This is a genomic window from Xenorhabdus sp. SGI240, from assembly GCF_040081915.1.
Lineage (GTDB): Bacteria > Pseudomonadota > Gammaproteobacteria > Enterobacterales > Enterobacteriaceae > Xenorhabdus > Xenorhabdus bakwenae.
This window is the reverse complement of sequence record NZ_JBEBMB010000069.1, coordinates 1-49,450: the sequence shown is the minus strand read 5'-3', so window position 1 is coordinate 49,450 and position 49,450 is coordinate 1. Positions and strand designations below refer to the sequence as shown.

Here is a 49,450-nt window from a genome sequence, read left to right as displayed (position 1 = left end):
GCTGACCAGATTGTCGAGAACCAGGCCGATTAGGTGCTGGCGTTAAAAGGCAACCAGGGCGAATTTCACGACGATATCAAACTCTTTTTTGGCGTGAAGAGCAGGGAAAACCCGCGAGTTATGAAAGACGTGACTATATCACCAGTCACCGTGATAAGTCGGCCGACTTTATCGCGTGTGCAATACGCAGTCATTGGCACATTGAAACGAAGCTGCACTGGCAGTTGGACGTCAGTTTTGGTGAAGACAGCCAACGCCTGAGAAGTGGTCATGCCGCTGAAAACATAGCATTAATGAATAAAACAGCCCTTAACCTACTGAAAAATGAGAAAACAGTTAAGGTGGGTGTGAAAACCAAGCGTCAGAAAGCAGGCTGGGATAATAGCTATATGCTGAAAGTCCTCACGGTGGGTTTTACGTCAGTATAATTTAGACCCGTTTGCACTGGTCATATATCCCTATATGACCGGTTTAACTGATATCCATAAAAAAGCGTGGCATCATTTTGTTCAAGAAATTTTTTAACATTTATTCTCCTTTCATAGTGGCTTTAAATATCAGAACAAAATCCTTCGTTATATTTAACAATATATAACTATAAAATGATTACTATTGTTTCATAAACACAGAGTTAAAGAACAAATTTCACACACAACAATGGATTATCCTTAAAACGCTTATTAAGGCATAATCAATACTAAACACATTTTCATTCAAAAATGGACACCATATGCAATGATGGTAATTTTTTGTTATTTATCATATTATTACAATAAATAAAATTACAAATGAAGATATATCAAGATAAGAACATTGGTATTTTTAATTCAATTTCAGGTTATTCAAGCACCAGGCAAGAAAATATCATTAACATATTAATATAATTGATTAATAAACTGGATAGATATTAGAATTTAAAATAAAAATAATGATATATTCTTTAACAAAATTTGCACTTTATTTTTCTTAATATTTAATCAACATTTATGTGAATATTTTTAACAATTTTCCTTTTCTATATAAATCTTGCAATTGCGAGAGTGATCACGGTACATTTCACTGAAAATAACTATATTTCCCCTACCAAAGGTCTGGGGTTAAGTTTTTTGGATGTAGTAATAAAAACGTTTAGATAAACACCAACGCAATATCTGACAACTTATTATTCATATAAAAATCCAACTCGCACATTTAATTAATGTGCGGGTTTAGTAGTTTTTAAATTTTACTTTACCGCGTTATTTCGGAGATACTTATGGACTCATCTCAAGCAGGTTCGATAGCATCCTCTGCGTCCAGCAAAAGCAATCACACTACCTGGCGTAAATCAGATACAGTATGGATGCTGGGATTATATGGCACAGCGATTGGTGCCGGCGTTTTGTTTCTTCCCATCAATGCAGGTATTGGTGGTTTAATTCCACTCATTATCATGGCAATTCTTGCTCTTCCCATGACATTTTTTGCACACCGTGGAATGTGCCGTTTTGTTTTATCTGGTAAAAGCAGTGGTGATGATATCACCGGCGTGGTAGAAGAACATTTTGGTAAAGTTGCAGGCTTTCTGATCACCGTCCTCTATTTTTTTGCTATTTATCCTATTCTGCTCGTGTACAGTGTTGCATTGACCAATACGGTAGAAAGCTTTCTTGTGCATCAACTACAGATAGATGCTCCACCACGTGCATTGCTGGCATTAGTATTGCTTCTGGGTGTGATGAGCATCATCCGTTTCGGTGAGAAAGCCATTGTTAAGGCCATGAGTATATTAGTATTCCCATTCGTCACCGTTTTGATGCTGTTGGCCTTGTACTTAGTCCCTCACTGGAACACTACCATTTTTGATAGCCTGTCGCAGAATAGTATCATGTCTGCGACAAGCAGTAATGGTCTGCTGCTTACCCTGTGGCTGGCAATCCCTGTTATGGTTTTCTCTTTTAACCATTCCCCAATTATCTCAGCATTCGCAGTTGCAAAACGTGAAGAATATGGTGAGCACGCAGAGAAAAAATGCTCACGCATTCTGGCCTATGCTCATATCATGATGGTGCTGACAGTCATGTTCTTTGTTTTCAGTTGCGTACTGAGTTTGTCACCAGAAAATTTGGCAGAAGCAAAAGCACAGAACATCACTATTCTGTCCTACCTGGCTAACCACTTCCGTGTACCAACTATTGAGTATATAGCGCCATTTATCGCATTTATTGCTATAACCAAATCTTTCCTCGGTCACTATCTGGGTGCCCGCGAAGGCTTTAACGGTATTGTGAACAAAGCAATGATTAACACACGTGGCAAGACTATTCAGCATAAAACGCTGAATCGTATCACTAGCCTCTTTATGCTGCTCAGTGCCTGGCTCGTCGCTACACTTAACCCAAGCATCCTGAATATCATTGAGTCACTGGGTGGACCCGTTATTGCGATGATCCTGTTTATCATGCCAATGTATGCAATCAAAAAAGTTCCAGCTATGCGCAAATATGCAGGTAAACCAAGCAATATTTTTGTTATTGTGACCGGTTCAATTGCTATTTCAGCGGCAATTTACTCAGTCATGTAATCAGTTTTCTTCGTTGCTAGCATCTAAAAAATGCCAAATGCCAGTCGATCTTTTGATGACTGGCATTTTTTCATCCAGATGTTACCCGAAGATCGAATGAAACCAGCCGCTGACCGTTTTTACAACGAAATCCCACATACGTCCAAAGAAACCACTTTCTTCCACCGCTTCTTTAACGACCAGTGGGCGCTGATCAATCATCTTATCATTCAGTAAAAAGTTCACCGTACCCACCACTTGATTCTGAGCTAATGGTGCCTCAAGCGAGGTATTATCCAGAGTAAAGCTCGCTTTCAAATTCCCTACTTGTCCACGGGGAACTATCACGGAAGCCTCTTTTTCTACTCCCAATGCGACTTCTGGACGAGTCCCGTACCATACTTTCTCCGTTACCAAAGTATCACTGGCCTTCAACGGTGTCGCTGATTCATAAAAACGAAATCCCCATGACAAAAGTTTTTCACTATCAGAAAAACGTACGCGATCACTAGGCGCACCCAATACCACTGAAATCAAACGCATTGGCCCTTCAGTTGCCGATGCAACAAGATTATAGCCCGCGCCACTGGTGTGTCCGGTTTTGATACCATCCACATTTATTTTTTCATTCCACAACAGACGATTACGATTAGGCTGACGGATGCTGTTAAAAGTGAACACTTTTTCTTTATTCAGGGCGTATTCTTCCGGCACATCACGGATCATGGCCTGACTTAAAAGCGCCATATCATGGGCAGTACTATACTGCCCTGCTGCATCCAGACCATGCACTGTCTTGAAATGAGTGTTCGTCAATTTTAGTGTTTCTGAGTATTTATTCATCAAATCAACGAAAGCATCCTGACTGCCTGCAACATAATCTGCAAGTGCAATACTGGCGTCATTACCGGATTGGATAACAACACCGCGGTTCAGATCAATCACCTTCACCCTGTCACCCGGTTTCAAAAACATTAGCGATGAACCCTTAAGTATTGGATTCCCTGTAGCCCAGGCATCTTTACCAACCGTTACCCTATCTTCGGTGGAAATTTTCCCTGACTTGATCGCCTGTCCTACAACATAGCTGGTCATTATCTTCGTCAAGCTGGCAGGATCTAACCGCTCATCCGCGTTATTTGAGGCCAGGATTTTTCCACTGGAATAATCTATCAACACATAGGCTTTTGCATCAATTTCAGGTGTAGCGGGCTGTTCCATTGCATATACACTGATATTCGCCAACCAAAAAATACCCAAGCCAAAAGTAAAAGATTTAATTATCGGTATCTGCTGTCTTTTTTTCATCATCGCTCGCCCTTTTTCTCTGCTAAAACTCTATTAATATAGGATGTTATGAAAGAAGACTCCAACCCAATAACGTAAAGATTTTTCTGTTATTCAACAGGTTTTATTGTCATATTATCAATCATCGAAAAATGTACTGATCTTAAGGAGAAAATGATGTTGACAATTTGGGGCCGTAAAAATTCATCAAATGTGAAAAAAGTGCTTTGGTGTCTGGAAGAGCTAAATGTGCCGTATCAGCAAATTGATGTTGGTGGCAAATTTGGCAAACTCAACGATCCTGAATACCTGCGTATGAACCCCAATGCAGTTATTCCTTGTTTACAAGAAGACGATTTTATCTTATGGGAATCCAATGCAATTGTTCGTTACATTGCTGCAAAATTTGGTAAAGATAGCCTTTATCCCGCCGATCTCCAAGAAAGGGCCAGCGTTGAAAAATGGATGGATTGGGTAGGCTGCAACCTCTTCGCGCCTATAAAACAATTTGTTATCAGCCTCATTAGAACACCGGCAGATCAACGTGACCCTAAAATTATCGCCCAATCTGTAGCTGAAATTGAAAAATGGCTAAAAATTGTCGATGACACCCTCAGCAATCAACAATACCTTTCCGGCGACAAATTTGGTATGGCTGATATCTCTCTGGCTCCGCTGGCTTACTTATGGTTAAACGTAGAAATAGAGCGCCCATCCCTGCCAAACTTAGAACGCTGGTATCAATTACTGACCGAAAGACCCGCTTTCAGAAAGATTGTTATGATAGAAATAAATTGAGATTTTACTTGTTAGTTCATTAACTCATTGGCATCCTGCCGGGATCTGGAAACTGATATTCAAACCCTAGTTCCCGACAGATGCGGCTACCATCAACGATTTTCTCTATCTTACTTTCGATTTCTGCACTTTCTGACTGTAAAAACTCTGGCGGTATCAGATCGAGCTGGCGACTGGCTGATTGATAAAATTCAGCTCTTTTCGGGTGTATTGGTGCACACAAATTAAGAAGATGCCCACCTTCCGATCGTTGAATAAGCAGCTTAATGGCAGAAATAGCATCATCTTGATGTACCAAATTGACCGCACTTTCTCCTCCGCTGAGTGCCTTCTTTCCCGCGAGAAAACGCCCAGCATGGCGCCCATTCCCGACCAATCCGGCCAAACGTAAGATATCGACCGATGTATTGGGCAGTTGATGCAGCCAGTTTTCCAGCTCAACCAGTGCCTTGGCTGATTCAGTTTCGGGGGACACGGACTCATCCTCATTGAGATAACCAACCGATGAACCATAAACTGAAGTAGAACTGGTGAAAATAATTCGTGGAACCGAATACGAAAGCGCAGTATCAACAACCAGTTGTACTGCTTTTACATACCCCTTCCCCCCACCAGCAACACCACTAACAGGCAATGTCAAAACCAGTACATCAACAGACATCAGTTGATCAAGATCATCCGCATCGCAAACAATCTGAGGCTCTAAATTGAGCTGGTAACAATCTACGCCACACATACAAGCCGCTTCAACACCATCTGGTGTTGTTTTACTACCAACTACCTGTATTCCTCCGCTTTGGAGTGCTTGTGCCAATGGCATTCCTAACCACCCTAATCCAATAATGGAAACTTTTCTCACCCCATCCTCCCAAAAGCAATGCCATTTTGATTCTTAGGCCATTATATAACCACGGCTAACATTACTCATATATTTGTTTAATAGCAACCAAACATATTTTACTTTAAAAACAATACGTTATTAATAAATGGATATCCTCTTTAAAATAAAGTTTGCTTTTTATACACAAAATCGTATAGGTTAAACAACAAGCAACCAATCCCTAGTCACAAACATAACGTTACGTACAGCCATTATTCAGTACAGCATATTTTTGTATAAAACTTTTTATAAAAAACAACTTTGTAGAAAAAATAGAGAACGCGTATATATGAACCGTATTCAATTTAACCATCACCACCATCATCATCCTGACTAGTCTTTCAGGCTGCTGTGTGCTGGAAGACATTTAACCCGTCTTCCGGTGGTACGAATACGATAAAAACCCTCGGAAGATTTTCCGGGGGTTTTTTGTTTCTGATTGTTAGGAATTAATTACTGACTGAATCTTGAGATAGGACAAAACATGCTAGATAAAACACGTTTACGTATAGCCATTCAAAAATCAGGCCGCCTGAGTGATGACTCCAGAACATTACTGGCAAGTTGCGGTATCAAAATTAACTTACAGCAACAACGCCTCATCGCGTTCGCTGAAAATATGCCTATCGACATTCTGCGTGTCCGTGATGATGATATTCCGGGCCTTGTGATGGATGGGGTTGTCGATCTGGGCATTATTGGGGAAAACGTGCTTGAAGAAGAGCTACTGACCCGCCAGGCACAAGGAGAAGATCCTCGCTATCTCATATTGCGCCGACTCGATTTTGGCGATTGTCGGCTTTCCCTGGCAATGCCTTTTGATTGCGATTATACCAATGTGGAATGCCTGCAAAATGCCCGTATCGCCACCTCTTACCCGCACTTATTGAAACGTTATTTAGACCAAAAAGGCATTCTCTTCAAATCTTGTCTTCTCAATGGTTCAGTCGAAGTTGCCCCCCGTGCCGGGCTTGCAGACGCTATCTGTGATTTAGTCTCCACAGGTGCCACGTTGGAAGCCAATGGTTTGCGGGAAGTTGAGGTTATTTATCGGTCAAAAGCCTGTTTGATTCAACGTGATGGCGAGATAGCAGAAACCAAACAACAGCTTATTGACAAATTGATGCTCCGCATCCAAGGCGTCATTCAGGCACGAGAATCCAAATACATCATGCTGCATGCTCCCAACGACAAATTGGAAGAGATTATATCCCTGCTACCAGGCGCAGAACGTCCCACTATCTTGCCGCTGGCAGGGGCACAAAATCGCGTAGCCATGCATATGGTCAGTAGTGAAACTCTGTTCTGGGAAACGATGGAAAAACTCAAGGCATTAGGTGCCAGCTCTATTCTGGTTTTGCCCATTGAAAAAATGATGGAGTAACCTTGATGAACGCTAATTTTAACACCATCATTCGCTGGCAATCATGTACGCCAGAACAACAAAAAATATTGCTGACCCGTCCAGCTATTGCTGCGTCCGACGATATTGCCAGTACAGTAAAACAGATTCTGGCAACCGTAAAAACTCGCGGCGATCAAGCATTAAAAGAGTTCTGCCAACGTTTCGACAAAACCACTGTTGAAACCATCCAGATTTCTGCCAATGAAGTGAATGCAGCGGTCACTCGCCTGACGCCTGAAATCAAGCAGGCTATGCAACAGGCTATGAATAATATCCGTCAATTCCACGAAGCACAAAAACCGGCAGAAGTTGATGTCGAAACACTGCCAGGGGTTCGCTGCCAACAAGTGACGCGCCCAATAGATTCAGTTGGACTCTATATTCCCGGCGGCTCTGCTCCCCTGCCCTCAACGGTATTGATGTTAGGTACACCCGCCAACATTGCCGGTTGCCGTAACGTTATCTTGTGTTCTCCCCCCCCTATTGCCGATGAAATACTCTATGCTGCACAACTATGTGGGATCAGCGAAATATTTCAAATCGGTGGTGCCCAGGCGATTGCCGCAATGGCATTCGGCACAGAATCCGTTGCCAAAGTTGACAAAATTTTTGGTCCCGGAAATGCATGGGTAACAGAGGCCAAACGTCAGGTCAGCCAACAGATTGACGGCGCGGCAATCGATATGCCCGCAGGCCCGTCCGAAGTATTGGTTATTGCTGACAGCGGAGCCAATCCCGTATTTACGGCAGCAGACCTGCTTTCACAAGCAGAACACGGTCCCGACTCTCAAGTGATACTGCTAACTCCCGATGAAAATTTAGCTAAAAAAGTTATCCATGAAATTGAAACCCAACTCATCGCTTTGCCACGTCAGCAGATCGCAATCCAGGCCTTGCAAGCCAGCCGGATAATTATTACGCAAGATCTCGACCAGTGCGTCGCAATCAGCAACCAATATGGTCCAGAACACTTGATCCTCCAAACTCGTCAGCCTGAACAACTACTTGAGCAGATTACCAACGCCGGTTCTATTTTTCTTGGTGACTGGTCGCCTGAATCCGCCGGAGATTACGCTTCCGGCACCAATCACGTTCTGCCTACCTATGGCTATACTTCAACCTATTCCAGTCTCGGCCTGGCTGATTTCCTGAAAAGAATGACCGTCCAGCGGATCACACCGCAAGGATTAAAAAAACTCGCCCCCACTATCGAAACACTGGCACAAGCAGAACAGCTTATCGGGCACAAAAATGCTATTACGTTACGTATGGCTGCTTTGAACGGAACAATCATGAGTACAGTTTTTGATATCAATTCATTGGCAAGAGAAAACGTTCGCAAATTAGTCCCTTATATGTCTGCCCGCCGTCTGGGTGGTCGTGGTGATATTTGGTTAAATGCGAATGAATACCCCATCGCACCCGATTTCCAGTTCACTGAAAATACGCTCAACCGCTATCCTGAATGCCAACCCGCCACAGTTATTCAACGCTATGCCGATTACGTTGGCCTGCAACCAGAGCAAGTTCTTGCCAGCCGGGGAGCCGATGAATCTATCGAACTGCTGATCCGCGTTTTCTGCGAGCCAGGACGAGATGCGGTTCTGTTTTGCCCACCAACCTATGGTATGTACAGCGTTAGCGCCGAAACTTTCGGTGTAGAACAGAAAAAAATTCCTGCCAGCGCCGACTGGCAACCTGATATTGCCGCTATCAAAAATAATCTGGATCGCGTCAAGCTTATCTATATCTGTAGCCCCAACAATCCGACAGGCAACCTGATTGATCCTGCGGCATTACGCCAGATCCTTGAATTAGCCCGTAACCGTGCCATTGTTGCTATTGATGAGGCCTACATCGAATTTTGTCCACAACACACAACGACCCATGCTACCACCCGTTGGCTACAAGACTATCCTCACTTAGTTATTTTGCGAACCCTCTCGAAAGCTTTTGCTTTGGCTGGATTACGTTGTGGATTTACGCTGGCCTCTGCCGATATCATCGCACTGATGCTAAAAGTGATTGCCCCTTACCCACTGGCGACGCCTGTTGCTGATATCGCGGCACAAGCACTCACTAAAGCAGGCATTGCAACAATGAGAAATCGGGTGACAGAGATCCGCAACAATCGGGCTTATCTCCAGCAAGCTCTCAGTAAACTGGCGTTGGTTGAAAACGTATTTCCAAGCGAAACCAACTATATTTTGGTGAAATTTACCGATGCAGAGCTTGTATTTAAAACGCTATGGGAACAAGGGATCATCCTGCGTGACCAGCGTAAACAACCAGGATTAACGAATTGCCTGCGCATTACCGTCGGCAACCGGAATGAATGTGAACAGTTGGTTCGTGCCATTAGTGCGCTTTCCGAACAACCTCAACAAATCAAGGAAACAGAAAACCCATGAGTCAGAAAATGCTTTTTATTGACCGCGATGGAACATTAATCACCGAACCACTCAGTGATTATCAAGTTGATCGCCTTGATAAATTGGCTTTTGAAGCTGGAGTGATCCCGGCCTTACTCGCCCTGCAAAAGGCCGATTATAAATTAGTGATGATCACTAATCAGGACGGGTTAGGTACGGCTAGTTTTCCACAAGCGGATTTTGAGCCACCTCATGCCTTGATGATGCAGGTTTTCACTTCACAAGGTCTCCATTTTGAAGAGGTCCTGATTTGCCCACATAAACCAGAAGATAACTGTCATTGCCGTAAACCCAAACTTGGGTTGGTACAAAAATATCTGGCAGACGATGTCATTGATACTGACAACAGTTATGTCATCGGTGATCGGGAAACCGATCTGCAATTAGCCCAGAATATGGGGATCAAGGGCATTCGCTACCAGCCCGAATCATTAGGATGGCCGCTCATTTGTGAACAACTGACCCGTAAAGATCGCCATGCCCATGTCGAACGAAAAACCAAAGAGACCGCTATCGATATTGAAATTTGGTTGGATCGTGAAGGAGAAAGCCGTATCAATACGGGCGTCGGTTTTTTCGATCATATGTTAGATCAAATCGCAACTCACGGCGGCTTCCGCATGAATATCCAGGTCAAGGGTGATCTCTATATTGACGATCATCATACTGTTGAAGATACCGGTCTCGCACTAGGAGAAGCTTTAAAGCAGGCATTGGGGGATAAACGCGGCATTGCCAGATTTGGCTTTATGTTGCCAATGGATGAATGCCTTGCTCGCTGCTCTCTGGATATTTCCGGGCGCCCACATCTTGAATATAAAGCTGAATTTAAACACCCGCGGGTTGGCGATTTGAGTACAGAAATGATCGAACATTTTTTCCGCTCCCTTTCTTACACAATGGGATGCACCTTACACTTGAAAACCAAAGGCAAGAACGATCACCATCGGGCAGAAAGCCTGTTTAAAGTCTTTGGCCGAACTTTACGCCAAGCTATTCGCGTAGAGGGCAAAATCTTACCAAGTTCCAAAGGTGTTTTATAGGAAAGGCGATAAAGGAAGCCATGATGAACGTTGTTATTCTAGATACAGGCTGCGCTAACCTCGCTTCTGTTACCTATGCCATCCGTCGGTTAGGTTATGAACCCACGGTGAGTTTAGACGCGGATATTGTTCAAACAGCCGATAAACTATTTCTGCCGGGGGTAGGTACGGCGACTGCCGCGATGAAACAACTTGAACAACGACAATTAATTCCCTTGATTAATGCTCTTACCCAGCCCGTATTAGGTATTTGTCTCGGTATGCAATTGCTGGCGCGTGTCAGTGAGGAAGGAGATAATATCCCTCTATTGCAGCTCATTGACGCGCCTGTCAAAAAAATGATGACCGCAGATCTGCCATTACCACATATAGGCTGGAATCAGGTGAAAGCGCAGACAGGCAATCCGCTGTTTCACTCTATTGCAAATAATTCCCGTTTCTATTTTGTTCACAGTTATGCCCTGCCTGTCGGTGAATATACGACTGCCCAAACTGAATATGGCAATACATTTAGCAGCGCTATTGCAAAAAACAATTTCTTTGGTGTGCAATTCCATCCTGAACGTTCAGGGGCAGCAGGCGCACAATTATTAAAAAACTTTTTGGAGATGTAACCGCATGATTATACCCGCATTAGATTTAATTGATGGCAATGTGGTGCGTTTGCATCAGGGAAATTATAGCCAACGCCGGGATTATGGCAGCTCTCCGCTCTCTCGCTTACAACAATATGCACAGGAAGGCGCTCAGTTACTGCATTTAGTGGACTTGACGGGTGCCAAAGATCCTGCCAAACGCCAAATTGCACTCTTAAAAGAGCTACTGACAGGTGTTACTGTTCCCGTTCAAGTTGGTGGGGGCATCCGCTCCGAAGCAGATATAAAAGTATTGCTTGAAGCAGGTGCAAGCCGAGTTGTCATTGGTTCCACGGCAATTACACAGCCTGAATTAATCAAACAATGGTTGCAAAACTACGGGGCAGAAGCCATTGTGCTGGCATTGGATGTTCGTATCAATGCAGATGGGATAAAACAAGTCGCCATTAGCGGTTGGCAAGAAAACAGCAACGCTACCCTTGAGTACGTCATTGAGCAGTATCTCCCTGTCGGACTCAAACATGTTCTATGCACCGATATTTCCCGAGACGGCACATTAAGCGGCTCCAATATTGCGCTCTATCAGGAAATCAGCCAGCAATATCCGCAAATCCAATTTCAGGCTTCCGGCGGCATTGGCAGTCTCACCGATATCTCTCCCCTGCCTGCATCAGGTGTGACAGGAGTCATTGTCGGACGCGCACTACTGGAAGGAAAATTTACCCTAACGGAGGCTATCCAATGTTGGCAAAACGCATAATTCCATGTCTGGATGTCCGTGATGGACAAGTCGTTAAAGGCGTACAATTCCGCAACCATAAGATTATTGGCGATATTGTTCCCCTCGCCCAGCGCTATGCTCAGGAAGGGGCGGATGAGTTGGTATTTTACGATATTACCGCCTCTTCCGATGGCCGGGTGGTAGATAAAAGCTGGGTGGCGAAAGTCGCTGAAGTTATCGATATCCCTTTCTGCGTAGCGGGTGGTATTAAAACCGTGGAAGAAGCAGGGCAAATTTTAGCATTCGGTGCAGATAAAATTTCCATCAACTCCCCAGCCTTAGCTGATCCAGACCTGATTAACCGTCTGGCTGATCGCTACGGTGTCCAATGTGTCGTCGTGGGCATTGATACGTGGTTTGATGAGGATACTCATAACTATCAGGTTTACCAATTTACCGGAGATGAAAGACGTACAGCTGCAACCCGTTGGCAGACATTGGATTGGATCAAAGAAGTGCAACAACGCGGCGCGGGTGAAATCGTCCTGAATATGATGAATCAGGATGGGGTTCGTAATGGCTATGATCTCACGCAATTGAAATTAGTGCGTGGTGTCTGTTCTGTACCATTAATTGCTTCTGGAGGGGCCGGAGCACCAGAACATTTCCTTGATGCTTTCCGGCTTGCAAATGTTGATGGAGCTTTGGCTGCCTCTGTTTTTCACAAACAGATCATTAACATCAGTGAACTCAAACAATATCTTGCCATACAGGGCATCGAGGTTAGGACATGTTGACAACACAGCAATTAACAACTCAAGAAATTGAGAACCTAGATTGGGAAAAAGTGGATAATCTGATGCCCGTCATCGTCCAACATGCCATCTCTGGAACCGTGTTAATGCTAGGCTATATGGATCAGGATGCACTGAATGTCACGCTCAATTCTGGCAAAGTGACCTTTTTTTCCCGCACTAAACAACGATTGTGGACAAAAGGCGAAAGCTCCGGCCACTTCCTGAATCTGATCGGTATCTATCCCGACTGTGATAATGATACTCTGCTAGCCCTGGTCGATCCTACTGGTCCTACCTGCCATAAAGGTAATGAGAGTTGTTTTGCTCCCGCACAAACCGAATGGGGCTTTCTCTATGAATTGGAACAATTACTGGCAAGCCGAAAAAATGCCTCAGCGGACAGTTCCTATACCGCTCGCTTATATGCCAGTGGCACAAAACGCATCGCCCAAAAAGTTGGCGAAGAAGGCGTCGAAACCGCATTAGCCGCTACAGTTAATGATCGGGAAGAATTAACCAACGAAGCCGCAGATTTGCTCTATCATCTGCTGGTTCTACTCCAGGATCAAAAACTCGATCTCAGTAGTATCATCCGTCAATTGCGGAAACGACATTCAGCCAAAAAGTAATTTCCGATGCAAGAATTGAGATTAACCGCGCCACTTCGTCAACAAACACATAAACGAAGTGGCTTACTCACTGGAGCTACATTGCTGCCTTAAAGATAGTAATGATTTCTTCATGTGACGCTTGAATTGGGTTAGTAAATCCGCAGGCATCTTTCAATGCATTGGTTGCCAGTATTGGTAAATCTTCCTCTTTTACGTTCAACGCTGACAAACCTGACGGAATATTCACATCTTTTGCCAATTCACTGATTGCCTGAATACAAGCCTTAGCCCCTTGTGCATCATTTAAAGCACCAACTTCAACGCCCATAGCCGCCGCAATCTCTTTCAGGCGTGTGGCAGAAACTTTTGCATTGAAGCGCTGCACATGTGGCAATAAGACCGCATTGCAAACACCATGGGGCAAATCATAAAATCCCCCTAGCTGGTGTGCCATAGCATGGACATAGCCCAAGGATGCATTATTGAATGCCATACCTGCCAAAAACTGAGCATAAGCCATATTCTCACGCGCTTCCATGTCATTGCCATCTTCAACAGCACGACGCAGATAATGGCTGATCATGGTCACCGCTTTCAACGCGCAGGCATCAGTAATCGGGTTTGCCGCCGTAGAGACATAAGCCTCAATAGCATGAGTCAATGCATCCATCCCCGTAGCGGCAGTCAATCCTTTTGGCATCCCCGCCATCAATGTAGAATCATTAACTGACAAAATAGGCGTTACATTTTTATCCACAATTGCCATTTTGATATGACGCTCAACATCCGTAATAATACAAAAGCGTGTCATTTCAGAAGCCGTGCCCGCAGTCGTATTGATGGCAATCAAAGGTAACTGTGGTTTAGCTGAACGATCGACGCCTTCATAATCACGAATGTCTCCGCCATTAGCTGCCACCAACGCAATACCTTTTGCACAGTCATGCGGCGAACCACCACCTAAAGAGATCACACAATCACAGTTATGCTGGCGCAGAACCTGCAAACCTTCTCCAACATTAATCGTAGTCGGGTTTGGATTTGTGCCATCATAAATTGCACTTTTTATTCCAACATCCGCCAGTAACGCCTGCACTTTTCCAACAACACCAATCTCGTTTAGCACGCGGTCAGTGACAATTAGAGCTTGTCCGTAGCCATAATTTTTTATTAATTCAACGGCTTCAGCCATACATCCCATACCGATTTTATTCACAGGCGGGATAAAGAAAGTTGATGCTGCCATTTGAAACTCCTTAGATTTTTCGGAAGTATTCCAAATATCAAGATGAGAGAATTGATTTACAATGTGACACTGATCTCTCTCAGTAATTTTGATCAAAATCAATATTTGCCTATGCAGGAAGGAAAAAACAGGTATCAGTTTACCTTAAGTTTATACAGGAGAATATTTTGCTATAATTCAACCAGACGAAAATAGGTGACTATTATATGAATAATATTTTTGTTCTGGTAATAATCAGCCTTGCTATCCTCGTTACCGCGACATTTCTTTATCTTCATGATGCAGAGATAGCACATTGGTTGGAGAGATTTGCCCAACGATTGCTTAAGTGGCAACCTCCAGATTGATACTTTACTTTTACTTCACGTTATTTCACCAAAAAGGTGCTGAAAACTCAGCACCTTAACTTTGGCAATAGTTATATCTTATAAAGATATCTAATGATTAGTCCAACCACTCAGTATGGAAAACACCTTCTTTATCAGTACGCTTGTAAGTGTGCGCACCAAAGTAATCACGCTGTGCCTGAATCAGGTTAGCCGGCAAGACAGCGGAACGATAGCTGTCATAATAAGAGATGGCAGCGGAGAATGTTGGCGTTGGGATACCATTCTGCACACCGTAAGAAACAACATCACGCAGCGCTTGCTGATATTCATCTGCGATTTGTTTGAAGTAAGGGGCTAAAAGCAGGTTAGCAATCGCTGGGTTTTCATTGTATGCATCAGTGATTTTTTGCAGGAATTGCGCACGAATAATACAGCCCGCCCGGAAGATCTTGGCAATCTCGCCGTAGTTCAGATCCCAGTTGTGCTCATCTGAGGCGGCCTTCAACTGCTGAAACCCTTGCGCGTAAGAAACAATCTTACCCAGGTACAGGGCGCGACGGACTTTCTCAATAAACTCCGCCTTATCTCCGTTAAATGGCTGAACTTCCGGGCCTGACAATACCTTAGATGCGGCTACGCGCTGATCTTTCAGGGAAGAAATGTAGCGTGCAAAGACAGATTCGGTAATAAGTGTTACCGGAATACCCAGATCCAGCGAGCTTTGGCTGGTCCATTTACCCGTGCCTTTGTTGGCCGCTTCATCCAGAATCACATCAACCAAATATTTTCCGTCTTCATCTTGCTTACGGAAAATATCAGCAGTAATTTCGATCAAGTAGCTGCTTAGCTCCCCCTGGTTCCAATCACTGAACACTTCAGCCAGCGCCTGATTGCTCAGGTCCAATGAATTTTTCAACAGAGAATAGGCTTCTGCAATCAATTGCATATCACCATATTCAATGCCATTGTGAACCATCTTCACATAATGGCCTGCACCATCTGCACCGATATAAGTCACACAAGGCTCACCATCAACTTGAGCAGCGATCTCTTTTAGAATGGGGGCCACCAACTCATAAGCTTCTTTCTGACCGCCCGGCATAATTGAAGGGCCTTTCAATGCACCTTCTTCACCACCAGAAACACCCGTGCCGATAAAATTAATGCCCTGAGCAGACAACTCACGGTTACGGCGAATAGTATCCTGAAAATAGGTGTTACCACCATCGATCAGAATGTCACCCTTATCCAAATGTGGCATCAGTGATGCTATGGTTTTATCCGTAGCTTCACCCGCCTTAACCATCAACAGAATACGACGTGGCTTTTCCAGCGAATCGACAAACTCTTCAATGGAATAACTTGGAACTAATTTTTTCCCTGGATTTTCAGCAATAACTTCATCTGTTTTATCGCTGGAGCGGTTAAAAATAGAAACAGAGTAACCACGGCTTTCAATATTCAACGCCAGGTTGCGCCCCATTACCGCCATACCGACAACACCGATCTGCTGTTTGGACATGAATAACTCCCGTCTAATAATGACTGCCGCCCACCCAAGATGTCATACGTAATACCCTGTGTAATACATACCGTATGCAACAAAACAGAGTGGGCAATTTGTTAATGAGGTCACATGTTAACTCAGGAATGGACATCGGCGGTAGTTATTGATGCAATCGATATCGTCATGACGTTTTTTTGCCGAAAAAATTTCCAACTGAGATAAATCAGCTATTGATATTTCGCATTTCAGTACGCATTATTTAATAGTCGGCAAGTGCCGTCCCACTAAAAGGCAAAACGAATTATATGGAATGGATCGCTGATCCGACGATATGGGCAGGTCTGGCCACACTTATCGTTTTAGAAATTGTTCTCGGAATAGACAACTTAATATTCATTGCCATTCTGGCAGATAAACTACCTGAAAAAGAGAGAGACAAAGCTCGCCTGACAGGGCTTTCCTGCGCCCTTCTTATGAGGATATTGCTGCTATTTAGCTTATCCTGGCTCATTTCCCTAACAAATCCCCTGGTGATTTTATGGGAACATCCTTTCAGTGCCCGTGATTTAATTATGCTGACAGGAGGGATCTTCTTGCTGTTCAAAGCGACAATGGAATTAAATGAACGGTTAGAAGGAGAAATGCTGCATACCAGTCAACAACGCAAAGGGGCTAGCTTCTGGGCGGTTGTTGTGCAAATTATCGTCTTAGATGCCGTATTCTCTCTGGATTCTGTTATCACTGCCGTAGGAATGGTCAATCATATTGGTATCATGATGGCTGCGGTAACCATTGCCATGATCCTGATGATATGGGCCAGCAAGCCACTGACAAAATTTGTCAATGCGCACCCCACCATCGTGATCCTGTGTCTTAGTTTCTTGCTAATGATCGGTTTTAGCCTGGTTGCAGAAGGCTTTGGCTACCCGATTCCGAAAGGCTATCTCTATGCTGCCATCGGCTTCTCCATCATGATTGAAGCACTGAACCTGTTCGCTCAGTTCAATCGCCGTAAGTTCCTGAGCGCTTCCCGTTCCCTGCGCGAAAGAACCGCAGAAGCTGTTCTTCACATTTTAAATGGCAAACGTGAAAACGCTGCGTTGGATAACCATACTTCTGACCTGATTGCAGATCATGCAGATAACAAAGAACTCTTTGAGCCTCAGGAACGCCAGATGATCGCCCGCGTTCTCAGCATGGCACAACGTACCGTCAGTAGCATCATGACTTCACGCCATGATGTGATTTATCTTGATGTCCATTCCCCTGCTGAAAAGTTAACCGCGCTACTGGAGCAAAAACCACACACGCGAATTGTGGTCACCGATGAACAGAGTGGTGACGAGCCGCTTGGCGTTGTACATGTGATTGATATCCTTAATCAACAACTGATGCAAAATACTTTCGATTTAAGGAAGTTAGTTCAGCAACCGTTAATTTTCCCGGAATCGCTTTCTTTACTACAGGCGTTGGAACAATTCCGTAAGGCACAAACCCATTTTGCCTTTGTCGTCGATGAATTCGGTTCTGTCGAAGGGGTGGTTACCGTCACCGATGTGATGGAAACGATTACAGGTAATCTCCCTGTAGGTAGCGGAGAGATCGACGCTCGCCATGATATTCAGGTTATGGAAGAGGGATATTGGATTGCCAATGGATTTATGCCCCTGGAAGATTTGGTGCTTTATGTGCCTCTGCCATTGGATGAAAAACGGGAATACCAAACACTAGCTGGCTTGTTGATGGAGCATTTGCAACGCATCCCACAACAAGGTGAGCAATTGAAGATTAGTGACTATCTGTTTGAAGCGCTGGAAATCACCAGTCATCGCATCAATAAAGTGAAAATTACTCCACTGACCGTTGAAGAAACGGCAGAAATATAACCCACGATATTAAAACGATATCACCTACTGAGAAAAAACCGGCATAAACCCGGTTTTTTTATTCCTATAAGTTTTATCAGTTTGATTTAATTTTTAAAGTATTTGTTTATGCCCTCCCCTAAGTACAATAAGCCCGTTCAATGGTAATTAGCGGAGATGTCATACCGCCTTCATAGGGTCCAAGAGTCCTACAAAATATCTCTTGTGGCTGAGTTAGCAATACATCTATTGATTGTTGATAAAGTGAGGGTTTATATGAGTACAAAATATTTTGCATTATTGACACAAGCTGGCACAGAAAAACTGGAAAGAGCCGCCTCATCAGGTATCAAACTTGAAATTACCCATATGGCTGTAGGTGATGGTGGTGGTAATTCCCCCACTCCCAATCCCAACCAATTCAGATTGATTAATGAAAAGCATCGCGCTGAACTTGATGCCTTAATCATCAACCCCCAAACACCCGATCAAATTATCGCCGAACAGATACTTCCTGAAGGTGAAGGTAATTGGTGGGTTCGTGAAATGGGTCTATTCGATAAAGACGGCACATTGATTGCGGTAGGAAATTGTGCCGAACTCTACAAACCAGAATCTCAGGAACAAGCTATCCGTATGGCTCTGACGGTTAGCAACAATGGCCTGACAGGGTGGATAAAAGAACTGCTTTCCGGCTTCGCCTCTCGCAATTATGTGAGAGGAAAAATTAAAGAACACGCCGAAAGCCGTAACCATCCAAATGCAACTTTAGAGAAAAAAGGCCTTGTAGCGTTAAGTAATGAAATCAACAGTAACAGCGAAGTTCATGCTGCAACGCCTAAAGCGGTTAAAACGACATACGAATTAGCTAATCAAGCCAATGAATCAGTTAATTCGATACTTTCAACCAACAAATATGTGCCATCAACACGTCAAGTTAATAGTAAGGAACTGTCCAAAGATATTGAATTGACAGCAACGGATGTCGGTGCCTATGACAAAATTCAAACAGACTCTCTTATTGATGACGTTAATCTATCAGCCAAAAAAGCTTTTGATCTGGCATGCACTAAAGTTCCATTATCTCGTAAGATCAACGGCAAAGAGCTGTTAACCGATATCGAACTTACCGCACTGGATGTCAATGCTTACAGTCGGCAGGACGTCGATGGGCTTATCGGAAATGTTGAAAAGTCGGCTAACATTGCCAATGAAAATGCCAACAAAGCCCTTAAACAGTTGGATCAGAAAGTCCCGACAAATCGCAAGATCAATGGCAAGGCATTGATCGCAGACATACAATTAACCGTAAGTGATGTTGGCACCTACGATAAGAAAGAAATTGATGATCGAATCAACACAGTTCAGCAAGCGGCTGACACTGCCAATAACAACGCCAATACGGCTATTCAAGAGCTTAGCAAAAAAGTTCCCGAATCCCGTAAGATCAATAACAAAGAGTTGACAACCGATATTGAATTGGATGCGGCTGATGTTGGGACTTACAATAAAGCGGAACTCGATGATAATATCAGCAAAGTTGAAAAACTGGCTGATGCCGCCAACCAGACAGCGAATTCTGCTGTTCAACTTGCTGACAGTAAAGTGCCATTAACCCGTAAGATCAACGGCAAAGAACTGTCAACAGATATTGAACTCACCGCAGCCAATGTCGATACCTATAACAAGGCAGAGATCAATATCCTTATCGATGAAGTCAAGGAAACAGCGAATAATGCCAGTAACAGTGCAGAGCACAAAGTCCCATTAACTCGTACTGTGAATGGTAAGGCTCTGTTATCTGATATTAATCTGACTGCTTCTGATGTGAATGCCTATACCAAAGTAGAGGCAGACAATCGCCTTGAAGACCTTAAGGGTCTGGCAAATAAAGCTAATAACAATGCCGATGGCCGAGTGCCACTCACCCGCACCGTCAATGGCAAGGCCCTATTATCCGATATTAAACTTACCGCTTCTGATGTAGGCGCTTATAGCAAAGTAGAGATTGATACTCATATTAGCAAAGTTGAAACATTAGCGAGTGATGCCAATACTAATGCGATAGCAGCCAAAACTGAAGCTGATAGCCGACTGGCGAAAAGCAAAAACGGGGCGGATATTCCTGATAAACAGGCCTTTGTAAGAAATTTAGGCTTGGGTAATCTGATTGGATCTGATATTGAGTCACGTCGAATCACGGACGAACACACCATCATCAAGCTGGGTGAAATACTCATGATAAATGGGGTTGCGGTAGGTAGTGAACCCATTGGGGATTCTCATGCAGCCGAGATTGGCGGAATGACTTACTATACTCATTTCTATAAAATCAAACTGCCCACTACTTTGCCAAATGGCATCATCTCATGCCAGGCTAGTGTTGTCGGAGATAATTTTGATAATCAACGCCCCGGTTATCTGGCAGATATCAAAACACAACGAGGCAATGCAAACGGGGATGGTTTGTCGAAGGATACCTTAACAATATCCGTCACGACACCTCAATCAGGTTGGGTTCCGAACTTCTATTATCAGGTTGTAGGGTATTAATAAAAACCGTAAGTTCAGTAAATCAGGTGATCGCCGAAGCGATCACCTATTTTTTATTCAGCAGACCTTCCAGCGCCTTAAGGTTTTCATTGTCGCTGTTATTTTCGAGCCAATCTTTGATCGATTTTTTGGCCTTCTGCTGTAATTCATCACGCAACATGGGTTCTACATTCAACGCATATTGCAGATTGTTCCAGTCACCATAAACCCGCAGTGGAATTTGTAACTGCGCCAAACGACGCACCAATTCGTTCTGCTTACCCCAGCCATTGGTTAATTGCACCCATAATGAAACATCGGTGTTCTGTTTCAATAAATTGGCTTTTCCTTGCCCTTGAATATTGAACATGCCTGAAGTTGCTGCAAGTTCACTGATTTTAACCTCACCGCGCTCCAATTGGGCTTTCACTGACATATTTTTAGCTTCAGTGAAATCATTTGTATTTGTAGGTTGGCTGACTTGATCTGTTGCCCGTGCAAAAGATTGTTGAATAAGCTGAGGAATATTCAATCCTGCCAGACGTGCGTTTTTTAGATCGATACTCAAATCACCTTGCCAATAATGAGAAATAGCGTACTCATCGTAACCTTCTCCCAAAAGATCACCGTCAACATTAAGCTGGCCGCTGAATATCGATGGCAATGCTAATGCAGTTAACAAAGGTTGTATCTCAATCCCCTGTAAGAGTGGCTTTGTGTGTAGCTTTACAGGAACAACCGTGGCATCAATTGAAGTCGGCAGCGCAAAATGCCCACCAAATACGTTGCCACTTAATTTTGTGATTTCCGTCAGGCCACTGTTATTGATAGCTTGCAAGTCAAAATGGTCAATATCCATACCCTGATAAACGAATTTATCTGCCGTCAATGAGATATCAGCATCAAACCCTTGCAAAAAGGTAAGGTCATAGTTAGACAATGCCGAAACCGATGTTGCAATCACCGGTTTTAAGGAATTATTTTCAACCCGATAATCATGTTTTGCCTGCGGCGTATTTTTCGGTAAGGCATCCCACCCCAACACGTTATCCAAATTGAATTTTGGCGAACTCAATTTGATAGCATATTGCGGTTTATCTTGCAAAACGGCAGTAATATTCCCTTTCAGCTCATTCCCATCATTCATCGTCAATGCCATTTTTTGCAATGCAATCGATTCAGGTGCAGCCTGATATTTCACTATGGCACTGCCCGTTCCCTGAATACCCGCCGATGGTAACCCCATTCCCTGTAATTGGTATTCAAAGGAATTCATGTCGGCCGATAGCTGCTGTGGATAATCAGAGATATCTACCGACGAATTGAGTTTAAGTGACAGCTCTTGCTGATTTTTATTGATTTTACTGCGCAGACCAAGTCTCACGTGATTTTGATCACTTCGTTCTAGCAATAAATTGAGATCACGGACATTTAATTGTGAATTTTCATTGGGTTGCCAGATCAGTAGGCCATCCACTAACCTGATTCTGGCAATGTCCAGTTTCCAATTCTGGCTGCCCGTGATGGCGGGATAATGAATATCACTTTCCGGCGCAATCGGGGCTTCTGGCTGCTTTTTCGGCTGACTATCCGGTGTGAATCGCAAAACAGCCCCTTTCAACATCACCTCTTTGACTGAGAGTTGATGAGACAGCAGTGGCAGCAACTCCACATCCAGACGCATATTTTCGGCCACAATAGTCGGTATCCTGGCATTCTCAGCAGTCAAAGAGATCTCACCGGTCAGAATGCTTAATTTGGGCCAAACATGCCAGCGCAAGTCATCCCGCAACACGAGCTGGTAGCCACTCTTCTTTTGTACTTGTTTGACTATATAGCCACGAAAATCATTTGGATTAACCAGCATAACCAATGCCATCAGGCCAGCCACAATGACTACCAACAAAATAATGAGTGTCGTCAACAACCTTTTCATGACTTCCCCAGTCTCATGTTCACAAGAAGACTATTTTCACCAGAAGGCTTTTACCAGAAAAGATTAATCCTCACTGATTCGGCTACCTACGGCTCCCTGCTGATTTTTATATTTAGCATCCTGACGTCGGTTATAAGGTCGTTCAGCAGAGCCAGAAAGCGGTTCAAAACTCAATGCACCTATTACCATACCAGGACGCAAGGCTAAAGGCAGTTTGCCTGAATTGTAGAATTCCAGGACAATTTGTCCCTGCCAGCCTGGATCAATACGATGCGCAGTAACATGAACCATCAAACCAAGACGAGCCAAAGATGAGCGACCATCCAACCAACCGACTAAATTATCAGGCAGTGTGACAGATTCCAGCGTTACTGCCAAAGCCAATTCGCCAGGATGGAGGAAAAAGGCTTCTCCCGCCGGCAACGTAATTTCATCGCTCATGACACGGTCAAGTGCCGCATTGACTTCTGCCTTAGGCCCACTCAAATCAATATAAGCGGCAGTATGACCACGAAAAACACGAAACTGATTCCCAAGGCGCACATCAGCAGTTGCCCCATTAATGCGTTCTACAGGGGGACGAGGGGTAATTACCAGCTTACCTTCATCTAGCCATTTAATAATGTCACGGTCACAGAGTCGCATTATTTCCTCTCAAATACGATGATACTGATGAATACCTGGATAACAGATTATTCGCAAAATTGGCCAATCTTGGCTTTTAAGATATCAATGGCCACGCGGTTTTTTCCACCACGAGGCACAATAATATCGGCATATTGTTTCGATGGCTCGATAAATTGCAGGTACATTGGACGCACCGTTCTCTTGTACTGCTCTATCACGGAATCCAATGAACGTCCGCGTTCATTCACATCACGCTTAATACGGCGCATCAGACAAATATCCAGTGGCGTATCGACAAAAATGGAAAAGTCCAGTTCTTGGCGTAAGCGCTTATCTGTTAATAGTAGGATACCTTCGAGGATAATAACTCTTTTCGGTTCAAAATGAATGGCTTCAGGTTTGCGGGTGTGCTCAACGTAGTCATATTGTGGCAATTCAATGGATTTTCCGGCTTTCAATGCCTGAAGATGCTCGAGTAGCAAATCGTGATCCATAGAATTTGGGTGATCATAATTAACTTTATGACGCTCTTCCATCGGGGTATCCGTTTGATCTTTATAATAGCAATCTTCTGGAATAACGCCGATATTGTGATCACCAACCTGAGCCCGTAATTCTCGATAAAGTGTGCTGGAAATAAGGCTTTTGCCTGAGGCGGAGGCACCTGAAATACCTACGATTGTACACTTATGTGCTTCATCAGCCATACTAAAAATAACCTGGTTAAATAAAGAAAAAAATAAAGCGGGAATATGGTATTTGCTAACACCATGTTTGGCGGATTATAGGGAGTAAATGGCTTCTATTCCAGAGTAAACAGAATAAGTCTCGTTTTTTTCGATACGCTTCGCATAAAAATCCCGCAATTTTATGCCCTGATGGAAAATATTCTGCAAATAATTTTCACAAAAATGTGCAACCGGATCTCGGATGATAAGGTGTTATATTGCGGTAGAAAATAGAGAAAACATTGAGTACTGGTCAATGACTCTGTACCCATTGAGCCATTGACCAACTTTTTCTACTCAACCGCTCAACCGCTGTTACACACAGTTAAACTCATTAATCAAACTGCACGAAAAGAAATTTCAGTCGGGATTTTTTCGCCCTGCCAATACATCTTGGCGGAAATATTGGCAGCAATCTCACGATAAATATCGGCAAATTCACTGTCAGGCTGGCTGCTTACCGTCGGTTCACCCCGATCGAGATCTTCGCGCAGTGAAATATGCAGCGGGATCTGCCCCAGTAATTGGCAATGATATTTTTCTGCCAGTTTTGCCGCCCCACCCGTGCCGAAAATGGACTCATGATGACCGCAGTTACTGCAAATGTGGGTGCTCATATTCTCAACAACACCCAACACGGGCACATTGACTTTCTGAAACATGACGATGCCTTTCATCGCATCGATCAGGGCAATATCTTGTGGGGTTGTGATAACCAATGCGCCTGTCACCGGAATATTCTGGGACAAGGTTAGCTGGATATCGCCTGTTCCTGGCGGCATATCAATCACCAGATAATCCAGATCCGGCCACAGCGTATCTTGCAGCATCTGCATCAAGGCCTTGCTTGCCATCGGGCCACGCCATACCATCGCGTTATCATCGGTAACAAGGTAACCGATGGAGTTGGTTGCCATGCTGTGAACCATAATTGGTGCCATATGCTGTCCATCAGGGGAAGTCGGGCGCTCTTTGGCTGTACCAAGCATATTGGGAATGGATGGCCCATAAATATCTGCATCCAAAATGCCCACTTTTGCGCCTTCCTGTGCCAGCGCCAGCGCCAGATTCACCGCTGTGCTGGATTTCCCTACGCCGCCTTTCCCTGAACTGACTGCCACGATATTGCGCACGCCATTAACACCCGGCAGATTATTGGCACGACGCAATGTGCTGATATTGTGGGTTAATCGCCATTCAACGGATTTTGCTCCCGTCGCGGATTGCAAGCGTTGGGTGGTTTCTTTCTTTAATATTTCGAAGGCGCGTTTCCAGACAAACGGCATGGTTAATTCAATATGCAGTATCCCATCCAGCATAGTGCAATGGTGTAATGCTTTCAGGGCAATCAAATCTTGCTCTAAGGTCACATGTTTGAATGTTGCTAATATCTTTGCAACATGTTTTTTCAGCAGGTCAGGATTGGTCTGCTCCGGGGATTGTGAGTTCATCCCAGCTCCTTTTGATTTATCTTTCTCAAACCTAAAACTGTTCAGCCATCATAACAGAAGCTAACCACTTCGGATAAAGGTAACCCGTAAAAGTGACGAAGATCTCGCGTTACCCTAGCAGCAACGCGCCTTATCAGGTAACATCAAAAACCCTTTTCACTTTACGGAAGTCTGATCCTAACTATGTCTCAAGTCGCGAACAAATTATTGGTGACCTGTGCGTTACCTTATGCTAACGGTCCAATTCATCTCGGTCATATTCTGGAACACATTCAGGCTGATATTTGGGTTCGTTATCATCGAATGCGCGGCAAAGAGGTTCACTTTGTCTGTGCCGACGATGCCCACGGTACACCAATTATGCTGAAAGCACAGCAGAGTGGCATTTCTCCAGAAGAGATGATTGCCAAGGTGAGCCTAGAGCATCAGCAGGATTTTGCCGGTTTTGCCATCAGCTATGATAATTACCACTCTACGCACAGCGAAGAGAACAGAGTTCTTGCCTCCCAAATTTATCTGGAACTGAAAAAGAACGGTTACATTAAAAACCGGACAATTTCTCAATTATTTGATCCAGAAAAAAGTATGTTCCTGCCAGACCGTTTCGTCAAAGGTGCCTGCCCGAAATGTAAGGCAGAAGACCAGTACGGCGATAACTGTGAAGTTTGCGGAACCACCTATTCCCCAACGGAATTGCTTAATCCTCGTTCTGTTGTCTCCGGCGCAACGCCAGAAATGCGTGATACAGAGCATTTCTTCTTCGATCTGCCTGCTTTCAGCGATATGCTGCAAAAATGGACGCGTTCCGGCACCTTGCAGGAGCAAGTGGCTAATAAAATGCAGGAGTGGTTCGAAGCTGGGCTGCAACAATGGGATATTACCCGTGATTCACCTTATTTTGGTTTTGAGATCCCCGATCAGCCAGGTAAATATTTCTATGTCTGGCTGGATGCCCCAATTGGTTATATGGGTTCGTTCCAGAATCTGTGTGATAAACGTGATGACCTGAATTTCGATGAGTTCTGGGCGAAAGATTCCAAAGCCGATCTCTACCATTTTATTGGCAAAGACATCGTTTATTTCCACAGTCTGTTCTGGCCAGCCATGTTGGAAGGCTGTAACTACCGTAAGCCAACCAACCTGTTTGTCCACGGTTATATCACGGTTAACGGCACTAAGATGTCCAAGTCCCGTGGCACCTTCATCAAGGCCAGTACTTATCTGAAACACCTGGATGCAGACTGCCTGCGCTATTATTACGCGGCAAAACTCTCTTCCCGTATTGACGATATTGATCTGAATCTGGAAGATTTTGTTCAGCGTGTAAACAGCGATGTCGTTAACAAAGTGGTTAACCTTGCTTCACGCAATGCGGGCTTTATCAACAAGCGCTTTGGCGGCAAACTGGCGGAGCAACTCGCTGATCCTGCGCTATACCAGAAATTCGTCGATGCTGCACAGGGCATTGCAGAAGATTTTACCAATCGTGAATTCGGCAAGGCGATCCGTGAAATGATGGCACTGGCCGATCTGGCTAACCGCTATGTTGATGAACAAGCCCCGTGGATTGTGGCGAAACAAGAAGGCCGTGATGCTGATCTGCAAGCAATCTGTTCAATGGGAATTAACCTGTTCCGCGTGCTGATGACTTACCTGAAACCTGTACTTCCGGCTTTGGCCGCACGGGCAGAAGCCTTCCTGAATACTGAACTGACTTGGGATGGCATCCAGCAACCTTTGTTGAACCATGATGTTTCACCATTCAAGGCGCTGTTCAACCGCATCGAAATGGCGAAAATTGAAGCCATAGTTGCTGATTCAAAAGAGAGCATCGAACCACAACAAACTGTAACAGGCCCGCTGGCAGATGATCCCATTCAGGACCCCATTGTATTTGATGACTTTGCCAAGGTTGACCTGCGGATCGCCCTGATCAAACAGGCTGATTTTGTCGAAGGTTCAGATAAGTTACTGAAATTAACCCTTGATCTCGGTGGTGAAACTCGCCAGGTCTTCTCTGGTATTCGTTCAGCCTATCCTGATCCCAAGGCGCTGGAAAACCGCCTGACAGTGATGGTTGCCAACCTTGCTCCACGCAGGATGCGCTTCGGTATTTCAGAAGGTATGGTGATGGCAGCAGGTCCTGGTGGAAAAGATATTTTCCTGTTAAGCCCAGACAGCGGTGCCCAACCCGGTATGCAGGTTAAATGATAGTTGCATATTTTTAATAGATATCATTAATTATCAATTAGATAACAAAGCGGGTTCCAAAAAAGACCCGCTTTTTAATGTGATGTATGGCACATTTATAATGTTAGTCGTATGATAAAAACCTCGTTATATTGAGGAATTATTGATTATGTCTTTCCAAAATGTGCTGATAACAGGTTGGCAATACCTGCGCGCATTCGCGCTGCTTTATTTGTGCCTGATCGCGGGGAATATCATTTCGGCACAACTTCCTTTCTCTCTTCCCGGCAGTATTATTGGCTTACTTCTCTTGTTTGGCTTACTCACATCCCAAATTATTCCCTCACATTGGGTAAAACCAGGCTGTAGCCTGTTGATGAAACACATGACACTGCTCTTTTTGCCCATCGGGGTGGGGATCATGGATTATTACCCACAACTTAGCCAACAAATGCTCCCTATTCTCCTTTCTTGTATCGTTAGCACAGTGATTGTTATGGTCGTTGTTGCTTATAGTTCCCACTATATTCATCGTGAACGTGTCATTATCAGTGCTCGGCAAATGGAGACTAGCCAGACTGGTACTAAGCAGCAAGAACCCATCTCAACACCCACAAATCCATCACAACCGTTATCACAAGAACCGGAAGAGAAAGAAAAATGTTAAGCCATATCTGGTGGTCACTACCATTAACTCTGATTGTATTTTACGGCGCTAAAAAACTGTCAATGCGACTCAAACTGCCGATATTTAATCCGTTACTGATCTCAATGGCCGTTATCATTCCTCTGCTGTTGCTGACGCATACTCCTTACAAACACTATTTTGCCGGCAGCCGGATACTGAACGATTTGCTGCAACCTGCCGTTGTTGCACTGGCTTTTCCGCTGTATGAACAGCTACATCAAATCCGTGCCCAGTGGAAATCCATTATTAGTATCTGTTTTGTCGGCAGCATTGTCGCCATGGTTACGGGGACTGCCATCGCATTATGGGCAGGGGCTACGCCGCAAATTGCGGCCTCTGTGCTCCCCAAATCCGTGACGACCCCAATCGCTATGGCTGTAGCCGATTCCATTGGTGGTATTCCCGCCATTAGTGCAGCTTGTGTCATTATGGTAGGGATTTTGGGGGCTATCTTTGGTCACAATCTATTTAACGCCCTGAAAATAAAAACCCCGTCGGCACGAGGGTTGGCAATGGGTACAGCATCTCATGCGGTGGGAACGGCTCGCTGTGCAGAAATGGATCATATTGAAGGGGCATACAGCTCACTGGCCTTAATGACCTGCGGCATTATTACCTCACTGATTGCCCCTTTTCTATTTCCCGTATTGCTGCATCTGTTTGGCTAATCATTTTATGGGTTACGGGTTACAAAATCGTAGCAAGAAAGTAAACAAATCCAACAAAATAGCAAAAATTTGATATAGGTTAATAAAATGATATCTTGTTTACACGAATTTCATTAATTATATGCTATTTATCACATTGCAAACCTGAACAGACGTCCTAGAATGACCTTCAATTAATTTGGAGATCATTCTATGCAAGTTCGTTTTCACACTATCTGGGCAGAAATCACACCTGAACTGCAAAAAGCCCTCTTACCTTATATTGGCAATGACGATTTTCCCGCCATGCTGACCGCAGAGCAAGCGGAGTCAATTAAACAGCTCTGCGGATCAGACGATCAGGCGCTGGCATTAGCCTTATTACCACTTGCCGCAGCCTATTCCCGTGCGCCTATTTCCCATTTTTATGTTGGCGCAATTGCGCGGGGAGAAAGTGGCAATCTCTATTTCGGTGCCAATATGGAATTCGCTGGGGTTCCATTACAGCAAACTATCCATGCAGAACAATCCGCCATCACGCACGCCTGGTTGCGTGGTGAGAAAAAGTTGGTTGCCATCACCGTCAACTATTCACCTTGTGGCCATTGCCGACAATTTATGAATGAACTGAATAGTGGAACACAATTGGAAGTTTGCCTCCCCAGCCGGCCACCATTGACTCTGGCCGATTACCTGCCAGAAGCCTTTGGCCCGTGCGATTTAGCCGACACACCATTGTTGCTGGATGAGGTTAATCACGGCCATCAGTTAGCTACCAGTGACGAATTGGTGCAGGCAGCACTGGATGCAGCGAACCGTAGCCATGCGCCTTATAGCCAATCCCATGCAGGCATTGCCCTACAAGATGAACAAGGGAAAGTTTATACCGGCCGTTATGCAGAAAATGCGGCATTCAACCCAAGCTTACCACCATTACAGGCAGCTCTGATTTTCATGAATATGGCAGGTAGTGATTGTCAATCCATCAAGCGAGCAGTTTTGGTGGAAGGCGAAAATAGCCATTTATCACAATGGAATGCGACAGAATGCACATTAACGGCTCTCGGCTGTACAAAAGCAGAACGGTATACATTTTGAAATGTGTATCATCCAATAACATTTTATTAGCCAATTCTGTATGTTATCTCTCATTTTTGCTCATGATAATCATATCTAAGTAACATTTACTGTACTTATTGTTTTTATCTTCTTAGGATCTATGGCCGATTTTGTTATTGATAAGTTCAAAGAGTAAGCATCATGGAACTGGAACACGAAAGTAAACGTCCTCTCTACATTCCCTACGCTGGCCCTATCTTGTTGGAATTTCCTCTGCTGAATAAAGGCAGCGCCTTTACAGAAGAAGAACGTAGTCATTTCAATTTACACGGTTTATTGCCGCAGGCCGTTGAAACAATAGAAGAGCAGGCCGAACGCGCCTACCGCCAATATTGCGATTTCAAATACGATATCGATAGACACATTTATTTAAGGAATATTCAGGACACCAACGAAACGCTGTTCTATCGCCTCCTTGATGCCCACTTAAGCGAAATGATGCCTATTATCTACACGCCAACTGTTGGTGAAGCGTGTGAACACTTTTCTGATATTTACCGCCGTGCCCGTGGCTTGTTTATCTCCTACCCAAACCGGGCTTACATTGATGATATGCTGCAAAATGCCACCAAACAGAATGTAAAAGTTATCGTTGTTACCGATGGTGAGCGCATTCTTGGTCTGGGTGATCAGGGGATCGGCGGCATGGGTATTCCTATCGGTAAACTGTCGCTGTATACCTCCTGTGGCGGGATCAGCCCTGCTTATACCCTGCCTGTGGTTCTGGATGTAGGAACCAATAACCCACAGCGCCTCAATGACCCTCTGTATATGGGCTGGCGTCATCCACGCATTACTGGCAAAGAGTACGATGAATTTGTCGATGAGTTTATTCAGGCTGTGAAACGCCGCTGGCCTAACGTACTGCTGCAATTTGAAGATTTTGCCCAGAACAACGCCATGCCGCTGTTAAACCGCTATCGCGATGAGCTTTGCTGCTTCAATGATGACATCCAGGGCACCGCAGCGGTTGCTTTAGGTAGCCTGATTGCCGCCAGCCGTGCCGCCGGCCGCCAGTTGAAAGACCAGACCGTGGCATTCCTCGGTGCCGGCTCTGCGGGCTGTGGTATTGCAGAGCAGATCATTGCCCAAATGAAATCTGAAGGATTGAGTGATGAACAAGCTCGTGCCCGCGTGTTTATGGTTGACCGCTTTGGCCTCCTCACTGACAAGCTGCCAAACTTACTGGATTTCCAAAGTGCATTGGTACAGAAAAGCACCACCTTGCAATCGTGGGATGTCACCCGCGATTCTCTCTCATTGATGGACGTGGTTCGCAATGCCAAACCTACGGTCCTGATTGGTGTTTCTGGTCAATCTGGTCTATTTACCGAAGGGATCATCCGTGAAATGCACAAACATTGTGAACGTCCTATCGTGATGCCGCTGTCCAACCCAACATCACGTGTGGAAGCTCGCCCGGAAGACATCATCAACTGGACGGAAGGCAAAGCATTGGTCGCTACAGGAAGCCCGTTTGCACCAGTAAAATATGACGGTCAGGAATATCCAATCGCACAATGCAACAACTCCTATATCTTCCCGGGGATCGGCTTAGGTGTTATCGCTGCCGGTGCCAAACGTGTTACCGATGATATGTTGATGGCGGCCAGCCGCGCATTAGCGGATTGTTCACCGCTGGCGCAAACAGGCTCAGGCCCATTGTTGCCACTGATTGATGACATCCAGGATGTTTCCCGCAAAATAGCCAAAGAAGTAGCGAAAAAAGCCCAAATTCAAGGCGTAGCGATTGTTACATCGGAAGATGCGTTGGATGAAGCGATTGAGCGCAATTTCTGGAAACCAGAATATCGCGTGTATAAACGCACTTCATTCTGATATTGGTAATAAGCCTGCCAATAATATTGGCAGGCTTGAAAAGTAATCAAATAATAATCTGGTCAGATAAATCATAAATAATGGCTTTATATTTTTTAAATTGAATCAATTTAGTTCCGATATGATCCCCCAAAACTTGCTTCGATATTTCAAGTCAAGTAGCCTTACGGCATTGGCTCATCAGCACATATAAGGCAAACAAAAATCATGTGGAAGCGCTTGATTACGGGTTTCATTTTTATCATTGCAGTTCTTATACTGGCAGCCATTATGCTTGACCGTTGGGTTAGCTGGAAAACCGCTCCTTACATTTTTGATGATGTCAGGCAACTGCCTGAGCGAGAAGTCGGTATGGTACTCGGCACATCCAAATATTATAAAACCGGTACATATAACCAATATTATTTCTATCGGATCCAGGGCGCGGTTAACGCTTACAACAGCGGTAAAGTCAAATACCTGCTATTGAGCGGAGATAATGCCCAACATAGTTATAATGAACCCATTACCATGCGAAAGGATTTGATCAAGGCAGGAATTCCGGCCAGTAATATTGTGATGGATTTTGCCGGTTTCAGAACATTGGACTCAGTTGTCAGAACCCGTAAGGTCTTTGATACCAACGATTTTACTATCATCACTCAGCGCTTCCACTGCGAACGAGCCTTGTTTATCGCTATGCATTTTGGTATAGAAGCGCAATGTTATGTGGTTCCCTCTCCCAAGAATATGATGACGATCCGTCTCAGGGAAGTATTGGCTCGTCTCGGTGCCTTGACTGATCTCTATATTTTAAAACGTGAACCGCGATTTTTAGGTCCATTAATGCCTATCCCCGCGCCACATACCATACCAACAGGAATTCAAGGTTACCCTGCTGTATCGCCAGCGGAGTTACAGGAATTAGAAAGGAAGCCACAAAGGAAATCAGAATAGATAAAAGTGGCAGTTTACCGACAAACTTATATCCCCGCCCGCATTGGGCGAGGGTTTACGGCAGATTTCTCTAAACCTTACCTGCCAATTTTGCTGTTAAGCTGCGCCAGAGCTTTTCCATCGGTCCCTGAGAATAACGTTTCAGCCACCAGCAAGCAAAGCCAATATTCAATACCCAGATAAAGGGAATAAATGCCATTAACTCCAAACGGCTAAACTGCCCAAATAACTCAAAGCGATAAAAAAGTGTGGTGCAAATCAGTGTTTGCAACACGTAACTACTCAGTGCCATTTTTCCGACCTGCCGGAGCCAAAACGTGATTTTCCAACGCGAAATGGCAGGCCAGAATCCATAAATTAATGCGATATAAGCCAACGCCAGCAACGGTGTTGCCAGTTCAGTAATGGTGTAACGGACAGTCCAGGATGCAAAATAACTGTAGGGATATAAGTATTGTATCGACAAAGCAATGCCCTGAATTGCCATACCAGCCGGGATCAGACATAGCGCCAAACGGCGGTAATGCTTATGGCTAAACTCCCCTTTCAACCAACCATTACGCAGTAACATCGCGCCACAAAGCATGACTCCGATTAATTGCCAGCCATATTGCACAATCACCACTATCATCGCCCCGCTTATCTGACGAATACGGTATTCTATGGCCAATAATCCACCATACATTTTCCAGTAGCTTTCATAAGAAATATCTTCCAGTGTAGGCTGCCAGAATGCATTATTTTCCCCTAAGGGAAACAGCCCCAGAAGGTAAAACATCATTACGCCGAATAAATAGAACGTCGCCGCTGTACCAAACAACTTTTGACGGGTATTGATAAAACGCCATGCCAATAAGCCAACAACGCCATATGACAACAAAATGTCACCATCCCATAGCAAAACTCCATGCAACAAACCAATAACAGCCAAAACCAGTAACCTGGAAATATTCCAGTCTCGTCCCCGCTGCCGAAGCAATTCGAGTGATGCTCCGAACAACAGCGTCAAGATGAACAGGAATTTTCCCTGAGTAAAGGTACTCAAGACAGACCATGTCATCACATCAGAGAACGAGACTGAATCTTTATAAAACAAATTCATGGACGCTGCATACGGCAAAGCAAAACTGGAAATGTTCAGCAACAATATTCCCAAAATGGCAACACCACGCACACTATCAAGTACTTCAATTCTCTGACACATTACCCCATTACAACTCTGTTTCATGATAATAGAAATTCATCATGATAAATGCAGATGACGCACGGCACGCAGGAATTCCTGCCGTGTATTCTGGCTGGTTTTAAATAACCCTCCCAGAGAAGTCGTCGTCGTCGTACTGGTCGCATCACGAATGCCGCGCGCTTTCACGCAATAATGAACAGCATCAATGGAAACAGCGACGTTATTTGTGCCAAGCAGGGTTTGTAATGCAATCAGGATCTGCTGTGTTAAGCGTTCCTGCACTTGTGGGCGCTGCGCAAAAAACTGGACAATCCGGTTAATCTTCGACAAACCAATGACCTTATCCTTAGGAATATAAGCAACCGTGGCTTTGCCATCAATAGTGACAAAATGGTGTTCACAAGTGCTGGTCATCGTAATATCACGCACTGTCACCATTTCATCCACTTTCATTTTATTTTCTATCAGCGTAATTTTCGGGAAATTGTTATAGTCCAACCCTGAGAATATCTCATCCACATACATTTTGGCGATACGACCGGGCGTATCTGCCAGACTGTCATCACTCAAATCGAGATTTAACAGCTTCATAATTTCTGTCATGTGTGCCTTAATGCGTACCTTACGCACCTCTGGCTCCAAAGTTTGTTCACGCAATGGGGTTTCAAGACCACGCTCAGCCAGTGCCGAATGCACCAGTGCAGCTTCTGTACTTAAGGATGACATCAGTTTCTCCAGGGTAAATATTTTCGTTACTTGACGGGAAATCAGGGCGCTTATTTTACGCAGATATCAGCGAATGTAATACCACACAATATCGACTTTATTTATCTTGTTCTACGCATATACCAATCCAACTTCAAGATTGCGTGTTATATTTCCCCGTGCAGCGGGGAGATATAAGGCTCCGCGTCGTCTGGCGGATTGCAACTTGAAGTTTATCGAGTATATATCGTATACGCGAGCGCATAACTATACCTGTACATCATCAATGCACCAAATCAGGATGGTTCACGATAGGTATTGGTGCGATAAAATACCAGTAAACCGGCAATGAGCAACCCAATAAATGCGATATACAAAGCAGGTTCTAATTTGCCTGTCAGCCATGTCGAAGTCGCGGATAACATTGGCCCTACCAATTGCCCCAGCGCATAACCCGTGGTCAGCAATCCCGCCATATAGCGGGCATGATTGGGCGCCAATTCACGGCCATACTGTAAGGCAAGCTGTACCACACACATAAATCCACCGCCTACCAGCAATGCCCCAATCATCAAACCACCAATGCCCGGTAATATTTCCACAATCAGGATGCCGAGTGCCTGGAGCCATAACGTAACCGCCAGACGGATTTGGGATGTTGATACATTACGCAACAAAATTCCCAGCATGATGCCAACGACCGAAGCACCGCCAAATATTGGCCAGACAAATTGGGCAAACAAGCTATCAGGAAAACGCGCTGCCGCCATTTGGGAAAGAAACGTCGCAGGCAAAATATAGCCGAATCCAGCCAGGCTATAACACCACACCAATCGCTTGATTTCCGGTGTCAGGCTCAGTGTTTCGCCCGCCGTCTGTGGACGGTGCAATTCACCGCTGCGGGGCAGATAGCGACTGACGTAAACACTGAATAACAGCGCCAAAATACCATATAACATCCACGCACTGGCTGCGCTCATCTGCCAGGATTGGATGCCCATTGCCAGCATACCACTAATAAAAATCCCCACACCTGTCCCTGAGAAAACGGCTGCACTCAACCCCGGACGATTCAATTTTGCCAATTCATCATTCGCCCATGCAGCTACCAATACCAACGTCCAACCACTGGCCCAACCTATAAAAAAGCGGGCAATACTATGCAATATCGGTCCATCCAACAAGGCAGAAAGCAGGGTGATAATGACGGCTCCCCACAAACCGCTCCACAAACGGTATTCCACAAAACGTTGCGCCCGCATGGCATCATAAGAACCCGCCAGATAGCCGAGGTAATTGAATGCGGCGACTATCCCCGCACTCGTTAATGTGAGTTGTGATTCAGCAATCATCAATGGCACTTGTGGGGTAAAAGTGAAGCGTCCTATTCCCATTGCAACAACCAAAGCGAGAAAACCGCTTAATGCAATCTGAACAGCTTGATAATTACGATGAAGAGATGTAACCGTTTGATTTTTCATAGTGATTAAAGAGTAATGAAATTAATTGTTTTGGAGGGCATCATTTAGTTATAACAAACAATAAATATAATATACATCTTTTCTTAACAATCCTCTCTATAGCAGTCACCACTGCCTGTCATTCCCCATCACTGCAATCTTTGCCATAATGCATCCAATACAAGAATAAACACTTGTCCGCAATTTGCGGCATATAGGGAGTTTCTTATGGATCACTGTCATACCTCAGACTTAATCTCTCTTGAGCAAGCACTGGAAACATTACTGACACACACCGTTCCCCTCACTGCAACTCCTCTGATCACGACAGAAACCATTAACCTGACCGAATCTATGGGCAGAATTACCGCCACTGATATCGTTTCCCCGATCAACGTCCCCTCGTTTGATAACTCAGCAATGGATGGTTATGCGATTCGCCTGGCAGATCTTAACGAAAACCATATCTTACCCGTGGCAGGCAAAGCCCTGGCAGGTATGCCGTTTCAGCAGGAATGGCCGAACGGCAGTTGTATCCGCATTATGACCGGTGCTCTCATTCCTTTTGGCGCTGATGCCGTTGTGATGCAAGAACAAACGGAGGCTACCGAAATGGGAATTTGCTTCACCCATCCGGTAAAACCGGGGCAGAACATTCGCACCATTGGGGAAGATATCAGCCAAAATGCGGTGGTATTGCCAAAAGGGATCAAGCTCTCCACAGCACAATTAGCGCTGATTGCTTCACTAGGCATTGCAACGGTTGATGTTGTCCGCAAGCTGAAAGTTGCCATTTTTTCTACCGGTGACGAGTTACAAGCCATCGGTGAACCCTTACAGGCAGGCCAAATTTACGATACCAACCGATTTGCTATTCGCCTGATGCTGGAAAAACTGGAGTGTGAAATCATCGATCTTGGCGTAATCCGCGATGATCCTGATGCCTTGCGCCGGGCCTTTATTGAAGCAGATAAACAAACTGATTTAGTGATCAGTAGCGGTGGCGTTTCTGTTGGTGAAGCGGATTACACCAAACAGATTTTAGACGAAACAGGAAAAATCAGTTTTTGGAAACTCGCCATCAAACCGGGTAAACCTTTCGCCTTCGGTAAATTGGAAAATGCCTGGTTCTGCGGCTTGCCTGGCAACCCTGTATCAGCCGTGCTCACGTTCTACCAATTGGTACAACCGTTGATTGCCCACCTATCGGGTTTTACTGCATGGCAATCACCTATGCGTCTCACAGCCAGAACGACAACACCTTTGAAAAAATCCCCCGGCAGGCTGGATTTCCAACGTGGTATTGCTTCACTTAATGAACAGGGTGAATTAGAAGTGCAAACTACGGGGCATCAAGGCTCCCATATATTTAGTTCATATAGCTTCGGCAACTGTTTTATTGTGTTGGAACGGGAACGTGGGCATGTTGCTGCTGGTGAAACCGTGCAAATCGAGTTTTTTAACTGTTTATTAAAAAACCAATAGCTAAAAAACCAATAGTTAAAAAAACAATAGTTAAAAAAACAATAACCGAAAAAACCAATCATAAGAAGATAGTGAAAAATGGCGGTCGAACTTACTGATGAAGAAACCTTGCGTTATAACAGACAAATTGTCTTACGTGGTTTCGATTTCGACGGACAGGAAACATTAAAATCAGCCAACGTGTTGATAGTGGGTGCTGGCGGGCTGGGTTGCGCCGCTTCCCAGTATCTTGCGGCGGCGGGTATTGGGACAATGACCCTGCTGGATTTTGACACGGTTTCCCTTTCCAATCTGCAACGGCAGATCCTCCACCGCGATGAGCGCATTGGTATGGCAAAAGTGCATTCCGCCGCGCGAACCCTGCGGGAGATCAATCCACACATCACTATCAATCCCATTGAAGGGCTGTTGGATGATCCGGCGTTAGATGAATTAATCAGCCAACATGCAATGGTGCTCGACTGTACAGATAATGTTGCCATTCGTGAACAACTCAATCGCCTGTGTTATGGGCGTAAGATAACATTGGTTTCGGGTGCTGCGATCCGCATGGAAGGCCAGCTTGCTGTCTTTACTTACCAACCGGAAACGCCCTGTTACCGTTGCCTGAGCCGCTTGTTTGGTGAAAACAGCCTGACTTGTGTTGAAGCAGGTGTCATGGCGCCATTGGTAGGAACTATCGGTTCATTGCAGGCAATGGAAACCATTAAGCTATTGACTCAATACGGGCAAACCTGTCACGGCAAGGTATTACTTTTCGATGCAATGACAATGCAATTTCGCCAAATAACATTGCTGCAAGATCCCTTATGTGAAGTTTGCCAGTGACAATGAATATGTCGTTGGAAACTTATTCTGATAAAGAAACATCCAGCCCAATTAAGCCGGATGTTTCTCTTCCAATACAAAAAGCTTACCCGACAATACCCTGACTTCTCAGATACTCATCATAAGTACCTTTAAAATCAATCACCTTGTCGGATTTAATTTCTAAAATACGGCTAGCCAATGAACTCACAAAAGCACGGTCATGGGAGACGAAAATCAGCGTTCCCTGGTAAAGTTCCAGCGCCAGGTTCAAAGATTCGATAGATTCCATATCCAGGTGGTTAGTTGGTTCATCCATCACCAGAATATTAGGCTTGTGCATCATCAGTTTGCCAAACAGCATCCGGCCTTGTTCACCACCGGAAAGCACCCCCACTTTCTTCTTGATATCATCCTGCCCAAACAACAAGCGACCAAGAATACTGCGTACTGCCTGCTCATCATCGCCTTCGCGCTTCCATTGGCTCATCCACTCAAACACCGTCATATCACAGTTAAAATCACTGGCATGATCCTGTGCATAATAGCCAATCGTGCTATTTTCAGACCATTTAATGGTGCCGCTATTTGGCGTTTCCTCACCAATCAGTATCTTCAGGAGGGTCGTTTTACCGATACCGTTTTCACCAATTACCGCCATCTTTTCGCCGACTTCCATCAGCATATTTAGATTTTTAAACAGTAGTTTGTTATCGTATCCCTTGGTCAATGCCTCCAATTCCAGCGCATTGCGGAACAGTTTTTTCTCTTGTTCAAAGCGGATATAAGGATTCTGACGGCTGGAAGCCTTCACCTCTTCCAACTGGATCTTATCAATCTGACGGGCACGGGAAGTCGCCTGTTTAGACTTGGAAGCATTAGCACTGAAACGGCTAACGAATGCCTGCAAGTCAGCAATTTGCGCCTTTTTCTTGGCATTATCGGCCAGCAGACGTTCACGCGCTTGCGTTGCAGCAATCATATACTCATCATAGTTGCCAGGGAACAAGCGCAGCTCGCCATAGTCCAGATCGGCCATATGTGTGCATACCGTATTCAGGAAATGACGGTCATGGGAAATGATGATCATCGTGCTGTTACGTTCGTTGAGCACTTGCTCCAACCAGCGGATAGTGTCGATATCCAGGTTGTTAGTTGGCTCATCGAGCAGCAAGACATCAGGATTGGAAAACAGGGCTTGTGCCAGCAATACGCGCAATTTCCAGCCCGGTGCCACTGCACTCATCAAGCCATAATGCTGTTCAACGGGAATGCCGACCCCCAACAACAATTCGCCGGCACGCGCTTCTGCACTGTAACCCTCCATCTCACCATAAGCGACTTCCAGATCTGCGACACGATAGCCATCTTTTTCGCTCATTTCTGCCATCGCATAAATACGGTCACGCTCCTGTTTGACCTCCCACAGCTCCTGATGCCCCATGATGACGGTATCCAGCACGGTATATTCTTCGAAAGCAAACTGATCCTGACGCAATTTACCCAAACGCTCATTAGGATCAAGGCTGACATTACCGGAAGTTGGGGTTAAATCCCGGCCCAAGATTTTCATGAAAGTAGATTTGCCTGCCCCATTCGCCCCAATCAAACCATAGCGGTTACCGTTGCCGAATTTGACAGAAATATTTTCAAACAGTGGCTTACTGCCAAACTGCATAGTGATGTTGTTTGTACTTAACACAACTGTTGCTCTTAAAGTGGATAAAAAGGGAAATGTAAAATCGATAGCCGCGCATTATGCCACAACAGAAGAAAAGTATCGCCAGAATGCGTTACCCACGTTTAAAATCAGGCCATCACCTCATATAAAACACTGAATATTAATCATTTTTTCATAAAATAAACTAATCTATTGGACAGAGAAATATAGAATAGAAACCGGTACTGTTATAAACTTTCCGATATTATTTTACAAATCAACAAATTGATATATCGGAAAAATACAATGCAAAAAGTAAGATGGGGTATTATAGGTTGTGGTGATGTAACAGAAGTAAAAAGTGGGCCTGCTTTTTATAAATTGGAGAATTCAGAATTAGTCGCCGTCATGCGACGCAATGCAGATTTAGCCAAAGATTTTGCCAAGCGGCACAATATCCGGAAATGGTATTCAGATGCCGAATCTTTGATTAATGATCCGGAAGTTGATGCCGTTTATATTGCTACCCCACCTTCTACCCATAAGAAATATACTATTTTGGCAGCACACGCTGGAAAAAGTGTTTATGTCGAAAAACCCATGGCATTAACATTTGAAGAATGCAACGAAATGATTGCCATCTGCCGATTTCAAAAAGTTCCCCTGTTCGTCGCTTATTACCGCAGGGCATTACCGAGGTTTATTAAAATAAAAGAATTAATTGATTCTGGCGCAATTGGTACACCTCGGATAGTCAATTGTATGCAATTCAGGGAAATGGCGCCTGTCTATCAAGATCCTGATAATTTACCCTGGTTTGTAAAACCAGAGATATCAGGTGGTGGCCTATTTGTTGATTTAGCTTGTCATACACTCGATATATTGGATTTTTTACTGGGAAAAATCACCTCCGTCAAAGGGCATGCCAATTCACAGGCAAAAGCCTATCCCGCCGAAGACTGCGTTTCCATGTCATTTATGTTCGAGAATCATGTTCAGGGAGTTGGTATTTGGAATTTTGTCGCCAGTTCTCGTGAGGATAAAGTCGAAATTATCGGTACAAAAGGCAAAATCGTTTTTGCCACATTTGGTGATTCTCCCATTTCATACTATGACGAAAATAATCAACTACACCAATATTATTTCGAAAATCCCCAACATATCCAGATGCCATTCATTCAGAAAGTGATTAATAACATACAAGGCAATGGCAATTGTCCATCCACGGGTGAATCTGCCGCCCGCACCAGTTGGGTTATTGATGAAGTATTAAAAGAGTATCGTGCTACTGCAAATATTATTTCCTAATAAATTTGGTGTTACTGTTTAAAAACATGAAGAGTAAACTAACTAATAAAATAACCATCAAAGTATAACTTTTGATGGTTTTAATATATTATTTTTATTCACAAGGTAATTACCATCGTTCTGCTGGCTTCTTGATACCCTTCCCTGATATAAAAACGTATCGCATCAACATTCTGGGATAATACACTCAGTTCAAGGTGTGAATAATGGTTTTCTTGCGCCCACTTTTTCATACCAGCCAATAACTTTTGACCAACTCCAAAATTTCTGGCATCCTGACTTACCATCAAGTCAAAAACATAACCATAAGTTCTCGGCATCAGGCAATTAAAAGGAGGGGTCTTTTGCTCCTGGGCAATAGCAAAACCTTTAATACTGCCATTCCCATCTTCCGCAACCAGTAAATGAAACTTATCGTTATTGATATTGGAAGCAATAAAATCTCTGTCTTGTTCAGCCACTTGTATTCTATCCGGCTGTAACGCAGCCATTTCACTAAACAATATGCTATAAAGAGATAAAATAGCCTCAATATCCTGCATAGTAGCCGCTCTTATTATCATTAGGTTCTCTCGAACACTTTCAGTTAGTATAAATTTCAATCAACAGAATAATGTAATTATTAAAACAGTCAAGTATCAGGTGATAAAGCTGGATTTTGTTCAACATTTGCTAACAAGCATACAACTGATAATACTGTTGAGTTATATCTGTTTCACTGCGAAGATGGCGACCTTAAATAACATGTTGTAACTGAGGTTTCTTTAAAATGTCTCTTTCCAAGCATCGGGCAGCTTCTTTTTCACTGCTTCCTGTGATTTTATTGTTACTGTCAATGACATCAATTCAAGCCGGGGCTTCACTGGCTAAAACAATATTTCCTGTCATTGGTGCACCCGGTGTCACAGCCCTGAGACTTGCATTAGGCACGATTATCCTATTCCTGATTTTTAAACCGTGGCGGTTAAAGTTTCAGCGTTCTTCATTGCTCCCGCTTTTTGCCTACGGCATTTCTTTGGGGGCAATGAACTACCTGTTCTATATGTCCTTATCCCGAATTCCGCTCGGTATTGCTGTTGCACTTGAGTTTACCGGACCTTTAGCAGTAGCCATGTTTTCTTCCCGCCGTCCTCTGGACTTTCTCTGGATTGCCCTGGTTATTGCCGGGTTAAGCTTCCTGCTGCCAATCGGAAATAGTGTCAATACACTCGATCCTATCGGTATTTTGTACGCATTGGGAGCCGGTGTTTTTTGGGCGCTTTATATTATCTTTGGGCAACGTGCTGGAGCGGGCTATGGAGCCGCAACAGTTTCTATCGGTTCACTCATTGCTGCCTTTATCTTCTTCCCAATCGGATTAATACAGACTGGCCCTGAACTCCTGTTCGATGCTTCTTTACTACCAATTGCCCTAGGGATCGCCATTTTATCCACCGCCTTTCCTTACACTCTGGAGATGATTGCCCTTACTCGTTTACCAGCCAAAACATTCGGGACATTAATGAGCCTTGAACCTGTATTGGGAGCATTATCAGGCATCATTTTCCTTAATGAACATTTAGCAATGAGTCAGTGGGTTGCCCTTTTCTGTATTATTTTTGCGTCCATAGGCTCCACCTCAACCATTAAGCGAAAAACTAAAATAGAAAAAGTAGAATAACGATTTTAAAAATACTGGGATGATTTATTGAAACCGGAGAAATATTTGTTTTCCGGTTTCTTATTTTCATAAATTATCAAAATGTTACCGACCAACACAATAACTATCAATTCAATAGAGGTAATCAATATGACTTCCGACAGATGATCAACTAAATTTATTCTATCTAATGAGATAACTCATTACTCAGAATTTAAGGAGATATTATTATGAATACCGCAAAATTACTCAAAACCCAACCTTCTGGCCTGATTTATACCCGAAACAATCTCGATGAAGGTATTAAACAGAGAACGATTACTGCCTTAAATCATATGGTGAGCCAATTTATCGACCTATCCATGCTGACTAAGCAGGCTCACTGGAACATGCGTGGCCGCAATTTCATTGCCATTCATAAGATGCTGGATGATTTTCGTAATGCCATCACAGAACACCTTGATATATTTGCAGAACGAGCCGTTCAATTAGGTGGAACCGCGCTGGGCACTGTTCAGGAAGTGTATAAACGTACCCCCCTGAAAAGCTACCCAACAGATATTCACGATGTACAGGATCATCTAAAGGTGCTGGCCGATCGCTATGCGATGGTTGCTAATGATATCCGTCAGGCGATCATTGATGCGGAAGATGAAGACACTGCGGATATGTTTACCGCGGCATCCCGTGATCTCGACAAATTTTTATGGTTTATCGAAGCAAATATTGAGCAATAAAATAAAAATATTATTCCTCGTAATTAAGTTAAGGCCACATCAGTGGCCTTTTTAACATCAGTGTCCATTATTGATGGAAAAAACATTAAAAAAAGCAGTTATACCCTTAAAAATCCCACAAACCTTTAAAAAAATCATTTTTCTCTCTATAATCCCTGTTTGATTCAAAAATAAACATGAGGATTCTATTAGATGGATAACGAAGTCAAAGATTCTAACGGCGCATTACTGGATGACGGCGACTCAGTGCAGGTTATCAAGGACCTGAAAGTTAAAGGCACCTCCAAGACACTGAAACGCGGCACACTGATCAAAAACATTCGCCTGACCCACCGTGAAGACGAGATTGAATGCAATGCCGATAAAATTAAGGGATTAGTCTTGAAAACCTGCTTCCTGAAAAAAGTAGATAAATAACGATTACAAACCCATTTTTGCTTAAAGGATAAATAATATTAACTATTATATTATTTATCCTTTTTATTAATGGCGTTAAAAATCGAATAGCATTGATTATATTGAATCAGACAACTGACAGTTATCCTTTCCAATTAAGTTTTGCCACAGAAAAATAGTAATATCTCCCAGAAGATCAATCCATTAAATACGTCATTCACAAACCAAGCCACAGAAAAACACCAAATAGATTGGAATTTCAGGTAAGAAAATTTATTATAAATAGGTCTTTATTCTGATAAAGAGCAAAGATATTGAAAATATTAAAATTTATATAGAGGTTACAAGATGAAAACTTCACTGACTCTATGCACAGCTATTTTTCTATTAGCATCATGGAATACATTTGCAACAGAAGCACAATTGAATAGTAAATCTGAACAATGCAAAGAAGTCGCACGTATCAGATGTGCCAAACATATTAAACACCCTAAAAAATATCAGTTTTGCCTTAAAGAGATATATAGCATATGTATACGCCAATAAATACAATATAGCTTTAACTCTGTTGAAGAACAGTGATTTCAGGAGGTTGTAAGTTCAGGCCCGGATTTTTAGTTTTGGACATATACCCGTCATTATTAGGGCACTAATGCCTTCAATAATGACGGGCATTAATAGCAATATAGAATCTGGTTTTAGGATAAAAAATTAATTTACTTATTTCAAATAGATTGGAATATAAAGTCAAGATAAAACAATTTTCCTCAGGGAATAAAGAATTTTATTTTAAGCTCTCATGATGAGAGTTTCTTGCAAGAACTAACAATTAATGATTATCAGATACATAAAAAGCAAATCACCAAGTTGGAATATTGATACAGTGCAATTGGATAAATAACCCATCCTTGGGTTATTTTTATTCCTTTTCCGCTGGCACCTTTGGCCGTTCGATGGGAAATACCGGCAACGCATTCAATAAACGTGAACCATAACGTTTGGTGAATAACCGATTGTCATAAATCACTACATCACCATAACACTCATGGCTGCGAATTAGCCTCCCCACTTGTTGGATCAAGTTAAAAGAGGCACTCGGCAAACTCTGAACTTCAAATGGATAACGTTTTAAAGATTTCAACCATGCACTTTCAGTAATAATCACCGGATTAGTTACGGGAGGGAATGCAATTTTATGGATATGGACTTGTGAAAGATAATCACCTTTTAGATCCAATCCTTCTGCAAATGACTGCAATCCAACCAGAACGCTGGTTTGCCCCTCATCAATTCGCTTGCAATGTGTTTCTACCAATCGATAACGAGGCTGATCACCTTGTACCAATAACACCAACCGCAAGTCTGTAACGAAAGTCAGGAACCCTTCCATTGCTCGTTGGCTGCTAAAAAGTACCAACATTCCCCGGTGTTTCCCTGCCATCACCTGAGAGCGAAAATAGCGCGACATTTCCTCGAGATGCTGCATTTCATTTTGAATGGTCGGTTCCTGTGTCATTTGAGGAATAACCAAACGCCCTTGTCGTACATGTTCAAAAGGCGATGACAGGCTGATAAAACGATCACCCTCATTTTCGTGTAATCCGGTAAGTTCCTGAATGCGGGAAAAGCTATTCAGTGAACACAACGTGGCCGATGTCACTATAATATGGGGGATAGTACGCCATAGTATCTGAGTTAATTGTTCGCTGACCCGAATGCCTACACAATGAAGATAGAGATGTGATTGATTTTTCTCATAGCGTCGCGTTAACCATTTGGATATCGGCGCATGGGAAGATTCTTCTTGTGAAGCCAAACGCCACAGTTTTGTCATATTCTCAAAATAGCCTAATGTTCGGCTGGCTTGCAAAATAGCACGATGCAAACGGACAATATCTTGTCTGGCAGTCTGATCACCCAAATCATTCAAAATCGCTTCAGCCAAACCACGTAATCCATCAGTGAGTTTAAATAATTGCTGGCAACATAGCAGTAAACTCTCCGGTAACTTTCCCAGTTCGAACAGGTATTCTTCCGCTTCACCACGCTCAGGCAATAGCGCCTGTGTTATCTCCGCCAATTCCTTAAAGCATTCACGGATTGTTGCACAATGGGTCTGTAATCGGGGGATATTTGCCAAAGCAGGAGGTTTTGTCGGCCGAAATTGAACCAGGTATTGTTCTACATGACGGACAAATGTATCTAACTGCCCATTAAACTGGAATAAGGTTATTTCCCCTTCAACTTCCAGTGTATCCCTTGCCACTTCGGGAATATGGTGCCCTTCATCCAGAACCAACAGCAGATTTTTTGCCTCCGGTAAAACCGATCCACTTTCCAGCGCTGCCATAACCAAAGAGTGATTGGCAACGATGACATCTGCATCTTCAATTTCCCTGCGGGCAAGGAAAAATGGGCAACGATGGTAAAACTGGCAATTGCGGGCCAGGCAGTTCACTTTATCCGTACTGATTTTTGCCCATAGTGGGTCCGCCAGTGCCAGTTTATGGTGATCTCGTAAGCCATCCCAGGCAAACGTCGCATAATCACTGCGCAATCGGCGACATAATTCCCGCTCTTCACTATTAGCAATTTCAGTCTGGTCTTCGACCAGAAACATCAAATCAATCTGCTCCCCTTCTGCGGCACAAATGGCTTCCAAATTGCGCGGACAAACATAACGCGCCCGACCAAAAGCGCCCGTAAATTTCAGGTCAGGAATAATCTTACGCAGCAGCGGCAAATCCTTGCTGTAAATTTGATCTTGTAAGGCAACATTGGCTGTACTGACTACCAATGGTTTCTGTTCTGCCCGACTGATGGCAATCCCGGGGAGCAGATATGACAACGTTTTCCCTACTCCCGTTGGCGCTTCAATCACCAAATGTCGCCCCTCTTCATCCGCCAATGTCTTTGCAACCTCAGCAATCATTTGACGTTGCGGAGCGCGTGGAATGAAACCATCAATATGGGTAGATAATGATTTATACCACTGACTAATCTGACTTTTTACTGAACTAGAAAGTGCCATGATTTTTACTGCTTAAAAATTGGAGAGCTATTTTTTTCATCATACTTCTGTCTTTACTATTCAAACGCATAAGCGCAATTTGGTAAGGAATAATTTTCCCATAGAACTGATCTCAAATCAGCTTTATATGATCATTCCTGCGAAGCGGTTTCCAGTCTTTTTACTCTCAATGCAAGAAAATCGGTTATCGCTTGTCTGAAATGCAGAAGCCGATATACTTTTGATTTTTTATAACCGTTATAACTCGTTATTAAAACCTTATTGGAGACAGAGATGAAAAAAATCCTGCTCATTATCATCATATTATTTTCCATCGGCTCAATTGGCGGGATCTTTCTGGCAGGGATGAATATATATACCCGCTCAACCACACCAGCCGAAGCACCACAACAGACTCAGCAGGAAAATGCGCCAACAGGGCAGCAATAAATACATTGGCTCGTATCGTAACACCCGATGAGGAAGCTCATGAAAAATGAATATTTTGTCAGTCCACAATGGTTAAACGAACATCGCCATGATGAGCATATCGTTGTCGTTGATGCCAGTGCCCCAATGCCTACCCAATCCATTAATTATCACCAACTTTGGTTAGAGAAACACATTCCGGGCGCCCAATTTTTTGATCTGGATAAGGTCGCTAATCTACAAATCAACCTGCCTCACATGTTGCCGGAGCCGGAAACCTTCCGTCAGGCTGTTAGCAAAATGGGCATCAGTGAAAATCATCTGGTGATAATTTACGATCAAGGCAATATGTTTTCCGCCCCACGGGCATGGTGGACATTTAAAATTTTTGGGGCTCATCATATCCGTATTCTTGCAGGGGGCTTACAAGGCTGGCAGCAAGCCGGTTATCCAACCGAATCAGGTAAAGTTATTCGCTCTCCCGAAGTTTTCAATATCCAGTTTACCCCTGAAAAAGTCTGTTCTCAGGCGCAGATCCTTAATGCTCTCCGTAACGATGTAGGGGTTCAATTTGTCGATGCCAGGACAGAAGACCGTTTTCAGGCAAAAGTGCCAGAACCCCGTCCAGGTCTGAGAATGGGGCACCTGCCCGGCGCTAAAAATGTTCCGTGGACAACCCTGATTGATAATGGATGCTATAAGCCAGGAGAAGAAATTGCAGCAATATTCCGCAAACAGGGCATTGATTTAAGCCAACCCATAATTACCAGTTGTGGTTCTGGTATGACAGCCGCAATTTTAGTCCTGGGGCTTGATATGATTGGTCATAAAGAAGCGGGATTATACGATGGCTCCTGGGCTGAATGGGGCGCTGATGCTTCACTTCCATTAGAAAAATAGGTTATTGACAATAATAAAGAACAAGAAAGAGCATCAAAATAATATGCCCTTTCTTGTACTCTTGGTTAGAAATTTTAGGGTATACAAACAGAACAATTGCTGTTATTTCCCGGCAGAATCCATTTAGCGAGGATTCCGGCGATCAGACCAAAAATAATCCATGACAGGATACCCATATACCAATCCAGGCTTACCTTTTTATCCCCTAATATTTGGAATAATAATATGATTAAAAAACTGAAATGCATTGTCTTTTTCCGCTATATCGTTTGGGAAATTTAGATCCGGAGATAAATACCGCAAGTTATAATATAGCCACTCACTTACACTAGAATTAGAAAATCCGCTTACTTTCCATAAACGTTTCATCATATTTATAGTGTTATCTTCAAATGCAGATGCGTCTAAGAGATAAAGTCTAGTGGCAAGACGGAGACGATTAACAGTGCCAATAACAGCATCAGATAGATTGCGATTACTTAATATTCTGGCGTCTATAAATTGCAAATATAATACTTCAAAATCTTCATTTCCGATATTTAATAACTGGTGAGTTCCATTTGTTAATGGGGTGATATTATCAATAACTTCTATCGTAGAGTTGTCCCCTCTTGGGGTAAATAATCTCCTTCTCAGGTATTGCATCTGACTATTTTCAGGTAATCCATTAGTTTCCATCCCTATAGTATAAAAACCACTCCCTCTGGGATTTTCAACTTGCCTAATCCTATTTTCAGCTATGGCGTGCCTGAACACGGCTACATAATCATTGCTTAAGCTTGCCACTGATCCGCTTGATGTTGCAGGAGGTGTGACCAGATTCATTTGCCTTGGCCCTCCACTACTGAACCTGCTGCCAAACGCTTCACTAAACTCACCTGACTGCTGGCCCAACCGCCCCAGGCTGCGGCTAAGACCGCCAATGACACTGGCCCCCAGGCTGAGCGCCCCCAGCCCCAGAGAAACCCAGCCGAGC

Annotated in this window: 43 protein-coding genes, 2 pseudogenes and 1 other annotated feature; of the genes and pseudogenes, 29 read left to right on the top strand and 16 right to left on the bottom strand. The window is 43.9% G+C overall.

What is annotated here, in order from left to right; translation table 11 throughout:
• The first annotated feature begins 62 nt into the window (after positions 1 to 62).
• Positions 63 to 428: an ISAs1 family transposase gene (locus ABLA76_RS14370; protein WP_348988439.1), complete on the top strand. Its 366-nt coding sequence runs from the start codon at positions 63 to 65 to the stop codon at positions 426 to 428.
• Between the two features lie 827 nt (positions 429 to 1,255).
• Positions 1,256 to 2,563 carry an HAAAP family serine/threonine permease gene (locus ABLA76_RS14365; RefSeq protein ID WP_348988434.1) on the top strand — a complete coding sequence of 436 codons (1,308 nt, stop codon included), beginning with the start codon at positions 1,256 to 1,258 and terminating at the stop codon, positions 2,561 to 2,563.
• Between the two features lie 81 nt (positions 2,564 to 2,644).
• Here ABLA76_RS14365 and ABLA76_RS14360 read toward each other — a convergent pair whose 3' ends face one another.
• On the bottom strand, positions 2,645 to 3,853 hold the full coding sequence (locus ABLA76_RS14360) for a serine hydrolase (RefSeq protein ID WP_348988433.1): 1,209 nt from the start codon (positions 3,851 to 3,853) through the stop codon (positions 2,645 to 2,647).
• A 153-nt stretch (positions 3,854 to 4,006) separates the two neighbouring features.
• Here ABLA76_RS14360 and ABLA76_RS14355 point away from each other — a divergent pair, with 153 nt between their 5' ends.
• Positions 4,007 to 4,627, top strand: coding sequence for a glutathione S-transferase (locus tag ABLA76_RS14355; protein ID WP_348988438.1), 621 nt, complete (start codon positions 4,007 to 4,009; stop codon positions 4,625 to 4,627).
• A 19-nt stretch (positions 4,628 to 4,646) separates the two neighbouring features.
• Here ABLA76_RS14355 and ABLA76_RS14350 read toward each other — a convergent pair whose 3' ends face one another.
• Entirely contained in the window at positions 4,647 to 5,486 is an 840-nt protein-coding gene (locus tag ABLA76_RS14350) for an SDR family oxidoreductase (protein WP_348988432.1), read from the bottom strand.
• Between the two features lie 310 nt (positions 5,487 to 5,796).
• Between ABLA76_RS14350 and hisL the strand changes: the two genes are divergently transcribed.
• The 9 genes and pseudogenes from hisL to hisIE all read left to right on the top strand — a co-directional run bounded on the left by hisL (position 5,797) and on the right by hisIE (position 13,130).
• Positions 5,797 to 5,844 carry a his operon leader peptide gene (hisL, locus tag ABLA76_RS14345; protein ID WP_113967449.1) on the top strand — a complete coding sequence of 16 codons (48 nt, stop codon included), beginning with the start codon at positions 5,797 to 5,799 and terminating at the stop codon, positions 5,842 to 5,844.
• Positions 5,820 to 5,940 (top strand) — a sequence feature (His leader region). It overlaps the preceding gene by 25 nt.
• Before the next feature lie 51 nt (positions 5,941 to 5,991).
• Positions 5,992 to 6,891, top strand: coding sequence for an ATP phosphoribosyltransferase (gene hisG, locus ABLA76_RS14340; RefSeq protein ID WP_348988431.1), 900 nt, complete (start codon positions 5,992 to 5,994; stop codon positions 6,889 to 6,891).
• Positions 6,892 to 6,893: 2 nt separating this feature from the next.
• Positions 6,894 to 8,195 (top strand): annotated as a pseudogene (gene hisD, locus ABLA76_RS14335) (histidinol dehydrogenase); the annotation flags it as partial.
• Positions 8,181 to 9,323, top strand: a complete 1,143-nt coding sequence (hisC, locus tag ABLA76_RS14330; protein ID WP_348988437.1) for a histidinol-phosphate transaminase — start codon at positions 8,181 to 8,183, stop codon at positions 9,321 to 9,323. The pseudogene hisD and the gene hisC, both read left to right, overlap by 15 nt.
• A complete protein-coding gene (gene hisB / locus ABLA76_RS14325; RefSeq protein ID WP_348988430.1) occupies positions 9,320 to 10,387 on the top strand; it encodes a bifunctional histidinol-phosphatase/imidazoleglycerol-phosphate dehydratase HisB in 1,068 nt (355 codons plus the stop codon). The genes hisC and hisB overlap by 4 nt, the downstream gene beginning before the upstream one ends.
• 23 nt (positions 10,388 to 10,410) lie before the next feature.
• On the top strand, positions 10,411 to 11,001 hold the full coding sequence (gene hisH / locus ABLA76_RS14320; protein WP_348988436.1) for an imidazole glycerol phosphate synthase subunit HisH: 591 nt from the start codon (positions 10,411 to 10,413) through the stop codon (positions 10,999 to 11,001).
• A 4-nt stretch (positions 11,002 to 11,005) separates the two neighbouring features.
• Positions 11,006 to 11,743, top strand: coding sequence for a 1-(5-phosphoribosyl)-5-[(5-phosphoribosylamino)methylideneamino]imidazole-4-carboxamide isomerase (gene hisA / locus ABLA76_RS14315; RefSeq protein WP_348988429.1), 738 nt, complete (start codon positions 11,006 to 11,008; stop codon positions 11,741 to 11,743).
• Positions 11,725 to 12,501, top strand: a complete 777-nt coding sequence (gene hisF, locus ABLA76_RS14310; RefSeq protein WP_348988428.1) for an imidazole glycerol phosphate synthase subunit HisF — start codon at positions 11,725 to 11,727, stop codon at positions 12,499 to 12,501. The genes hisA and hisF overlap by 19 nt, the downstream gene beginning before the upstream one ends.
• Entirely contained in the window at positions 12,495 to 13,130 is a 636-nt protein-coding gene (gene hisIE, locus ABLA76_RS14305; RefSeq protein ID WP_348988427.1) for a bifunctional phosphoribosyl-AMP cyclohydrolase/phosphoribosyl-ATP diphosphatase HisIE, read from the top strand. The genes hisF and hisIE overlap by 7 nt, the downstream gene beginning before the upstream one ends.
• A gap of 76 nt (positions 13,131 to 13,206) precedes the next feature.
• On the opposite strand, the gene yiaY is transcribed toward hisIE, so the two are convergent.
• Entirely contained in the window at positions 13,207 to 14,358 is a 1,152-nt protein-coding gene (gene yiaY, locus ABLA76_RS14300) for an L-threonine dehydrogenase (RefSeq protein WP_348988426.1), read from the bottom strand.
• 206 nt (positions 14,359 to 14,564) lie between these two features.
• Between yiaY and ABLA76_RS14295 the strand changes: the two genes are divergently transcribed.
• Positions 14,565 to 14,705, top strand: a complete 141-nt coding sequence (locus ABLA76_RS14295; protein ID WP_348988425.1) for a hypothetical protein — start codon at positions 14,565 to 14,567, stop codon at positions 14,703 to 14,705.
• A 97-nt stretch (positions 14,706 to 14,802) separates the two neighbouring features.
• On the opposite strand, the gene gndA is transcribed toward ABLA76_RS14295, so the two are convergent.
• Positions 14,803 to 16,209 (bottom strand): NADP-dependent phosphogluconate dehydrogenase, encoded by a 1,407-nt coding sequence (gndA, locus tag ABLA76_RS14290; protein WP_348988424.1) that lies wholly within the window; start codon positions 16,207 to 16,209, stop codon positions 14,803 to 14,805.
• 290 nt (positions 16,210 to 16,499) lie between these two features.
• Between gndA and ABLA76_RS14285 the strand changes: the two genes are divergently transcribed.
• Together ABLA76_RS14285 and ABLA76_RS14280 are read left to right on the top strand one after the other, a co-directional pair.
• Positions 16,500 to 18,080: a TerC family protein gene (locus tag ABLA76_RS14285; RefSeq protein WP_348988423.1), complete on the top strand. Its 1,581-nt coding sequence runs from the start codon at positions 16,500 to 16,502 to the stop codon at positions 18,078 to 18,080.
• 255 nt (positions 18,081 to 18,335) lie between these two features.
• Positions 18,336 to 20,612, top strand: a complete 2,277-nt coding sequence (locus ABLA76_RS14280; RefSeq protein ID WP_348988422.1) for a phage tail protein — start codon at positions 18,336 to 18,338, stop codon at positions 20,610 to 20,612.
• 46 nt (positions 20,613 to 20,658) lie between these two features.
• On the opposite strand, the gene asmA is transcribed toward ABLA76_RS14280, so the two are convergent.
• From asmA to apbC, 4 genes are all read right to left on the bottom strand, one after another.
• On the bottom strand, positions 20,659 to 22,527 hold the full coding sequence (gene asmA / locus ABLA76_RS14275; protein ID WP_348988421.1) for an outer membrane assembly protein AsmA: 1,869 nt from the start codon (positions 22,525 to 22,527) through the stop codon (positions 20,659 to 20,661).
• Positions 22,528 to 22,590: 63 nt separating this feature from the next.
• Complete coding sequence (dcd, locus tag ABLA76_RS14270) at positions 22,591 to 23,172, bottom strand: dCTP deaminase (RefSeq protein WP_047766961.1); 582 nt, start codon at positions 23,170 to 23,172, stop codon at positions 22,591 to 22,593.
• A 47-nt stretch (positions 23,173 to 23,219) separates the two neighbouring features.
• Entirely contained in the window at positions 23,220 to 23,861 is a 642-nt protein-coding gene (udk, locus tag ABLA76_RS14265) for a uridine kinase (RefSeq protein ID WP_047766959.1), read from the bottom strand.
• A 359-nt stretch (positions 23,862 to 24,220) separates the two neighbouring features.
• The gene (gene apbC, locus ABLA76_RS14260; protein ID WP_348988420.1) at positions 24,221 to 25,333 is read right to left on the bottom strand and encodes an iron-sulfur cluster carrier protein ApbC; all 1,113 of its coding nucleotides are present in this window, start codon (positions 25,331 to 25,333) and stop codon (positions 24,221 to 24,223) included.
• Positions 25,334 to 25,516: 183 nt separating this feature from the next.
• Between apbC and metG the strand changes: the two genes are divergently transcribed.
• The 6 genes from metG (at position 25,517) to sanA (ending at position 32,752) form a co-directional block, all read left to right on the top strand.
• Positions 25,517 to 27,544, top strand: coding sequence for a methionine--tRNA ligase (gene metG, locus ABLA76_RS14255; protein WP_348988419.1), 2,028 nt, complete (start codon positions 25,517 to 25,519; stop codon positions 27,542 to 27,544).
• Positions 27,545 to 27,692: 148 nt separating this feature from the next.
• Complete coding sequence (locus ABLA76_RS14250) at positions 27,693 to 28,190, top strand: CidA/LrgA family protein (RefSeq protein WP_348988418.1); 498 nt, start codon at positions 27,693 to 27,695, stop codon at positions 28,188 to 28,190.
• On the top strand, positions 28,184 to 28,879 hold the full coding sequence (locus ABLA76_RS14245; RefSeq protein ID WP_348988417.1) for a CidB/LrgB family autolysis modulator: 696 nt from the start codon (positions 28,184 to 28,186) through the stop codon (positions 28,877 to 28,879). Before ABLA76_RS14250 ends, ABLA76_RS14245 begins: the two co-directional genes overlap by 7 nt.
• A 192-nt stretch (positions 28,880 to 29,071) precedes the next feature.
• Complete coding sequence (gene cdd, locus ABLA76_RS14240; protein ID WP_348988416.1) at positions 29,072 to 29,956, top strand: cytidine deaminase; 885 nt, start codon at positions 29,072 to 29,074, stop codon at positions 29,954 to 29,956.
• Positions 29,957 to 30,118: 162 nt separating this feature from the next.
• Positions 30,119 to 31,816 (top strand): NAD-dependent malic enzyme, encoded by a 1,698-nt coding sequence (locus ABLA76_RS14235; protein WP_348988415.1) that lies wholly within the window; start codon positions 30,119 to 30,121, stop codon positions 31,814 to 31,816.
• Positions 31,817 to 32,023: 207 nt separating this feature from the next.
• The gene (sanA, locus tag ABLA76_RS14230) at positions 32,024 to 32,752 is read left to right on the top strand and encodes an outer membrane permeability protein SanA (protein WP_348988414.1); all 729 of its coding nucleotides are present in this window, start codon (positions 32,024 to 32,026) and stop codon (positions 32,750 to 32,752) included.
• A 70-nt stretch (positions 32,753 to 32,822) separates the two neighbouring features.
• Here the strand turns inward: sanA and yeiB are convergent, their stop codons facing one another.
• The 3 genes from yeiB to ABLA76_RS14215 all read right to left on the bottom strand — a co-directional run bounded on the left by yeiB (position 32,823) and on the right by ABLA76_RS14215 (position 36,124).
• Positions 32,823 to 33,956: a DUF418 domain-containing protein YeiB gene (gene yeiB / locus ABLA76_RS14225; protein ID WP_348988435.1), complete on the bottom strand. Its 1,134-nt coding sequence runs from the start codon at positions 33,954 to 33,956 to the stop codon at positions 32,823 to 32,825.
• Between the two features lie 39 nt (positions 33,957 to 33,995).
• Entirely contained in the window at positions 33,996 to 34,664 is a 669-nt protein-coding gene (folE, locus tag ABLA76_RS14220) for a GTP cyclohydrolase I FolE (RefSeq protein WP_047766941.1), read from the bottom strand.
• Positions 34,665 to 34,939: 275 nt separating this feature from the next.
• Positions 34,940 to 36,124, bottom strand: coding sequence for a YbfB/YjiJ family MFS transporter (locus ABLA76_RS14215; protein WP_348988413.1), 1,185 nt, complete (start codon positions 36,122 to 36,124; stop codon positions 34,940 to 34,942).
• Between the two features lie 207 nt (positions 36,125 to 36,331).
• On the opposite strand from ABLA76_RS14215, the gene moeA reads away from it, so the two are divergent.
• Both moeA and moeB read left to right on the top strand, forming a co-directional pair.
• Positions 36,332 to 37,588 carry a molybdopterin molybdotransferase MoeA gene (moeA, locus tag ABLA76_RS14210; protein WP_348988412.1) on the top strand — a complete coding sequence of 419 codons (1,257 nt, stop codon included), beginning with the start codon at positions 36,332 to 36,334 and terminating at the stop codon, positions 37,586 to 37,588.
• A 78-nt stretch (positions 37,589 to 37,666) separates the two neighbouring features.
• A complete protein-coding gene (gene moeB, locus ABLA76_RS14205; RefSeq protein WP_348988411.1) occupies positions 37,667 to 38,416 on the top strand; it encodes a molybdopterin-synthase adenylyltransferase MoeB in 750 nt (249 codons plus the stop codon).
• A gap of 85 nt (positions 38,417 to 38,501) precedes the next feature.
• Here moeB and ABLA76_RS14200 read toward each other — a convergent pair whose 3' ends face one another.
• Positions 38,502 to 40,097 carry an ABC-F family ATPase gene (locus tag ABLA76_RS14200; protein ID WP_348988410.1) on the bottom strand — a complete coding sequence of 532 codons (1,596 nt, stop codon included), beginning with the start codon at positions 40,095 to 40,097 and terminating at the stop codon, positions 38,502 to 38,504.
• Positions 40,098 to 40,361: 264 nt separating this feature from the next.
• On the opposite strand from ABLA76_RS14200, the gene ABLA76_RS14195 reads away from it, so the two are divergent.
• Positions 40,362 to 41,363 carry a Gfo/Idh/MocA family oxidoreductase gene (locus ABLA76_RS14195; RefSeq protein WP_348988409.1) on the top strand — a complete coding sequence of 334 codons (1,002 nt, stop codon included), beginning with the start codon at positions 40,362 to 40,364 and terminating at the stop codon, positions 41,361 to 41,363.
• 98 nt (positions 41,364 to 41,461) lie between these two features.
• On the opposite strand, the gene ABLA76_RS14190 is transcribed toward ABLA76_RS14195, so the two are convergent.
• A complete protein-coding gene (locus ABLA76_RS14190; RefSeq protein ID WP_348988408.1) occupies positions 41,462 to 41,926 on the bottom strand; it encodes a GNAT family N-acetyltransferase in 465 nt (154 codons plus the stop codon).
• A 206-nt stretch (positions 41,927 to 42,132) separates the two neighbouring features.
• Here ABLA76_RS14190 and rhtA point away from each other — a divergent pair, with 206 nt between their 5' ends.
• From rhtA to ABLA76_RS14175, 3 genes are all read left to right on the top strand, one after another.
• Complete coding sequence (rhtA, locus tag ABLA76_RS14185; RefSeq protein ID WP_348988407.1) at positions 42,133 to 43,023, top strand: threonine/homoserine exporter RhtA; 891 nt, start codon at positions 42,133 to 42,135, stop codon at positions 43,021 to 43,023.
• A gap of 209 nt (positions 43,024 to 43,232) precedes the next feature.
• The gene (gene dps, locus ABLA76_RS14180) at positions 43,233 to 43,739 is read left to right on the top strand and encodes a DNA starvation/stationary phase protection protein Dps (RefSeq protein WP_348988406.1); all 507 of its coding nucleotides are present in this window, start codon (positions 43,233 to 43,235) and stop codon (positions 43,737 to 43,739) included.
• Positions 43,740 to 43,931: 192 nt separating this feature from the next.
• The gene (locus ABLA76_RS14175; RefSeq protein ID WP_047766925.1) at positions 43,932 to 44,156 is read left to right on the top strand and encodes an alkylphosphonate utilization protein; all 225 of its coding nucleotides are present in this window, start codon (positions 43,932 to 43,934) and stop codon (positions 44,154 to 44,156) included.
• Positions 44,157 to 45,054: 898 nt separating this feature from the next.
• Here ABLA76_RS14175 and dinG read toward each other — a convergent pair.
• Positions 45,055 to 47,166 carry an ATP-dependent DNA helicase DinG gene (gene dinG, locus ABLA76_RS14170; RefSeq protein ID WP_348988405.1) on the bottom strand — a complete coding sequence of 704 codons (2,112 nt, stop codon included), beginning with the start codon at positions 47,164 to 47,166 and terminating at the stop codon, positions 45,055 to 45,057.
• 273 nt (positions 47,167 to 47,439) lie between these two features.
• Between dinG and ABLA76_RS14165 the strand changes: the two genes are divergently transcribed.
• Together ABLA76_RS14165 and sseA are read left to right on the top strand one after the other, a co-directional pair.
• On the top strand, positions 47,440 to 47,595 hold the full coding sequence (locus ABLA76_RS14165; protein WP_348988404.1) for a hypothetical protein: 156 nt from the start codon (positions 47,440 to 47,442) through the stop codon (positions 47,593 to 47,595).
• 39 nt (positions 47,596 to 47,634) lie between these two features.
• Positions 47,635 to 48,474 carry a 3-mercaptopyruvate sulfurtransferase gene (gene sseA / locus ABLA76_RS14160; RefSeq protein WP_348988403.1) on the top strand — a complete coding sequence of 280 codons (840 nt, stop codon included), beginning with the start codon at positions 47,635 to 47,637 and terminating at the stop codon, positions 48,472 to 48,474.
• Positions 48,475 to 48,575: 101 nt separating this feature from the next.
• On the opposite strand, the pseudogene ABLA76_RS14155 reads toward sseA, so the two are convergent.
• Positions 48,576 to 48,650 (bottom strand): annotated as a pseudogene (locus tag ABLA76_RS14155) (GlsB/YeaQ/YmgE family stress response membrane protein); the annotation flags it as partial.
• Positions 48,651 to 48,672: 22 nt separating this feature from the next.
• Positions 48,673 to 49,450, bottom strand: a 778-nt coding sequence (locus ABLA76_RS14150; protein WP_348988402.1) for a hypothetical protein, incomplete at its 5' end; no start/stop codon positions are given.

What these genes read in the sequence shown, in the direction of transcription:
- ABLA76_RS14365 (WP_348988434.1), top strand. Translation starts at nt 1,256, where the DNA reads ATGGACTCATCTCAAGCAGGTTCGATAGCATCCTCTGCGTCCAGCAAA.
- ABLA76_RS14360 (WP_348988433.1), bottom strand. Translation starts at nt 3,853, where the DNA reads ATGATGAAAAAAAGACAGCAGATACCGATAATTAAATCTTTTACTTTT.
- ABLA76_RS14355 (WP_348988438.1), top strand. Translation starts at nt 4,007, where the DNA reads ATGTTGACAATTTGGGGCCGTAAAAATTCATCAAATGTGAAAAAAGTG.
- hisG (WP_348988431.1), top strand. Translation starts at nt 5,992, where the DNA reads ATGCTAGATAAAACACGTTTACGTATAGCCATTCAAAAATCAGGCCGC.
- hisC (WP_348988437.1), top strand. Translation starts at nt 8,181, where the DNA reads ATGGCTGCTTTGAACGGAACAATCATGAGTACAGTTTTTGATATCAAT.
- hisB (WP_348988430.1), top strand. Translation starts at nt 9,320, where the DNA reads ATGAGTCAGAAAATGCTTTTTATTGACCGCGATGGAACATTAATCACC.
- hisH (WP_348988436.1), top strand. Translation starts at nt 10,411, where the DNA reads ATGAACGTTGTTATTCTAGATACAGGCTGCGCTAACCTCGCTTCTGTT.
- hisA (WP_348988429.1), top strand. Translation starts at nt 11,006, where the DNA reads ATGATTATACCCGCATTAGATTTAATTGATGGCAATGTGGTGCGTTTG.
- hisF (WP_348988428.1), top strand. Translation starts at nt 11,725, where the DNA reads ATGTTGGCAAAACGCATAATTCCATGTCTGGATGTCCGTGATGGACAA.
- hisIE (WP_348988427.1), top strand. Translation starts at nt 12,495, where the DNA reads ATGTTGACAACACAGCAATTAACAACTCAAGAAATTGAGAACCTAGAT.
- yiaY (WP_348988426.1), bottom strand. Translation starts at nt 14,358, where the DNA reads ATGGCAGCATCAACTTTCTTTATCCCGCCTGTGAATAAAATCGGTATG.
- ABLA76_RS14295 (WP_348988425.1), top strand. Translation starts at nt 14,565, where the DNA reads ATGAATAATATTTTTGTTCTGGTAATAATCAGCCTTGCTATCCTCGTT.
- gndA (WP_348988424.1), bottom strand. Translation starts at nt 16,209, where the DNA reads ATGTCCAAACAGCAGATCGGTGTTGTCGGTATGGCGGTAATGGGGCGC.
- ABLA76_RS14285 (WP_348988423.1), top strand. Translation starts at nt 16,500, where the DNA reads ATGGAATGGATCGCTGATCCGACGATATGGGCAGGTCTGGCCACACTT.
- ABLA76_RS14280 (WP_348988422.1), top strand. Translation starts at nt 18,336, where the DNA reads ATGAGTACAAAATATTTTGCATTATTGACACAAGCTGGCACAGAAAAA.
- asmA (WP_348988421.1), bottom strand. Translation starts at nt 22,527, where the DNA reads ATGAAAAGGTTGTTGACGACACTCATTATTTTGTTGGTAGTCATTGTG.
- dcd (WP_047766961.1), bottom strand. Translation starts at nt 23,172, where the DNA reads ATGCGACTCTGTGACCGTGACATTATTAAATGGCTAGATGAAGGTAAG.
- udk (WP_047766959.1), bottom strand. Translation starts at nt 23,861, where the DNA reads ATGGCTGATGAAGCACATAAGTGTACAATCGTAGGTATTTCAGGTGCC.
- apbC (WP_348988420.1), bottom strand. Translation starts at nt 25,333, where the DNA reads ATGAACTCACAATCCCCGGAGCAGACCAATCCTGACCTGCTGAAAAAA.
- metG (WP_348988419.1), top strand. Translation starts at nt 25,517, where the DNA reads ATGTCTCAAGTCGCGAACAAATTATTGGTGACCTGTGCGTTACCTTAT.
- ABLA76_RS14250 (WP_348988418.1), top strand. Translation starts at nt 27,693, where the DNA reads ATGTCTTTCCAAAATGTGCTGATAACAGGTTGGCAATACCTGCGCGCA.
- ABLA76_RS14245 (WP_348988417.1), top strand. Translation starts at nt 28,184, where the DNA reads ATGTTAAGCCATATCTGGTGGTCACTACCATTAACTCTGATTGTATTT.
- cdd (WP_348988416.1), top strand. Translation starts at nt 29,072, where the DNA reads ATGCAAGTTCGTTTTCACACTATCTGGGCAGAAATCACACCTGAACTG.
- ABLA76_RS14235 (WP_348988415.1), top strand. Translation starts at nt 30,119, where the DNA reads ATGGAACTGGAACACGAAAGTAAACGTCCTCTCTACATTCCCTACGCT.
- sanA (WP_348988414.1), top strand. Translation starts at nt 32,024, where the DNA reads ATGTGGAAGCGCTTGATTACGGGTTTCATTTTTATCATTGCAGTTCTT.
- yeiB (WP_348988435.1), bottom strand. Translation starts at nt 33,956, where the DNA reads ATGTGTCAGAGAATTGAAGTACTTGATAGTGTGCGTGGTGTTGCCATT.
- folE (WP_047766941.1), bottom strand. Translation starts at nt 34,664, where the DNA reads ATGTCATCCTTAAGTACAGAAGCTGCACTGGTGCATTCGGCACTGGCT.
- ABLA76_RS14215 (WP_348988413.1), bottom strand. Translation starts at nt 36,124, where the DNA reads ATGAAAAATCAAACGGTTACATCTCTTCATCGTAATTATCAAGCTGTT.
- moeA (WP_348988412.1), top strand. Translation starts at nt 36,332, where the DNA reads ATGGATCACTGTCATACCTCAGACTTAATCTCTCTTGAGCAAGCACTG.
- moeB (WP_348988411.1), top strand. Translation starts at nt 37,667, where the DNA reads ATGGCGGTCGAACTTACTGATGAAGAAACCTTGCGTTATAACAGACAA.
- ABLA76_RS14195 (WP_348988409.1), top strand. Translation starts at nt 40,362, where the DNA reads ATGCAAAAAGTAAGATGGGGTATTATAGGTTGTGGTGATGTAACAGAA.
- ABLA76_RS14190 (WP_348988408.1), bottom strand. Translation starts at nt 41,926, where the DNA reads ATGATAATAAGAGCGGCTACTATGCAGGATATTGAGGCTATTTTATCT.
- rhtA (WP_348988407.1), top strand. Translation starts at nt 42,133, where the DNA reads ATGTCTCTTTCCAAGCATCGGGCAGCTTCTTTTTCACTGCTTCCTGTG.
- dps (WP_348988406.1), top strand. Translation starts at nt 43,233, where the DNA reads ATGAATACCGCAAAATTACTCAAAACCCAACCTTCTGGCCTGATTTAT.
- ABLA76_RS14175 (WP_047766925.1), top strand. Translation starts at nt 43,932, where the DNA reads ATGGATAACGAAGTCAAAGATTCTAACGGCGCATTACTGGATGACGGC.
- dinG (WP_348988405.1), bottom strand. Translation starts at nt 47,166, where the DNA reads ATGGCACTTTCTAGTTCAGTAAAAAGTCAGATTAGTCAGTGGTATAAA.
- ABLA76_RS14165 (WP_348988404.1), top strand. Translation starts at nt 47,440, where the DNA reads ATGAAAAAAATCCTGCTCATTATCATCATATTATTTTCCATCGGCTCA.
- sseA (WP_348988403.1), top strand. Translation starts at nt 47,635, where the DNA reads ATGAAAAATGAATATTTTGTCAGTCCACAATGGTTAAACGAACATCGC.